Consider the following 56,948-nt stretch of genomic DNA (forward strand, 5'->3'; position numbering starts at 1 on the left):
GGGGAGTTCGCTCGCGACCCCCACGTCGACGACGCACACCTCCGCCCCCACCTGGGTCGCGAACGCGTTGCACACCGCCCCGCCGGCCAGGAAGTTGGCGACCATCTGTCCGGTCACCTCCTGGGGCCACGGGGTCACGCCCTGGGCGTGCACGCCGTGGTCGCCCGCGAAGACCGCTACGGCGGCCGGCTCCGGGATCGGCGGCGGGCACATCCGGGACAGCCCGCTCAGCTGTGCCGAGATGATCTCCAGCATGCCGAGCGCACCGGCCGGCTTGGTCATCCGCTTCTGGCGCTCCCACGCCTCACCGAGCGCCTTGGCGTCCAGCGGGCGGATGCCGGTGATGGTCTCCTGGAGCAGATTGTGCGGGTCCTCGCCCGGCAGGGCCCGGCGGCCGTAGGTCTCCTCGTGCACGACCCAGGACAGCGGTCGCCGCTTGGACCAGCCCGCCTGGAGCAGTTCCGGCTCCTGCGGGAACTCGTCCACGTAGCCGACGCAGAGGTACGCCACGACCTCGAGGTGCTCGGGCAGGCCCAGCGTGCGGACCATCTCCCGCTCGTCGAAGAAGCTGACCCAGCCGACGCCGAGGCCCTCGGCGCGGGCCGCGAGCCAGAGGTTCTCCACGGCGAGCGCGGAGGAGTACGGCGCCATCTGCGGCTGGGTGTGCCGGCCGAGGGTGTGGCGTCCGCCGCGCGTCGGGTCGGCGGTGACGACGATGTTCACCGGGGTGTCGAGGATGGCCTCGATCTTCAGTTCCTTGAACTGCTTGGCCCGGCCCTTGGGCAGCGACTTGGCGTACGCGTCGCGCTGGCGCTGGGCCAGTTCGTGCATCGACCGCCGGGTCTCGGCGGAGCGGATGACGACGAAGTCCCAGGGCTGTGAGTGGCCCACGCTGGGGGCCGTGTGCGCGGCTTCCAGGACGCGGAGCAGCACCTCGTGCGGGATGGGGTCGGGGCGGAAGCCGTTGCGGATGTCACGGCGCTCGCGCATCACGCGGAGCACCGCCTCGCGCTCGGCGTCGTCGTAGCCGGACTCGGCGGGCGTGCCGGGGGTCTCGTCCTGGGTGGCGGGAGCGGTGGCACCGGTCGCCTCCGGTGTCTCGGTCTCCGTCCCGGACTCCGCCTCGGTCCCGGACTCCGCCTCGGTCCCGGACTCCGCCTCCGTCCCGGACTCCGGCCGGATCTCGGTCAGCGCCTCGGCGGCCGGAGCCGGCTGAGGTGCTGAGTCCGGTACGGAGTCCGCTGCCGGCGTCGCCGCCGGCGCGGTCGCGGGGGCCGGTCGAGCGGGCTCGGGCTCGGGCACGGGGTCCTGGGGGGCTTCCTGGGCCTCCTGGGGGGCCTCCTGAGCGGTCTCCCGCTCGGCCCGGTGCTCCCGCGGCTGCTCGGAAGCAGGCGCGGCGGAGGGTTCGGGTGCGGGTTCCGGTACGGACTCGGGAGCGGGCGGGGCGGCGGGCACCTCCGCCTCCTCCGCGGCGGGCGCCCGGCCGGCTTCGGTCCGGTCTTCCGCAACGGGCTCGGCTTCGGCTTCGGCTTCGGGGGACGGCTGGGGAGCGGGCTCCGGGGCCGCTTCCTGGACGACGGGCTGCTCGGTGGCAGGTTCCGTCTCGGGGGCCGGGGCTTCCGCCTGATCAGGCGTCTGGACCTGGGCCTGTGCCTGCGCCGGTTCGGCTGCCCGCACCGGCTCGGCCTGCGCTTCCGGCCGCTCCTCCGGTACGGCCTCGGCGGCCGGTTCGGGTAGCGGCTCCGGCTCCGTCACCTGCTCCGGCTCCTGCTGAACGGCGGGCGCCGGCTCCTGTCCCGCCTCGGCCACCGGAGCGGGGGGCTCGGTCACCGGGGCCGGTTCCGCCGGGGCCTCCGGCACGGGCGCCTCGGCCATGGCGGCGGGCTCCGCGACGGCGGCCTCCGGTACCGGGACGGGCTCGGCGGCCGGCTGCGCGGCGGGTTCCACTGCCGCGGCTTCGGGGGCCTCCTCTCCCTGCGGGACCTGCGGCTCCTGAGGCGCCGGCACCTCCTGGGGCGCCTGTGTCGTCCCGGGGGGCTCCGTCACCTGCTCGGGGACCGGCGTGGGAACCGCCTCGGGGACGACCGTTTCTGCGGGCGCCTCCGCCTCGGCCGTGGCCGGCCCGGGACCGGACTGCTGCCGCGGCTGCGGCTCGGCCGGGGCCTCCGTCGTCCACGGCTCGCCCGCCTGCGGGGGCATCTCGCCCAGCTGCGGCCCCGGCGGCGTCGCGCCCTCGCCCCCCGCGACGGCGGGCTGATCCACCGCGACCGCCGGGGCGGCCTGGGGCGGCGCCTGAACCTGGACCTGGGCCGGGGCCTGGACGGGGACCTGGACCGGCGCGGCCGCCTGGGCCTGCTGGGGCCGCTTCCGCGCCCGCGCGGTGGGCGACGGGGCACCCGCGGGCCCCCGGTCGGCGAGCGAGCGCACCACGCCGCCCGTCGGGTCGGGCACCGGCGGGCCGAGGTGCAGCGGACGGCGCGGCGGCATCGGGGCGGCCGGGGCCGACGCCGGGGCGGGCGTGGGCGGCATCCGTACACCGCTGAGGTCCACCGAACCGGTGTCGCGGCCCCCCGTCTCGTGCGCGTCCGGCTGGTGCGGGGCCCGGGTTCCGGCGGCGGCCTCCGGCGCCTGGCCCGGGTCGGGAACGCCCGTCCCGGCCTCCGGAACCGCCTGCGCCGACGCCGCCGTGTCCGGCCCCGCCGGGGCGAACCCGGGCTGTTCGGGCGTCTCATGGGCGTGCCGCGCCTCCGCGACGGCCTGCTGCCCCGGCATCGCCGGGCCGCCCTGGGCCTGAGCCGGCAGCTGCGTCTGGGCCTGGGCCACCGGCTCCGCCGTCGGCGCCGGCTGTTCTATGGGCGGTACCTGCTGCTGGACCGCGACCTGCTGGACCTGGGCCTGCTCGGGGTTCGCGTACGCCTCGGCGCCCTGGCCGGGGTGACCGGCCGCCCCCGCGCCCGCGTACACCTCGGCGGGGGCGGCGTACCCCTCGGGCACCGCGTACCCCTCGGGCACCGCGTACCCGTCGGGGGCCGGGTAGCCCTCCTGCGTCGCGTACCCCTCGGGGAGCGCGTAGCCGCCGTTGGCCGCATACCCGTCGGGGACGGCGTAGCCCCCGGGCGCGGCGTACGCGGCGTGGGTCTCCGCGGGCACCACCTGCGGATCGCCCCAGCCCCCCTGGGAACTGGGCATCAGCAGGACGTCCTCGTCCTCGGTGGCGGGCGCCGAGGGGTCCAGGTAGGTGTACGTGCCGGGAGCGGGCATGCCCGGTTGATCCACCATGCCTGCGTTCTCCGGCAGTCCCTCGCCCGGGACCTGGCCGGTGTCAGTCATGCGTACCCCTCGCCCATTGGTTGTGCTCCTTCAGCCCTTCGACCGGGCGCCCGCGCCGTGGCGCTCGGGGCGCCCGTCGAGAACAACGAGCGTCGGCGCCACGCGGCACGAATGGCCCGCGGTCGTCCACGAATTCTCGCGGTTTCACGCGGGCTTGCACAGCCGTGGCGGGAGGTCCGTCCCGGCTGTGTGGACTGCGCCACGTCGACGCGTCCCCCGGTCCTCGTCGTACCACAGGGGGTCCAAAACAGTCCCCTTTTCCGGACATTGACGAACGAAACGACGAACGCCCGGCTGCCGTACAACGATCGGCCAGCCTACCTCGCGCCAGGCGGAACGCGGGTCAGGGGGCGCTTTCCCGCCGCCGTCCCGAGACCAGGAAGACGACCGACCGTTCGCGCTCCGACCAGGCGCCGGTGTCGAGTTCGACGGACTGCAGGAGGGTGCACTCCACCACGTACCCGCCGCCCCTCAGCGCCGTGCCGACAGCCTCCGCCTCGTCCCTGGTCGCGGCGTGGGTGACGATCCGTTCGGGCCTGCGGTCGGCGCAGGCGACGACGACGTCGATGCCGCCGCCCCCGATCCGTACGACGTCCGGCTCGGGCAACCGCTCCAGGATCTGCGGCGCGCGGCCCTGGACGACCTGCATCTGGACCCCGGCGCGGCGGGCGGCCGCGGCGGTGCTGGCGCAGGCCCCCGGCTCGTCGTCCACGGCGATGACGGCGGCGCCGAACCTGGCGGCCTCCGCCGCGATCGCCCCGCTGCCCGAGCCGATGTCCCAGACGAGGTCGCCGGTACGCGGGCCGAGCCTGGCCAGTTGGGCGGCGCGCAGCCAGGTCGACTCGCCCTCGTCGAGGGTGACGCCGTACTCCGCGGTGGGCAGTGCCCAGCCGCGGGCGGCGGGCGGGTAGCCGGGGTCCCGGCCCGCGAGCCAGCCCGCGCCCGGGGAGGCCGCCGTGCCGATCCCGCCGATGACGATCACGACATTGGGGTCGCGCCAGACGTGGTCGGCGGCCTTGTCGGAGGTCAGCACGCTGACCTGTTCCCGCTCGGTGCCGAGTTCCTCGCAGATGACGAAGGTGCGGTGGACGCCTTCGAGGAGCAGGGCGAGTTCGGCGGGGCCGGCGCCCGGGGAGGTGAGGACGGCGACCTTGGTGTGCGCCCGGCAGACATTGACGGCACGGCGCAGGGTACGCGGGTGGGCGACCACGATCTGGGCGTCGTCCCAGGCCATCCCGGCGCGGGCGAAGGCGGTGGCCACGGCGGAGACCGCCGGTACGACCTCGACCTCCAGGCCGTGTTCGGGGGCGCGCAGGGTGCGGACGACACCGAAGAAGCCCGGATCGCCGTCGGCGAGGACGACGGCGCTGCCGCGGTGCCCGGCGATCCGGCGGGCGGCCAGGTCGATGCTGCCGAGCCGGATGCGCTCGGCGTTCGGCGGCACCTCGGGGAGCGCGAGGTGGTGGGCGGCACCGGCGACCAGGGTGGCGGCCGAGAGCGCGGACCTGGCCGCGGGGGCGAGGGGCGAGCCGTCCCAGCCGATCACCATGACGCGGTCGGCCATCGTCGTCAGTCTCCCGAGGTTGTCGCGGGCGGGCGCGGGCGGGCGCGAGGGATCGCGCGTGGTGCCGCCGCCCGGCGGTCGGCCGTCGTCGGCACGGACCGCGGCCGTGGCACGGGGACTCGGCCGCGCGGTGGCGGGCGGGTTGGGCACGGTGAGAGTACCTGGCCCGGTCTTCGGGCGGCCGGGCGGCCGGGGGTGGAACGGCCGGGCGGTGTCCGGTGCGATGGCGTGGGTGGTACGGCGGCGTGGGTGTACGGGGACGCGGGTGGTACGGGGACGCGGCCGGCACGGGCCTGTGGTGCGGGCGGCGGTGCGGGACGGCCGGTCGGGGGTGTCGCCGGTTCGCGCGGCGGCGCTCAGCGCCAGTCGGTGTACGACGCGTATCCCGAGGTGTCCGCCAGTTGTTCGGCGACTCCCTCGAGGTCCTCGGGCAGCAGGCCCCACACGATGAGGTCGGTCCTGATGTCGGTCCAGCCGCCGTCCTCGGTGCGGGTCCTGGCTATCCACGCGTTGCGCAGGACACCTTCGCTGATACAGCCGATCTTCTGCGCGACCTGCTGGGAGGCGGTGTTGTCGGCGGCCGTGCGCAGTTCGATGCGCTCGAACTTCTGGTCGCGGAACAGCCACTGGGCGACGGCGAGCACCGATTCGGTGGCGTACCCCTCGCCCCGGGCCCAGGGAGCGGTGACGTACGCGGCCTCGGTGGCGAGGGCGTGCCAGTTGGTGTTGCGCAGCCGTATGACACCGACGAGCCGCTGGGTGAGGAACTCGGTGACGGCGAAGGCGATCCCGCGGCCCTTCTCACGTTCCGCCGGTGCGATCCTGCTGACCCACTCCTCGGCGTCCCTCCTGGTGTACGGGTGCGGTACGGAGGTCCAGGCGGTGACCAACTCGTCGTTCATCATCTCGATGTGCGCCGGAATGTCCGCCCGTTCGAAGGGGCGCAGCACCAACCGCTCCGTGCTGATGGAGACGTCCGGAAAGGTGGTAGTCATGCACAGCTCCATGCCTCAGTCCGTCGTAAATGCACAGCATGCAGCATCGGGCGGGGATGCGCATGGGCGGGGCGGTACGGATACGAGTGCCCCGCGCACAACGGGTGTACGCGGGGCACTCGCCGACGGGCGAAGAACTGCCGCACGGACGTGTACGGTCCGGCGGCCCTGGCGGGCGGTCCTACTTGACCGCGCCGAACGCGGGCACGATCGCGCCGTCGAAGGTGTCCTCGATGTACTTCTTCACCTCGGGCGAGTTGAGCAGCTCGGCCAGCTTCCGCACCCGCGGGTCGTTCTCGTTGCCGCGCTTCACGGCGAGGAAGTTGGCGTAGGGGTTGTTCTCCGCCTTCTCCAGGACCAGCGCGTCCTCGGCGGGCCTGAGCTTGGCCTCGATGGCGTAGTTGCCGTTGATGACGGCCGCGTCGACGTCGTTCAGGGCCCGGGGCAGGGTGGCCGCCTCCAGCTCCTTGAACTTCAGCCCCTTGGCGTCCTTGATGCTGGAGAGGTTGGCGTCGTTGCCCACGCCGTCCTTGAGGGTGATCACACCGTTGTCCGCGAGCAGCTTGAGCGCGCGGCCCTCGTTGGTGGTGTCGTTCGGGAGCGCCACGGTCTGGCCGGACTTGAGGTCCTTGACGTCCTTGACCTTGTTCGAGTACAGGCCCAGGGGCTCCAGCTCGACGTTGACGACAGGCACGATGTCGGTGCCCTTCTTCTTGTTGAAGTCGTCCAGGTACGGCTTGTGCTGGAAGAAGTTGGCGCCGACCTCGCCGCTCTGGGTGGCGGTGTTCGGCAGGACGTAGTCCGTGAACTCCTTGACCTCCAGCGTGAGGCCGGCCTTCGCCGCGAGGTTCTTCTTGACGTAGTTCAGGATGTCCGCGTGCGGGGTCGGGGACGCGGCGACGACCAGCGGCTTGGAGGTGTCGGCCGTGGCGCCGTCGGAGGAGCCGGGGTCGGACGCGGTGCCGCAGGCGGTGAGACCGAGGGCGAGGGCGGCGGTGGCGGCCGCGGCCGCCGTGTACTTGATGCTGGTACGCACGAAAAGTGCCTCTTTCCGAAAGAAACGGGTGTCGTGGTGAGGGCCCGGACAAGGAGTGCGGGCCGGCGGGAGGTCGGGAGAGCCGGCCGGGGATCAGGACGCGGCGCGGCCCCGGCGGGCGAGCAGCCGTACGACTCCGTCCCCGATCAGCTGGATCACGGTGACGATCAGGATGAGGATCACGACCGTGGCGATCATGAAGTTGTTCTCGAAGCGCTGGAACCCGTAGGTGACCGCTTTGGAACCGAGACCTTCGCCGCCGACCGCGCCCGCCATGGCCGAGTAGCCGATGAGGACGATGACGGTGGTGGTCACCGCGGAGACCAGCGAGGGCAGCGCCTGTGGCAGCAGCACCTTGCGGATGATCGTGGGGATCGAGCCGCCCATCGCCTGGACCGCCTCGACCAGTCCGTGGTCGACCTCGCGGACCGCCGTCTCGACCAGCCGCGCGAAGAACGGGATGGCGCCGACGGAGAGCGGCACGATCATCGCGGTCGGGCCGATGAACGTCCCCACCACCAGGGTGGTGAACGGGATCAGCGCGATGAGCAGGATCATGAAGGGCAGCGAGCGGCCGATGTTCACGATCGCACCGAGGACCTTGTTCACCGGGGCGTTCCGGAGCAGTCCGCCCTGGTCCGTGAGGACGAGCAGCAGTCCGAGGGGCAGTCCGCCGCCGATGGTGACGAGCGCGGACCACAGCACCATGTAGAGGGTGTCGATGGTCCCCTGGGACAGCAGGGGCTGCATTTCCGACCAGGTCACTTGGGCGTCTCCTTCGCCGGGGCGGTCTGCTGGGCGGGGACGGTCGGCGCGGCGCCGCGTGCGGCCTCCGCCGTCCCGGCCGCCCCGGGGGCGGCCGCGGCCCCGGCGGTCCGGTGGTTCTTCTCGTCCCCGGCGTCCCCGCCGTCCTCGTCCGCGATCTCGGCCTGGAGCCCCTGTTCCCGGAGGAAGCCGATCGGCACGACGTTGTCCTCGTAGGAGCCGGGCAGTTCGATGCGCATCCGGCCGATCTGGCGTCCGGCGACGGTGTCCATCGCGGCACCCAGGATCGATATGTCGATGTTGTACGTGCGAGCCAGCTCCGAGATCACCGGCCTGCTCGCCGTTTCCCCGTGGAAGGTGATGTCGACGACCGTACGGCCCGGGCCGGAGGCCGCCCCGCCCACCGGGAACAGCTCCCGCGCGAGCCGCGAACCGGGGGTGGCGAGCAGCCCGTCGACCGTGCCGGACTCGATGATCCGGCCGCCGCTCATCAGCGCGGCCGAGTCGCAGATCGTCTTGACGACCTCCATCTCGTGCGTGATGAGCAGCACGGTCAGGCCGAGCTGCTGGTTGAGGTCGCGCAGCAGCTGGAGGATCGAGCGCGTGGTCTCGGGGTCGAGCGCGCTGGTCGCCTCGTCGGAGAGCAGCACCTTGGGGTCACCGGCCAGCGCGCGGGCGATGCCGACGCGCTGCTTCTGCCCGCCGGAGAGCTGGCCGGGGTACGCCTTGGCCTTGTCGGCCAGGCCGACCAGGTCCAGCAGCTCCAGGGCGCGGCGGGAGCGTGCCTGGCCGGAGACCCCCAGGATCTCCAGCGGCAGCTCGACGTTGTCCTTGACCGTCCGCGAGGAGAGCAGGTTGAAGTGCTGGAAGACCATGCCGATGGAGCTGCGGGCCTTGCGCAGTTCCCGCCCCGCCCGCCGGCCGCGGCCTGCGAGTGCGGTGAGGTCCTGGCCGTCCACCGTCACGGTGCCGGAGGTGGGGCGCTCCAGGAGGTTCACGCAGCGGATGAGCGACGACTTCCCGGCGCCGCTCTGTCCGACGACGCCGAAGACCTCGCCCTCGCGGACGTGCAGGTCGACGCCGTCGAGCGCGGTGACGTGCCGGCCGCGCGAGCGCGCGGACCGGTACACCTTCGTCAGGCCCGTAGTAGTGATCACAGGGGGGTATCCGTCACTGTCGAGTGCCCGGCGCAGTGTGAGCCGGACACGGGGCATTCGTCGTTCCGACGCTCCACACCGACGCGGCGGGTGGGCGTGCGGCGGTGTGTGCGGGCGGAGGCGGGGCGGTCCGGCGCACGGTCCCCGGTGTGACGGGGCCCCATGGCGCACGGACGTGGCGCGGGCTGTCGTACGGGCCTCGCTTCGGGGCGCGAGGCGTCGGGCAGGGGCCCTCAGATGGCGCACATTCGACACAGACAACGAGCACCGGGCGTTGTGATCGCCTCGGTCGCGGGGGCGCGGTAGCTCGTCGTGGTCATGCCGTCAGTAAAGCAGACCGGCGCCCGGCCGAAAGAAGACAGTCCGTATACCGGACATTTTTGTCGCGCTATTCGGACGGTTCGGCCGGTCCACGCCGTACGGCGCCCTCGCGTCGAGGGCGTCACCCGGCCGTACGGATCTCCACCCCGTCCGCCGTGACCTGCACCGATACCTGGGAGAGGTCGCTGACCACCGCATCGGCGGTCAGTTCGGACCGGTCGTGTGTTGTGGCCAAGGCCACGGTCCGCATGCCGGCGGCGTGCGCGGACGCGAGTCCCGCCGGGGCGTCCTCGAAGACGACACAGCGCTTCGGCGCCACCCCGAGCCGCCGGGCGGCGAGCAGATACGGCTCCGGGTCGGGCTTGCCCCGCGTGATGTCGTCGGCGGCGATCACCGTCTTGGGCCGGATGCCGGCCCGGGCGAGCCGGGCCTCGGCCAGGCGGCGGGTGGCGGAGGTGACCACGGCCCAGCGCTCGCCCGGCAGGGCGGCGAGCAGGTCGGCGGTGCCCGGCAGCACCGTGACGGAGGCGACGTCGTCCACCTCCAGCTGTTCGATGCGGGCCAGGGCGGCGGGCACGATACCGGCGGGCAGCAGGTCGGCGGCGATTTCGGCCGCGGGACGACCGTGCAGCCCGGCCCGCGCCAGGTCCTCGGCGGTGATGCCGTATTCCTTCGCCCACAGGCCCCAGCAGCGGTCCACCGAGTCCTGGGAGGAGACAAGGGTCCCGTCGTTGTCGAACAGCAGGGCTTCGGCGTGCGTCTTCATGTGGCCCGACCCTACGTGGCCGGGGCGACCGGTCCGCGTCCGGGCGGTGTCCGGACCGTGCACACCCCCACGCCCGGGGTCCGGACCGCCGCCCGAGGGCCCCGGGGAGGTCGGGCACGGGCCGTCCGGGGGCGCGCGACGAGGGCCTTTCACCCCGTAATACGCTCAGGGCCATGCTTGTCGCCCTGACGGTCGCGGTCTCCGTGACCGCGCTCGTCCTCGCCGCCTGGTGCGGTCACGCCGCGTACCGCGACCAGCCCACCAAGGACTGGCACTTCATCGGCATGGCCGTCGTGACCCTGCTGACGCTCGTCCAACTGGCGGTGGCGATCGTGCTGCTGGCCCGGGGTGAACGGCCCGCGCAGGGATCGGTGATCTTCGTCTCGTACCTGCTGGGCGCTCTGCTGGCGGTTCCGGCGGCAGGCTTCCTCTCGCTCGGTGAGCGGACCCGTTGGGGCTCGGTGACCGTGTCGGCGGGCGCGGTCGTCCTCGCGGTGCTGGAAGTACGGCTGCACGACATCTGGGGAGGGTGACGCGGTATGGCGGAGGACGGGCGGGTGGCACCCGCGAAGCTGGTGCGGGGCCCCGGTCTGCTGCTGGTGTGGCTGTACGGCGTGATGTCCGTCGGCGCCGTCTCACGGTCGGTCTACCAGATCGCCACCGACTTCGACAGCGCGCCCCTGGCCCATGTCCTGTCGGCCGTGGCGGGCGTGGTGTACGTGTTCATCACGTACACGTTCGTGCGCGGCGGGGAGACGGCGCGCAAGGCGGCGCTGGTGTGCTGCGGCGCCGAGCTGGCGGGGGTCCTGATCGTCGGGACCTGGACGCTGGCGGATCCGTCGGCCTTCCCGGACGCCACGGTCTGGTCGGACTACGGCATGGGATACGTGTTCATCCCCGTGCTGCTGCCCGTGACCGGCATCCTCTGGCTGCGGAGGTCCCGGGGAGACGGAGCGGCGACCGCTTCGGCGACGGGATGACGGGGACCGGTCGGCACCGGAGGCCGGGTGACGGGGGCCGGCCGGCGGGAGGGGGATGACGGCGGAATCCTCTGCGGCCGAGTCGGTCGGACGCCCGGGACCGGACGGGACCGGCGGGAGCGGCGGGCGGGACCGGAGCGACCCGAAGGATTCCGCCCCGCACGTCAGGCGCTCGCCGCATACGTCCCGGAGGGAGCCGCCTTCTCCAGGGTGACCAGCCGCAGGCGCGGCCCGGCCTGTTCCGTCACCACGGGCGTGTAGCCACGGCTGCGGTACAGCCGCAGATTGCCCTCGCTGCGGTGGCCGGTGGACAACTGCAGGCGCCGGACGGCCGGATCGCTCGTGAAGTGCAGTTCCATGGCGTCGAGCAGCCGTCCCCCGAGACCGTGGTGGCGCAGCCGCGGGTGGACGACGAGCTTGGCGATCCGTGCGGTGCCCTCCGCGTCCGCACAGCCGCGTACCGACGCCACCACTTCGTCACCGAGGCGGGCCACCAGACCGTGCCCACGGGCGAGTTCGGCCGTGAGATCGTCGAGGCTCTGAGTGAGCGGCTCGATGGTGTAGTCGCCGTAGAGCTCGGCCTCTGACTGGTAGCAGAGGTACTGGAGCTTGAGGATCTGCTCCGCGTCCTGCTCTCTCGCCGCTGAGATGGTCACGCTCATGCCCATGTGTGCATGCCTCCCGCTCACTTGCCGACCGGTTGTCTATCGCTCCATTCCCCTTCGGCCCGGAAGCCCAACCTCCGCCACCAGCAATCTGCGAAGGCATCCCAGGCATCTCGACCTCAATGGCCCCAAACTGCCCTGTGACATGCCCAACTCCCCCGCGATCTCACGGTAGGTGGGGTCTTTGGGCGACAGCATCGCGGTGAGCACCTCCGGACAGCGACCGGGGGTGCGCCCGACGGCCGCGCGGAGCGTACGGCGCCGGTCGGTGCGCAGCGCGAGCCGTTCGGGGTCGGTCTCGGGGCCGGCGGCGGGGCCGTCGCGGCGGACGTAACGGCCTTCGTGCGCGGCGATGCGCAGCGCGTGGCGGGCCTCCTCCCGTACGGCGTCCCGTACCCAGTGGGCGAGGCCGTCGCCGGGGCCGGGAGCGTCCTGGGCGGGGGCGTACGGGCCGGGCAGGCCCGGGGCGGCGGGAGCGTGCGGGGCCGGGACGTACGGATCGGAGGCGTCACGGGGACGGCGGCCGCCGGGGGCGTGGCGTTCCGCCGGGGCGTGCGCGAGCCGTTCCAGCAGCCGTACCCAGACGCCCTGTTCGAGGTCACGGGCCTCGGCGCCGGCCGCCGCTGCCTCGGCCTCCGCCTCGGCGCGTACGAGCGGGAGGAGCACGCGGAAGAGGTCGTCGGAGGAGGCCGGTGCGCCCGAGGCGTTGTGCCCTTCCGGCCTCCCCGGGGTGCCGGGGACACCCGGGATGCTCGGGATACGTGGGCCTGTTGGTCCGGCGGGGGCGTGTGTGCCGCCCGTGCCTGTCGGTCCGCCCGTGCTGCCTGCGCCCCCTGAGCCGCCCGTACCGCCCGTACCGCCCGTACCGCGCGGGGTTCGTGCCACCGGCACGGTCCTGGGCCGTTCGGGCAGCGGCGCGCGCGGCGCGCCGGTCCGCGGCGGCCGGGCCGCGCGGCGGGACGGGACGGCCATGTCCGGTTTCCGGGAGAGTGGGCCTGGGGCTGGCATGAAGTCCGGCGTCATGACGGGCGGGACGACACGACGGCGACGGACGGTTGCTCCCGGCCGGGCACGTCACCCGACCGGGGTAACGGGGCGTCAGCGGCTGACGAAATCCGCCCGGGCCAGCAGAGCGGTGTCCGGGTGGTCGGTGAAGACGCCGTCGATGCCCGTCTCGAAGTACGCGGTGAGCGCGCCGAAGGCGTCACCGAAGGCGGCCGGGTCCGTACCGCGCCGGAAGTCGGCGGGCAGGAACGCGTTCTCGTTGCGCAGCGTGTACGGGTGGACGACCAGGCGCGCGGCGTGCGCGTCCCGTACCAGCGGGGTCGGCTCGCCCAGCTTGCCCGTGCCGTCCTTCGGGATGACGAGGTCGAGGGCCGGGCCGATGCCCCGCGCGTAGGAGGCGATCCACTTCAGGCCGGCCGGCGCGACCAGGTCGTCGACCGTACGCGGGTCGCCCGCGACCTTGAAGTCCCAGGGCCGGGTGCCCGCCGCGTCGAGCAGGACGACGCCGGGCGAGTCGACCAGCTTCGCCAGCCGCTGGATGCTGCTGGGCTCGAAGGACTGGAGGAAGATCGCGGAGTCCGCGCGGTCCCGCCCGTGGCGGCGCAGCAGCTTCGCCAGCCGCTCCTCCAGGCCGAGGCCCAGGGAGCGGAAGTAGGTGGGGTGCTTGGTCTCGGTGTAGAGCCAGACCGGGCGGCCCCGGCGGCGGCCCTGCTCGTCCGCCCAGCGCAGCACCTCCTCGAACGTGGGAACCGTCCAGCGGCCGTCGTAGAGGGTGTTGTGCCGGCGGGTGCCGGGAATGCGCTCCTTGGCGCGCAGGGTCTTGAGCTCGGCGAGCGTGAAGTCCTCGGTGAACCAGCCCGTCAGGCTGACGCCGTCGACGCTCTTGGTGGTCCGGCGGCCGGCGAACTCGGGATGGTCGGCGACATCCGTGGTGCCGGTGATGTCGTTCTCGTGACGGCATACGAGATGGCCGTCCTTGGTGGGCACCAGGTCCTGCTCGATCACGTGCGCGCCCATGTCGAGGGCCAGTTGGTACGAGCCCAGGGTGTGCTCGGGGCGGTAGCCGCTGGCGCCGCGGTGGCCGACGATCGTGGGGACCGGGAGGCGGGGGCCCGCGGGGCCGCGGTCCGCCGTACCGCGCTCGGCGGCCTGTGCCGTGGCCTGTGTCGCGACGGGCAGCGCGACGGCGGCCGAGCCGAGCACCGCTGCTCCCAGTACGGTCCGCCGTCCGGGCGTGTGGTGCGCACCCTGAGTCATGAAGGCTCCCTGCTCCTCGATGTGGTGTCCGGTGCGGCGCCGGGTGTGATGTCCCGCACCCGCCGGACGGGGCCCGAGCGTAAGCGGCGCGGCCCTCCGTGGGGGAGACGTGCGGCGAACTCACCGGGAACGCATGTCAACAGCGCGTATCACATCGGTGAACCCGGTGTGCGCGGACGGGCGGCCCGCGAGTATCGTCCTCACCTGCACAGACTTCACCGGCCGACGGCTTCGGCACGACGGACGGGCGGTCGGCGCACGTGACACCGGCAGTACCCGCACGACCCACTGTTCCCAGACCGTCCCACGACACGGGAGGATCCGTTGTCCCGCTTCGCACTCCTCAAGGCAGTGCTCGGACCGATCTTGCGCCTGTTGTTCCGCGCTCGGGTGGAGGGCGCGGAGAAGATCCCGGGGAGCGGGCCGGTGATCCTCGCCGGCAACCATCTCACCTTCATCGACTCGGTGGTCCTGCCGCTGGTCTGCGACCGCCAGGTCTTCTTCATCGGCAAGGACGAGTACGTCACGGGCAAGGGCCTCAAGGGGCGGCTGATGGCCTGGTTCTTCACGGGCGTCGGCATGATCCCGGTGGACCGCGACGGCGGGCGCGGCGGGGTCGCGGCGCTGATGACGGGCCGCCGGGTGCTGGAGGGCGGCAACATCTTCGGCATCTACCCGGAGGGCACGCGCTCGCCGGACGGCCGGCTGTACCGGGGCCGTACGGGCATCGCGCGGCTGACGCTGATGACGGGCGCGCCGGTGGTCCCCTTCGCCATGATCGGCACGGACAAGCTCCAGCCGAACGGTGCGGGAATGCCGCGCCTCGGCAAGGTGACCGTGCGGTTCGGGGACCCGATGGAGTTCTCGCGGTACGAGGGGATGGACCGCGACCGGTACGTGCTGCGGGCGGTGACGGACTCGGTGATGGCCGAGGTGATGCGGCTGTCGGGGCAGGAGTACGTGGACATGTACGCCACGAAGGCGAAGGCGGCGTGACGGGGCGGGGCGCGCCCCGGGGTGATCCCCGCGGTGCGCTCCGCCCGTACCCGGCCGGACACGACGGGCCCGCGTCGATGGCGGGGTGCCGGGCCCGGGAAGGCGCTTGCGACGGGCCTCGGAACGGGCCGGGCCGGTGGTCCCCGGGATGGCCCGGGCCCCGGCCCCGGGTGGGCCGGCCGGCTCAGTGCTCCGTGTCGTGCCCCAGCCTCTGGCCGCGCAGCAGGAACCACGTCGCCGTCGCCGCCGCCAGGAGGACCACCGCCCCGACCGCCGAGGCGGCGTGCAGACCGGCGACGAAGGACTCCTGGGCCGCGGCCATGAGGTCGGCGGAGAGCGGAGACGGAAGGTGGGCGGCCGCCTCCGCCGCACCGCCCAGCGACTCGTGCGCCGCCGACCCGGCGTCCCCCGGGACGCCGGGCGGGGTCGGGAAGCCGCGGTAGACACCCGTGACGATCGAGCCCAGCAGCGCGATACCGAGCGCCGCGCCCAGTTCGTAGGCCGTCTCGGACACCGCCGAGGCGGAACCGGCCTCCTCCTTGGGCACGCTGGAGAGAATCACGTCCGCCGTGACCGTGAACGAGAAGCCGGCGCCGACACCGACGACCAGCAGCACCGTGCCCAGCAGCGGATAGCCCGTGGCCACGCCGAGCCACAGCAGGGCCGCCAGCGCGACTCCGATCGCCGCGAGGCCGCCGCTCACGACGGACCGCACGGAGAAGCGCCGCGCCGCCCGCCCGGCGATCAGGCCCGCCACGATCGCGCCCACGGTGGCCGGCAGTTCGGCCACCCCCGCCTCCAACGGTGAACGCCCCTGGACCAGTTGCAGGTACTGGGACAGGAAGAACACCAGTCCCGACAGGCCGAGAATGGCCAGCAGGTCCGCCAGAACGGCCGCCGAGAAGCCCCGGCGGTGGAAGAGCCGCATGTCCAGCAGGGGCGACGGGAGCGTGAGCTGGCGCCGTACGAACGCGTACAGGGCGCCCGCGCCCAGCGCACCCGCCGCGGCGGCGCTCCAGACCGGCCCGTGCGCCGCCGCCTCCTTGATCGCGTAGACGACGCCCACGATGCCGACCAGCGACAGCAGCACGCTGGGCGCGTCCCACGGACCGGGCGCCGGGTTGCGCGACTCGGGCAGCGTCCTGATGCCGACGACCACCAGCAGCGCCATCACCGGCAGGTTGATCAGGAAGACCGAGCCCCACCAGAAGTGCTCCAGCAGGAAGCCGCCGACGACCGGGCCGACCGCCGCGCCCGCCGAGGCCATCGCGCCCCAGACGCCGATGGCGACGCTGCGCTCCCTCGGATCGTGGAAGAGCGTCCGGATCAGGGCGAGGGTCGACGGCATCAGAGTGGCGCCCGCGACCCCGAGCAGGCCCCTGGCCAGGATCATCATCTCGGGCGTGGCCGCGTAGGCGGTCAGGACGGAGACCCCGCCGAACGCGACCGCCCCGCACAGCAGCAGCTTCTTGCGGCCGACGCGGTCCCCGAGGCTGCCCATGGAGACCAGCAGGCCCGCGATCACGAACGAGTAGATGTCGCCGATCCACAGCAACTGGGTGCCGGACGGCTTGAGGTCCTCGCTGAGGAAGGGCGTGGCGAGACCGAGGACCGTGGCGTCGACCGCCACCAGCAGTACCGCCAGCACCAGCACCACCAGGGCCAGCCACCGCCCGGGGCGCTGGGCGACGGCGCTCTCGGCCTGGGCCGGGTTCTGCACACCGGTCATGACCGCACGCTCCGGCGCGCGCCGCCGAGCAGCAGTTCGACGACCATGTACGAGAAGTCCTTGGCCGCCACCCGCCCGTCCTGGACCGACCAGGCCGCGGCACCGATCAGTCCGTACAGGGCCTCGGTCAGCCAGGCGGGGCTGAGGTCGATCCGGAACTCGCCCTCTTCCTGGCCGCGCCGGAACAGCGCGGCGAAGCGCGCGTCGGTCCGAGTCCAGCCCTCGTGCACGTCGCCTTCGAAGAGCTGGTTCTCGGTGACGAGGAAGGCGATCAGGCCCGCGGCGGGCTCGATCAGCTCGACGAGCCGCCGCAGCGCCTCGTCGGCCGCGCCCTCGTCCAGCCGGGCCCCGTCGAGCGCCGTCTCCAGCTCCTGGATGCCCAGCTCCTCCAGCGCCTCGATCAGCACCTCGCGCCCGGCGAAGTGCCGGTGCAGCGTGGCCCTGCCGATGCCGGCGGCCTTGGCGACCTCGTCCATCGTCGCGGTCGGTTGCCGGGTGAGGAGCGCGGCAGCGGTGCGCAGCACCTGTTCACGATTGACAGCCATGAGCCGAAGATAACCCACATGAGACGCGAACGTCTCATGTGGGGGTTGTTCGACCGTCCCCGGCTGTTCGAGCGTCCCCGGCTGTTCGAGCCGTCAGCCCGCCGCGTCCTCAACTCTTCGCGTCATCGCCCTTCGCGACCTTGTTCTTGGCGTCGGCCCAGGCGTGCTGGATCACCAGGTCCGCCTTGACCTCCGAGAGCTGGACGGCCACCGCCGAAGGCGCCGTACCGCCCCGGCCGCTCCGGGACGCGAGCGACCCCGGCACGTTGAGCACCGACCGCACGTCCGGCGTGAGGTGTTCGGAGATCTTCGCGAACTGCTCGTCGGTCAGCTGGTCCAGCTCGATGCCGTGCGCCTCGCACTCCTTGACGCACTCCCCCGCGACCTCGTGCGCGACCCGGAACGGCACGCCCTGCCGGACCAGCCACTCGGCGATGTCGGTGGCCAGCGAGAACCCTGCCGGGGCCAGCTCCTGCATCCGTTCCCGGTGCACGGTCAGGGTCGCCATCATGCCGGTGAGGGCCGGCAGCAGGACCTCCAGCTGGTCGCAGGAGTCGAAGACCGGCTCCTTGTCCTCCTGGAGGTCACGGTTGTAGGCGAGCGGCAGCGCCTTGAGGGTGGCCAGCAGGCCGGTCAGGTTGCCGATGAGCCGCCCCGACTTGCCGCGCGCCAGCTCCGCGATGTCCGGGTTCTTCTTCTGCGGCATGATCGACGAGCCGGTGGAGAAGGCGTCGTGCAGCGTGACGAAGGAGAACTCCTTCGTGTTCCAGAGGATGACCTCCTCCGCGATCCGCGACAGGTTGACGCCGATCATCGCGGTGATGAAGGCGAACTCGGCGACGAAGTCGCGCGAGGCCGTGCCGTCGATCGAGTTCCCCGCCGAGCCGCGCTCGAAGCCCAGGTCCATGGCGACGCCCTCGGGGTCCAGGCCGAGCGAGGACCCGGCCAGCGCGCCCGAGCCGTACGGGGAGACCGCCGTCCGCTTGTCCCACTGGCGCAGCCGCTCCGCGTCCCGGGACAGCGCCTGGACGTGCGCCAGGACGTGGTGCGCGAAGAGGACGGGCTGCGCGTGCTGGAGGTGCGTACGGCCGGGCATGGCGACGTCCGCGTACTTCTGGGCGAGGCCGACCAGCGCGTCCTGGAGGTCGGCGATCAGCCCTCCGATGATCCGGGCGTGGTCGCGCAGGTACATCCGGAACAGCGTGGCGATCTGGTCGTTGCGGGACCGCCCGGCCCGCAGCTTGCCGCCGAGATCGGCGCCGAGACGCTCCAGCAGGCCGCGCTCCAGGGCCGTGTGGACGTCCTCGTCGGCGACGGTGCCGGTGAAGGAGCCGTCGGCGACGTCCGCCTCCAGCTGGTCGAGACCGGCCAGCATGCGGGTCAGCTCGTCGTCGCCGAGCAGCCCGGCCCGGTGCAGCGCGCGGGCGTGGGCACGGGAGCCGGCGATGTCGTACGGAGCGAGCCGCCAGTCGAAGTGGACGGACGCCGACAGGGCCGCCAGGGCCTCGGACGGCCCGTCGGCGAAACGGCCGCCCCAGAGCCGGACGTCACCGTTGTTGCTGCTCACTTCTGCTCCTTGGGAAGGCTGGGGAGGCGGGGAAGACGGACGCGGTGCCGGGAGGACACGACGCCGGGGAGACCCGGCCGCCCCCGCCGGCTCGAGGACCGGGGAGGCGGCCGTCGTACGCGTGTCGCCGTACGGCAGGGGGCTGGACTCAGAGACGCCTCAGCCCAGGTCGCGCTTGGCCGCGATCTTCGAGGAGAGGCCGAAGATCTCGATGAAGCCCTGCGCCTTGGACTGGTCGAACGTGTCGCCCGTGTCGTACGTGGCGAGGTTGAAGTCGTACAGCGACTGCTCCGACCTGCGGCCGGTGACGACGGCGCGCCCGCCGTGCATCGTCATCCGGATGTCGCCCGTGACGTGCTGGTTCGCCTCGTTGATGAAGCCGTCCAGGGCGCGCTTGAGCGGGGAGAACCACAGGCCGTCGTAGACCAGCTCGCCCCAGCGCTGCTCGACCTGGCGCTTGTAGCGGGCCAGCTCGCGCTCGACCGTGACGCTCTCCAGCTCCTGGTGGGCGGTGATCAGCGCGATCGCGCCGGGGGCCTCGTAGACCTCCCGGGACTTGATGCCCACGAGCCGGTCCTCGACCATGTCGATCCGGCCGATGCCCTGGGCGCCGGCCCGCTCGTTGAGCTGCTGGATCGCCTGGAGGACGGTGACGGGCCTGCCGTCGATGGCGACCGGGACGCCCTCCTTGAAGGAGATGACGACCTCGTCGGCCTCGCGGGCGGTGGCCGGGTTCTGCGTGTACTCGTAGATGTCCTCGATCGGCGCGTTCCAGATGTCCTCCAGGAAGCCCGTCTCCACCGCGCGACCGAAGACGTTCTGGTCGATGGAGTACGGGGACTTCTTGGTGGTGGCGATCGGGAGGTTCTTCTCCTCGCAGAAGGCGATCGCCTTGTCCCGGGTCATCGCGTAGTCACGGACCGGGGCGATGCACTTCAGGTCGGGACCGAGGGCGGCGATACCGGCCTCGAACCGCACCTGGTCGTTGCCCTTGCCGGTGCAGCCGTGCGCGACGGTGCCCGCGCCGTGCTTCTCGGCGGCGGCGACGAGGTGCTTGACGATCGTGGGCCGGGAGAGGGCGGAGACCAGCGGGTACCGGTCCATGTAGAGGGCGTTGGCCTTGATCGCCGGGAGGCAGTACTCGTCGGCGAACTCGTCCTTGGCATCCGCGACCTCGGCCTCGACGGCACCGCAGGCGAGCGCGCGCTTGCGGATGACGTCCAGGTCCTCGCCGCCCTGGCCGACATCGACGGCGACGGCGATGACCTCGGCGCCCGTCTCCTCGGCGATCCAGCCGATGGCGACGGAGGTGTCCAGGCCGCCCGAGTAGGCGAGTACGACGCGCTCGGTCACGGGTTTCTCCTTACGGTGCATTCACTGATGGGTATAACTATGCATTGCTCCGTATGATTCGTCAATCTCGGATTGGTTCGAACAATCCGCACCAGGTTTGAACACCGGGACGCCCGGTCCCGTACACCTCACCGAACGCAGGCGCCGCGTCCAGACCATCAAGGGCAAGCCGTCCGGCCACGCACCGGACGGCGTCCTCCCCACCCTGATCCGAGTGAGGTTTCCGCATGTCCAGGGGTATCGCGAAGTACAACAAGCGCCGTGTTCTCATCGCGGGTGGCGCGGCAGCGGTCGTGCTGTCGGGCGCGGTGATCGTCAGCAGTGCCATGGCGGGGGAGGGCGACAGCGGCCAGGCGGCGGCCGACGGCCGTACGGCGGCGTCGCCCGGCTCGGTGAACTGCCCGGACGTCGCGCCCAGCCTGCCCGCGATCCCGGCCTCCGCCCAGGCCGAGGTGGACCGCAACCTCGCGCTGCTGAACACCCAGATCAACGAGGCCGACCAGCGCCTGGTCAGCACCGTCGGCCAGGGCGGGGCCAACTTCGTCCAGAACGCCATCCTCGGCCCGCTGGAGGACAAGCGCGTCGCCACCATCAACCGCATCGCCACCGCCATCGGCCGCACCGCCGAGAAGCCCGCCGGGCTGGACTCCCTCGCCGCCTGCACGCTGAACGCCGGGGCGGCGGGCGAGGGTGCGGGCGCCGGGGACGCGGGTAACGCGGGCGGCGACGCGGGTGCGGGCGACGCCGGGGCCGGGGAAGCCGGTGCCGGGAACGCGGGCGCGGGCGCCGGAGACGCCGGGGCCGGCGCCGGAGACGCGGGTGCCGGGAACGCCGGGGGTGACGCGGGCAACGCCGGAGGGGACGGGGCCGGCGGTGCCACGGGCGCCTCCACGGTGAACTGCCCGGACGTCGCGCCCAGCCTGCCCGCGATCCCCGCCTCCGCCCAGGCCGAGGTGGACCGCAACCTCGCCCTCCTCGACACCCAGATCAGCGAGGCCAACCAGCGCCTGATCGACACCGTCGGCCAGGGCGGGGCCAACTTCGTCCAGAACGCCATCCTCGGCCCGCTGGAGGACAAGCGCGTCGCCACCATCAACCGCATCGCCACCGCCATCGGCCGCACCGCCGAGAAGCCCGCCGGGCTGGACTCCCTCGCCGCCTGCGCCCTCAACGGCTGAGGCCGGTACGGCGAGCCGGCACCGTGTGACCCCGGCCACGAACAGCACTGCTGACGGGCCACGACGACGTCGGCCGCCGTCCCGGGGATCTTCCGGGACGGCGGCCGACGGCCGATACTCGGCCCCATGGGAAAGCTCTACGAACGGATCGACGGACGCGTCCGCGCCTTCATCGAGGAACAGCCCGTCTTCTTCACCGCGACCGCCCCGCTGACCGGCGACGGCCATGTGAACGTCTCCCCCAAGGGACGGGCCGGGACGCTCGCGGTGCTCGACAGCCTGACCCTCGCCTACCTCGACTTCGGCGGCAGCAGCGCCGAGACGATCGCGCATCTGCGGGAGAACGGCCGGATCACCCTGATGTGGTGCGCGTTCACCGGACCGCCGAAGGTGCTCCGGGTGCACGGCCGGGGCGAGCCCGTCTTCCGGGACGACCCGCGCTGGGCGCTGTACATCCCCTACTTCAAGGACGCCGACGGGCCGGCCGCCCGGGCGATCATCGTGATCCACGCCGAGCGCGTCAGTGACTCCTGCGGATTCGCGGTGCCGTTCATGGACTACCGCGAGGAACGCACGCAGCACGCCGAACACTTCGCCCGGAAGACGGACGAGGAGTTCGCCGCGTACTGCGAGAAGAAGGACCACGTGGGAGTGAGCCTGGACGGGCTGCCGGCCCTGCCGTTGCCGCTGCCGCCGCGCGGCGACTGACGCCGGGCCGGTCGCCTCCGCACGCCGCGGTCCCCGCGACCGGGCCGCGCGGGCCGGCCCGCACCTCGTGCCCCGGATACCGCCGCGGTCCGGCCGTCGGGGTGCGGGCCGTTCGGCGCAGTGAGCAGGCCGCCGCCCGCCCGCCCGGCTACGGTCCGGACCATGCGCCTCTCCCTCGTACTCGCCGCCACGCTGCTCACCACTGCGGCCCTGACCGCCACCGCTGTCACGGCCCCGGACGCCCGCGCCTCCCCCGCGCCGCGGAGGGCACCGTCCCAGCCCTCCCCGCCCTCCCTGCCACCCGCCGACACCCCCCTGCCCGAGCGGATGGCGGACACCGGCGGCGGTGACCAGCTCATCACCGCCGAGGCGCCCGCCACCACATCGACCACGGGCACGGTCACCTGGTGGGACCGGCGCGAGGGTCACTGGGTGGCCGCCGGTTCCGCGAAGGCGCGCTTCGGAGCGGGCGGGCTGGTGGCCGGCCGGAAGCGCGAACAGGGCACCTCCACCACCCCCGCGGGGGTGTACGCCATGCCGTACGCCTTCGGTATCGAGCCCGCTCCGGCGGGGACGCTGTACGGCTACCGGCCGGTGACGGACGACTCGTGGTGGTGCCAGGACAACGACTCGGCCTCCTACAACCGCTGGGTGGAGGGTCTGCCCGACGACTGCCGGGCCTCCCGCGCCGAGCACATGGTCGACTACGGGCAGCAGTACGCGCGCGGCCTGGTGATCGGCTTCAACTACGACCGTCCGGTGCGCGGCCGGGGCGCCGGGATCTTCCTGCACGTCAACGGCAAGGGCGCCACCGCGGGGTGTGTCTCGGTACCGGCCGGCACCATGAGCGCCATCCTGAGCTGGGCCGACCCGGTCCGGGCCCCGCACATCGCGATCGGCACGACCGGCGGGCCGACCGCCATCACGGACATCGTGGGCGACGGACACACCGCGCGGCAGCGAGCCGCCCGGAAAGCCTCGTAAAAGCCTCGTAGCAGAAGCTCCATAAACGGCCAAAGGCCGACTCCGCTCGGTCTCCTCCGGCATCCGTTTGAACTGGCCGCCACTCAAATCCGTATCGGCGGGCACGGAGGAGAGCTGAGGAGCGGTCCCGTGGCGATGTTGCACAACGGCCGGGCGGCCAGACGGCAGACCATGCGTGCCATCCGCCCGCAACGGTCGGGCGCGCTGCCCCTGTTGATCCTGGGCTGGGCGGGCGCGGCCGCCGTCATGGCGCTGTGGTGGCAGAACACCCTGGTCGTGCGCATGGCCCTGGCCGAGTGGCTGACCGGGGCGGGCCGGCTGACCGGCCTGCTCGGCGGCTACATGATCGCGGTCGTGGTGCTGCTGATGGCCCGCGTACCGGCCCTGGAGCGGCGCGTGGGCTCGGACCGCGTGGCCCGCTGGCACGCGATGAGCGGGCGGTACGCCATCTGTCTGGTGATCGCCCATGTACCGCTGACCATCGCCGGGTACGCGGCGCAGGCCCAGGTGGACTTCGTCCGGCAGACCGTCGACATGGTCACCACCTTCCCGCGGATGATCGAGGCGACCGCCGGGACCGTGCTCTTCCTGATCATCGGCTCCGTCTCGGTGGGCATGGTGCGCCGGAGGGTGGCGTACGAGACCTGGTACTACCTCCACCTGCTCACCTATGTCGCGGTCTACCTCACGTTCTGGCACCAGCTCGCCACCGGTGCCGAGTTCGTGGGCGACGCGACGGCCCGGACGGCCTGGTACGTGCTGTACGGCGCCGCCGGCGCGCTGCTGGTCTGGTACCGCGTCCTGACCCCGATCCGGCTCAACCAGCGCCATCGGATGCGGGTCCACTCGACGGTCTACGAGGCGCCGGGCGTGGTGTCCGTCCTGATCAGCGGCAGGCGTCTGCACCGGCTGGGGGCCGAGCCGGGGCAGTTCTTCCGCTGGCGGTTCCGCACCTCCGGGCTGCGCTGGAGCTCCAACCCGTACTCGCTCTCGGCACCGCCCCGGCCCGACCTGCTACGGATCACCGTCCGCGCGAACGGCGAGCACAGCGAGGCGCTGTCGCGGCTGGAGCCGGGCACACGGGTATGGGCCGAGGGCCCGTACGGGGCGATGACGGCGGCGCGGCGCAGCAAGGAGAAGGTGCTGATGATCGCGGGTGGCGCCGGGATCACGCCGATGCGCGCGCTCTTCGAGACGCTGCCCGGCGGGCCCGGCGATCTCACGCTGCTCTACCGGGCCGGCAAGACGGAGGATCTGGCGCTGTGGGCCGAGCTGCGGGAGATCGCGTCGGCGCGCGGTGCCCGGCTGCTGTACGCGGTCAACGGGCCGGACGGGGTACGGCCCGAGATCACCACGGACCGGCTGCGCGAGCTGCTGCCGGACATCGAAGACCACGACGTGTACGTGTGCGGGCCCACGGGACTCGCCCGGCAGACGTACGACGCCTTGCGTGCGGCCGGAGTGCCCACGCGCCGTATCCACCACGAGTCCTTCGAAATGTGAGGCAGCCGGTGAAGAGGAAACATCCGTTCCGGCGGATCATGATCGGTGCCGCCGCGACCGCGTCGGCCGTTGTCGCCCTGCTCGCGCTGAAGCAGCCCGGCGGCTCGTCGGTGGCGGGGTCCGCACAACAGCCGGGGGCCGGGGCGGGGACGTCGGTGGGGGCGGCCGGGGCCGCGGGCGGGCAGACGGTGCTCGGGGAGGCGGTGAACACCCAGTACGGGCCCGTCCAGGTCCGCGTCACCGTGACGGACGGCAAGATCACCCAGGCCGAAGCCGTCCAGGCACCCAACAGCGACGCCCGCAGCCAGTCCATCACCGCCAACGCCGTACCCACACTCAACCAAGCCGCCCTCACCACCCAGAACGCCCAGGTCGACGCCGTCTCCGGAGCCAGCTACACCAGCAAGGGCTACCAGGAATCACTCCAGAGCGCCCTCGACAAGGCCGGCCTCTGATGGCCACCGGGTCCCCGGAGCCGGGACGGCTGCGCCACGTCGAGGAGTCGATGGGCACGGTCTTCTCGTTCGACATCCGTGGTGTGACGGACGAGGCACGGGTACGCGCCGGGCTGCGGGCGGCCGTGGCCTCGCTGCACCGGGTGGACGAGATCTTCTCGACGTTCCGGCCGGACAGCCAGATCATGCGGCTCGGCCGGGGCGAGCTGACGCCGGCGGAGTGTGTGACGGAGGTCCCGGAGGTCCTGGACCTGTGCGCGGCGGCGGAACGGGAGAGCGACGGCTGGTTCAGCACCCGCCACGCGGGCCGGCTCGACCCGGCGGGCCTGGTGAAGGGCTGGGCGGTGGAGCGGGCGGTACGGATGATCGCCTCGTCGGGAGCGGAGTCGGTGTGCCTGAACGGGGGCGGCGACGTCCAGCTCCACGGCGGCCCCTGGCGGGTGGGCATCGCCGACCCGCTGCGCCCGGGCGCGCTGGCGACGGTGGTGGAGGCACCGGAGGGCCAGGAGGGCCTGGCCGTGGCCACTTCGGGCCCGGCGGAGCGCGGCTGCCACGTCCTGGACCCGCACACGGGTGAGCCCCCGGTGCACGGCCTCGCGTCGATCACGGTGGTCTGCCCGACCGGCCTGACGGCGGCGGACGCCCGGGCGACCGCCGCGTACGCCATGGGCGAGGAGGCCCGCGACTGGCTGGAAGCGCTCCCGGACGCGGAGGGCTTCGCCGTCACGGCGACGGGCGGGACCTGGACGACCACGGGGTTCCGCCACTACGCGGCCCAGCTGGTGGTGTAGGGCGCGGGAGCGGGCACCGGCCGGCCGTCGCCCGGCGGGGCCGGCCGGCACGGCCCCCCGGCCCCGCGCCCGCAACCCGCGTCCGGCCCGGTCCGGTCCGGTCCGGTCCGAGAGCAACCGCCGCGCGCCGCCCGCGCTCAGCGGTCGTTCTGGGCCAGTCGCAGCAAGTGGTCCGCCAGTGCCTGGCCGCCCGCCGGGTCACGGCTGATCAGGAGCAGGGTGTCGTCGCCCGCGATCGTGCCCAGGATGGCGTGCAGTTCGGCCTGGTCGATCGCGGACGCCAGGAACTGCGCCGCGCCCGGCGGCGTCCGCAGGACCACCAGGTTGGCCGACGCCTCGGCGGAGATGAGCAGTTCACCGGCGAGCCGGCGCATCCGCTCCTCCTTCGCCGACTCGCCGAGCGGGGCGTGCGGGGTGCGGAAGCCGCCCTCGCTGGGGACGGCGTAGATCAACTCACCGCCGGTGTTGCGGATCTTGACCGCGCCCAGTTCGTCCAGGTCCCGGGAGAGCGTCGCCTGGGTGACGCTGAGCCCGTCGTCCGCGAGCAGCTTCGCCAACTGGCTCTGCGAACGCACCGGCTGCCGGTTGAGGATGTCAACGATCCTGCGGTGACGGGCCGTTCTGGTCTGCGGCACCGAAGGCCCGCCCTGCTCGGTCTCCGGCCCCTGGGCCTCGGTCATCGTCCGTCTCATCTCTCAGGCTCGCCCGTCCCCGTACGCGTTGTCGAGGATGCCGGGGAGAGCCCCCAGCAGCGCGTCCACCTCCTCGTCGCCGATGACCAGCGGCGGCATCAGCCGGACGACGTCGGGGGCGGCCGCGTTCACGAGGAAACCGGCACCCTGAGCCGCCTGTTGCACCTGTGGCGCAAGGGGCTCGGTGAGCACGATACCCAGGAGCAGGCCCGCGCCACGGACATAGGAGACCAACGGGTGGCCGAGCGCCTCCACGCCCGCGCGCAGCTTCTCGCCGAGCCGCTTCACCTGGTCCAGGAGATGGCCGGCGGCCAGGGTGTCGAGGACGGCGAGCCCGGCGGCGCAGGCGACCGGGTTGCCGCCGAACGTCGTGCCGTGCTGTCCCGGCCGCAGCAGCTCCGCGGCCTCGCCGAAGGCGATGACCGCCCCCAGCGGCAGACCACCGCCCAGCCCCTTGGCGAGGGTGACGACATCGGGTTCGACGCCCTGGTGCGCCTGGTGCTCGAACCACTGGCCGGTCCGCCCGATACCCGTCTGCACCTCGTCCAGCACGAGCAGGGTGCCGGTGGCGCGGGTGATCTCGCGGGCCGCCTCCAGATAGCCCTTGGGCGGGACGACCACTCCGTTCTCGCCCTGGATCGGCTCGATGATCACCAGCGCGGTCTCCTCGGTCACCGCGGCGCGCAGCGCCTCGGCGTCCCCGTACGGCACGTGCGTCACCTCGCCCGGCAGGGGCTCGAACGGCTCCCGCTTGCCCGGCTGGCCGGTGAGGGCCAGCGAGCCCATCGTGCGGCCGTGGAAGCCGCCGACGGTGGCGACCATGTGCGTACGGCCGGTCAGCCGGCCGATCTTGAACGCGGCCTCGTTGGCCTCCGCGCCGGAGTTGCAGAAGAACACCCGGCCGGGGCGGCCGGCGAGTCGCACCAGCCGCTCGGCGAGCGCGACCGGGGGCTCCGCGACGAAGAGGTTGGAGACATGGCCGAGCGAGGCGATCTGCCGGGAGACGGCCTCGACGACGGCCGGGTGCCCGTGGCCGAGGGCGTTGACCGCGATGCCACCGACGAAGTCGGCGTACGCGGTGCCGTCCGCGTCCCAGACGCGGGCGCCCTCGCCCCGGACGAGTGCCAGCTTCGGCGTGCCGTAGTTGTCGGTCATGACGCCCTGCCAGCGGGTCACGAGCCCCTGGTTGCCGCCGCCACTGCCGCCGGCGACGGCGCCGCCGACGTCGCCGCTGATGCCGTCGCCGTTGTTGTCGGCGTTGCCGGTACCGGTGCCGGTCACTGTGCCGCCCCTTCGTTCCGTTCGTTCTGTTCGCTCTGCTCGCCCTGGTCGCTCTGGTCGCCCCGGTCGCCTCGCGCCGTGTCGCTCTGACCGTCGGGCACGACCATCGTGCCGATTCCCTCGTCGGTGAAGATCTCCAGCAGGATCGAGTGCGGTACCCGGCCGTCGATCACCCGGGCGGTGACGACCCCGTTCCGTACGGCGAACAGGCACCCCTCCATCTTGGGCACCATGCCGCTGGACAGGTCGGGCAGCAGCTTCTCCAGCTGACTGGCAGTGAGCCTGCTGATGACCTCGTCGCTGTTCGGCCAGTCCTCGTACAGGCCCTCCACGTCGGTGAGGACCATCAGCGTCTCCGCGCCCAGCGCGGCGGCCAGCGCGGCGGCGGCGGTGTCCGCGTTGACGTTGTAGACATGGCCGTCGTCGACGCTGCGCGCGATCGAGGAGATCACCGGGATACGGCCGTCGGCCAGCAGCGCCTCGATCGCGCCCGTGTCGATCTCGGTGATCTCGCCGACCCGGCCGATGTCGACCAGTTCGCCGTCGATCCGCGGGCGGTGCCGGGTCGCGCTTATGGTGTGCGCGTCCTCGCCGGTCAGGCCCACGGCCAGCGGGCCGTGCTGGTTGAGCAGGCCGACCAGCTCGCGCTGGACCTGTCCGGCCAGCACCATCCGTACGACGTCCATCGCCTCGGGCGTGGTGACGCGCAGTCCCGCCTTGAACTCGCTGACCAGCCCGTGCCGGTCGAGCTGGGCGCTGATCTGCGGGCCACCGCCGTGCACGACGACCGGCTTGAGCCCGGCCTGCCGCAGGAAGACGACGTCCTGGGCGAAGGCGGCCTTGAGCTCGTCGTCCACCATGGCGTTGCCGCCGAACTTGATGACGACGGTCTTCCCGTAGTGCCGGGTCAGCCAGGGCAGGGCCTCGACGAGGATCCGGGCCTTGGGGAGCGCGGTGTGCTTGCGGGTGCTCATGAGCTGTACGCGCTGTTCTCGTGGACGTAGTCGGCCGTCAGGTCGTTGGCCCAGATGACCGCGGACTCGGTGCCGGCCGCGAGATCGGCGGTGATCCGCACCTCGCGGTAGCGCATGTCGACCAGGTCGCGGTCCTCGCCGACCGAGCCGTCCCTGCAGACCCACACGTCGTTGATGGCCACGTTGAGGCGGTCGGGTTCGAAGGCGGCGCTCGTCGTGCCGATGGCGGAGAGCACCCGGCCCCAGTTGGGGTCCTCACCGTGGATGGCGCACTTGAGGAGGTTGTTGCGGGCGATGGAACGGCCCACCTCGACGGCGTCGTCCTCGCTCGCGGCGTTGACCACCTCGATGCGGATGTCCTTGGAGGCGCCCTCGGCGTCCCCGATGAGCTGACGCGCGAGGTCGGCGCAGACCGTGCGGACGGCCTCGGCGAAGGCGTCGTACTCCGGCACCACGCCGGAGGCCCCGGACGCGAGCAGCAGCACGGTGTCGTTGGTCGACATGCAGCCGTCGGAGTCGACCCGGTCGAAGGTGGTACGGGTGGCGGCGCGCAGCGCGGAGTCGAGCGCGGGCGTCTCTACGTCGGCGTCGGTGGTGAGGACGACGAGCATGGTGGCGAGGCCGGGCGCGAGCATGCCGGCGCCCTTGGCCATACCGCCGACGGTCCAGCCGGCGTCCCCGCTGCCGCCGCTCACGACGGCCGTCTTGTGGACGGTGTCCGTGGTCTTGATGGCGATGGCGGCCTTCTCACCGCCGTGCGCGGAGAGTTCGGCGGCGGCCTTGTCCAGCCCGGGCAGCAGCTTGTCCATGGGCAGCTCGACCCCGATCAGCCCGGTCGAGGCGACGGCGATCTCGCCCGCGCTGTGGCCGTCGAGGACCTCGGCGGCCTTCTCGGCGGTGGCGTGTGTGTCCTGGAAGCCCTTCGGGCCCGTACAGGCGTTGGCGCCACCGGAGTTCAGGACGACGGCGGTGACCTCGCCGCCCTTGAGGACCTGCTCGGACCACAGGACGGGAGCGGCCTTGACCCGGTTGGAGGTGAAGACGCCGGCGGCGGCGCGGCGCGGCCCGGCGTTGACCACGAGGGCCAGGTCGAGCCCGCCGTTCTCCTTGATCCCGGCGGCCACTCCGGCCGCCGTGAATCCCTTCGCTGCCGTGACGCTCACTGCATCTCCTTGTTCGCCCCGCCGCGGTAGCGGCTGATGTCACTGACGCCCGCGCGGCGCAGCGGCGCGGCTTTCGTCTCCGTCTGCGGCCCGGCGGCCGCGCGCGCGACGCTCACGGTGCCACTCCGATCGTCGAGAGTCCCGTGTCCTCGGGGAGCCCGAGGGCGATGTTCATGCTCTGCAGCGCGCCGCCCGCCGTGCCCTTGGTGAGGTTGTCGACGGCGCTGATGGCGATGACGCGTCCGGCGGCCTCGTCGAGGGCGACCTGGACCTGTACCGCGTTGGATCCGTAGACCGAGGCGGTGGCCGGCCACCGCCCCTCGGGAAGGAGGTGCACGAAGGGCTCGTCTGCGAACGCCTTCTCGTACGCCTCCCGCACGTCCTGGGCCGTCGTGCCCTGCTTCGCCTTGGCGGAGCAGGTGGCCAGGATGCCGCGGGGCATCGGGGCGAGGGTCGGGGTGAAGGAGACGGTGACGGGCTCGCCCGCCGCCTCACTGAGATTCTGGATCATCTCGGGCGTGTGCCGGTGACCGCCGCCGACCCCGTACGGGCTCATGGAGCCCATCACCTCGGAGCCGAGCAGGTGCGGCTTGGCCGCCTTGCCGGCGCCGGAGGTGCCCGACGCGGCGGTGATCACGGCCTCGGGCTCGACGAGGCCCGCCGCGTACGCGGGGAAGAGCGCCAGCGAGACGGCGGTGGGGTAGCAGCCGGGCACGGCGATGCGCTTGGTCCCCGCCAGCGCGGCGCGCGCGCCCGGCAGCTCGGGCAGCCCGTAGGGCCAGGTCCCGGCGTGGGGGGATCCGTAGAACCGCTCCCAGTCCCCCGCGTCCCGCAGCCGGAAGTCGGCCCCCATGTCGACCACCAGCACCTCGTCCCCGAGCTGCTCGGCGACGGCCGCGGACTGCCCGTGCGGCAGCGCGAGGAAGACCACCTCGTGCCCGGCGAGCACCTCCGGCGCGGTCGGTTCCAGCACCCGGTCGGCCAGCGGCAGCAGGTGCGGCTGGAGCCCGCCGAGGCGCTGCCCCGCGTTGGAGTTGCCGGTGAGGGCGCCTATCTCGACCCCTGGGTGTGTGAGCAGCAGACGGAGCAGCTCGCCGCCCGCGTACCCGCTCGCTCCTGCCACTGCCGCACGTACAGCCATGGAAAATCCTCCTCGGTAACAGCATGACTATACGATCGCTTGCAGCTTTATGCAATGGATGGATCAATGAAACGCGAGACCCGTCGCGCCCGCCGCCAAGCACGACCGAGGCCACGCCCGCGGCGATCGCCGCGGAACGGCCGGTGGCCGGCCGGCCTACGGGCGCCCGACGGTCCGAATAGCCCCATCGAACGTACGGGCTAATACTGGAACGAGGAGGTGCGTCATGCGCAAGATTGCCGACTGCCGGGATTTCCCCAGCGAGACCAAGTGCACCCTCGCCATCTCCGGTGAGGAGGAGGAAGTCGTGCGCGCCGCCGGCGAGCACGCCGAATCCGTGCACGGACACACGAACGGCCCGGAGCTGCGGGAGCAGATCCGCTCCATGCTGAAGGACGACGTCCCGCAGCACGCCTGAGCCGCACGGCTGATGCCGGAGGCCGTGACGCGGACCTCGCGTCGCGGACCTGGATCGCGGCACCGGCCAGGGCCCGCCACCGGTTCCCTCCCGGCGGCGGGCCCGCTTCCGCCCGGGCCCGGCCCGCAGGCCTCCCGTGGATCTCCGGCGGTCCCACCGGCGCCGCCGCTCCCCCCGTGTCCGGCTCGTAGAATCGCCGGATGAGCGCTCCCGACTCCGGTCCCGTGATCACCTCCGAGCCAGGCACCGCGGCGAACTCCCCGGCGGCCGGCGCGGCCACCGAGGAGAGCGAAGCGCTGCGAACGCTGCGCCGCGTCTTCGGGTACGACTCCTTCCGGGGCGGCCAACGGGAGATCATCGATCACGTGGTGGCCGGCGGCGACGCGCTCGTCCTCATGCCGACCGGTGGCGGCAAGTCGCTCTGCTACCAGATCCCGGCACTCGTGCGGAAGGGCGTCGGCGTCGTCGTCTCCCCGCTGATCGCCCTCATGCAGGACCAGGTCGACGCCCTGCGTGCGCTCGGCGTCCGCGCCGGGTTCCTGAACTCCACGCAGGACCTGGACGAACGGCGGCTGGTGGAGGCCGAGTTCCTCTCCGGCGAGCTGGACCTGCTCTACCTGGCGCCCGAGCGGCTGCGCGTCGAGTCGACCGCACGCCTGCTGGAGCGCGGCACGATCTCACTGTTCGCCATCGACGAGGCGCACTGCGTGGCGCAGTGGGGGCACGACTTCCGGCCCGACTACCTCGCCCTGTCGTCGCTGCACGAACGCTGGCCGGACGTCCCGCGCATCGCGCTGACCGCGACCGCCACCCAGGCCACGCACACGGAGATCGCCACGCGGCTCAGCCTCCAGAACGCCCGGCACTTCGTCGCGAGCTTCGACCGGCCCAACATCCAGTACCGGATCGCGCCCAAGAACGACCCCAAGAAACAGCTGCTCCAGCTGCTGCGCACCGAGCACGCCGGGGACGCGGGGATCGTCTACTGCCTGTCCCGGGCCTCGGTGGAGAAGACCGCCGAGTTCCTGGTGCGGAACGGGGTCGCCGCACTCCCGTACCACGCGGGTCTCGACGCCGCGACGCGCGCCGAGCACCAGGCGCGCTTCCTGCGGGAGGAGGGGCTGGTCATGGTGGCGACGATCGCGTTCGGCATGGGCATCGACAAGCCGGACGTGCGCTTCGTGGCCCATCTCGACCTGCCGAAGTCGGTCGAGGGCTACTACCAGGAGACCGGCCGGGCCGGGCGGGACGGGCTGCCGTCCACGGCCTGGCTGGCGTACGGACTCCAGGACGTCGTCCAGCAGCGGAAGATGATCGACACCTCCGAGGGCGATGAGGCGCACCGGCGCCGACTGGGCGCGCACGTCGACGCGATGCTGGCGCTGTGCGAGACGGTGGAGTGCCGCCGGGTCCAACTGCTGGCGTACTTCGGCGAGAAGAGCGGGCCGTGCGGGAACTGTGACACCTGCCTGACGCCCGCGGAGTCCTGGGACGGGACGGTTCCGGCGCAGAAACTGCTGTCGACGGTGGTACGGCTGAAGCGCGAGCGGAACCAGAAGTTCGGCGCCGGCCAGATCACCGACATCCTGCTGGGCCGGAAGACGGCGAAGGTCATCCAGTTCGACCACGACGCGCTCAGCGTGTTCGGCATCGGCACGGACCTGCGCGAGGCGGAATGGCGCTCGGTGGCACGGCAGTTGCTCGCCCAGGGCCTGATCGCGGTCGAGGGCGACTACGGCACGCTCGTGCTGACGGAGGACAGCGGCGAGGTGCTGGGCGGCCGGCGCCAGGTGATGCTGCGCCGCGAGCCGGAGAAGCCTGCCCGCGCACCCCGCACGGAGAAGGCGGCCAAGGGCCGCTCGGCCGCCCCCGTCGACCTGCCGGCCGAGGCGGTCCCGGTGTTCGAGTCGCTACGGGCCTGGCGCGCGGCGACGGCGAAGGAGCAGGGCGTACCCGCGTACGTCATCTTCCACGACGCGACGCTGCGCGAGATCGCGACGACGGCCCCGACGACGTTGGCGGAGCTGGGCACGGTGACCGGGGTCGGGGAGAACAAGCTGGCGAAGTACGGGGAGCAGATCCTTCAGACGCTGGGCACGCTCTGAGGCGGCCGTGAGCCCAAGGACCCCTTACCGCGCACGGGCCGGGCGCCGGTCTACTTCCCCGGCGCCAGGTCCCGCGTCCCCGCGCGCTTGCCGTAGTGGTCCTTGACCACCCTGGTCATCGCCCCGGCCGGGTCCCCGCCCACCTCCTTGGCGGCGAAGAAGACGTGCCCGCGCACGCCCGCGTGCTTCTTGGCCAGCGTGAGGTGCCGGGACAGCTCCGCCGGGTCGCGCCAGGGGGCGGGCTGGGCCGGGTCGCCGGCCTTGTAGAGGGCCTCGCCCACGTAGAGGTCCACTCCGGTGGACCGGACCACCCCGTTCCACCAGCGCAGCAGCGTGCCGTAGTCGCACGCGGCATGGCCGATCTCCCAGTACAACTGCGGGACGACGTAGTCGATCCAGCCCTTCCTGACCCATGTGCGGGTGTCGGCGTACAGGTCGTCGTACGTCTGGACGCCGCCCCGCGTGTCGGACCCCGCCGGATCGGTGGTGGCGTTCCGCCAGACGCCGAACGGGCTGATCCCGAACCGCACGTCCTTCCTCGTCCTCGCGATCCGCTCCGACGTCTCCCGCACCAGCCGGTCGATGTTGTCCCGACGCCAGGCCGCCCGACTGGAGAAACCCGTGCCGTAGCGCTTGTAGGCCGCGTCGTCCTGGAACGTCTGGCCGGCGACCGGGTACGGATAGAAGTAGTCGTCCCAGTGGACCGCGTCGATCGCGTACCGCCGGACCGCGTCCAGCATCGCGTCCTGGACGAACTTCCTGACCTCGGGCAGCCCGGGGTTGTAGTAGAGCTTCCCGCCGTACGGCACGACCCAGCCGGGGTGCAGCCGCGCGGGGTGCTTCGCGGTCAGCCGCGACGGGTCGGTGTGGTTCGCCACTCGGTACGGGTTGAACCAGGCGTGCAGTTCCAGGCCGCGCGCGTGCGCCTCGCGCACCGCCGTGCCCAGCGGGTCCCACCCCGGGTCCTTGCCCTGGGTGCCGGTGAGGCACTGGGCCCACGGCTCGTACGGCGAGGGCCACAGGGCGTCCGCCGTGGGCCGGACCTGGAGCATGACGGCGTTCAGCCTGCGCTTCACCGCCGTGTCCAGGTGCCGGATCAGCTCGGCGCGCTGCTGAGCGGCGGTCAGTCCGGGCTTCGACGGCCAGTCCCGGTTGGTCACGGTGGCGATCCACATGCCGCGCAGGTCCGTGCCCCGGGCGTTCGTCTCCCGCGGGTACGTGTCGGCCGGCATGTCCCCCGCCGTCAGCAGCGCGGCCGCCAGCCCCGCCGCGCCCGCCACGAGCCCGCGCCGGCCGATCACGTCGGACACCGATCGCCCTCCCGTGCCGGTCCCCGTCCTCCGGGCCGTCCCTCCGGCCGCCCCCGCCCCGTAAGCCGCCGCGTGACCCGCCCCGCGGCCGGCTCTGTGACCGGCCCCGTGTCCGGTCCCGCCGTCGGGCCCCGTCCGCTTCCGCTCCGCCGCCATACGTCTCGCCACCGTCCTTCCGTACCGGAACCGACCCCACGGGGACCGGACCGCACCGCACCTCACCGCGCCACAGCGCGTCCTGACACCATCGCATCCCGTCACACCCGTCCCTACGGCCGCTCCGGGCACAGCAGCCTTCCCGCCCCGGCCCACCGCCCACACACCTCGGCGGAGTAACGTCCTGTCCCGAGGCGGGCGCCGGACAGCAGCCGGCGACCATGGGGACCTGCCGCGACACGGACCAGCGAAAGGCACGATGTGACCGAGACCCTGACCGATATCGCCCGCGTCGGAGTGGTGGGCTGCGGCCAGATGGGCGCAGGCATCGCCGAGGTCGCCGCCCGCAGCGGCCTGGAGGTCATGGTCGCGGAGACCACCGGGGAGGCGCTGGAGATCGGCCGTACCCGCCTGCTGAACTCGCTCGCGAAGGCCGCCGAGCGCGGCAAGATCACCGAGCCGGAGCGGGACGCCGCCATCGACCGGCTCAGTTTCACCACGGACCTCGGGGAGTTCGCCGACCGTGACCTCGTCATCGAGGCGGTCGTGGAGAACGAGCAGGTCAAAACCGAGATCTTCCAGGTGCTCGACCAGGTGGTGACCCGCTCCGACGCGATCCTCGCCTCCAACACCTCCTCCATCCCGCTGGTCAAGCTAGCCGTCGCGACCTCCCGCCCCCACCAGGTGATCGGGATCCACTTCTTCAACCCCGCGCCCGTGCAGAGGCTGGTCGAGCTGATCCCGGCGCTGACGACCTCCGAGGAGACGGTCCTGCGGGCCGAGGCGGTGGTCACGGGGCTGCTGGGCAAGCATGCCATCCGGGCCCAGGACCGCTCGGGCTTTGTGGTGAACGCGCTGCTCATCCCGTATCTGCTCGCCGCGGTCCGGATGTTCGAGTCGGGCGCCGCGAGCCGCGAGGACATCGACAACGGCATGGAGATGGGGTGCGCCCACCCGATGGGGCCGCTCAAGCTCGCGGATCTGATCGGTCTCGACACCGTCGCGTCGGTCGCCGACTCGATGTACGCGGAGTTCAAGGAGCCCCTGTACGCCGCTCCCCCGCTGCTCCAGCGCATGGTGGACGCGGGCCGGCTCGGCCGGAAGACGGGCGCGGGCTTCTACCCGTACGCCTGACCACCGGGCCCCGGTCGCCGCCCCGGGCCGGACCACGGCACCGGGCAGGCCCGGGCATCGGGTCGTCACCGAGCGTGTGATACCCCGCGCTTTTCCGGCCGCGCCCGCACGCCCCCGCGCACACCCGCACACCCCGTTCACACGGCGTGTGCGCAGGGCGCCCGCATATGCATGCCACACACCTTCCGGCCTGCTCCTCAAGAGAGTTGACTCGGTTCTGCGCACATGAGAACCGAAGAACGACTTTCCCGAACAGGAGCGAACTCTTGACCCCCGATACCGATCAGCCCGTGGCCGCCGACACCTACGCGGAGTTACGTCGCGGCCTCGACGTCGGTCTCGCCAAGGCGGACGGAAGGATGGCGCTACTGGCCCAGCGCAACGACCAGACCGAGAGAGACGTGGACGATCTGGCCGCGCGCGTCGCGGCGCTGGAACACTCCAGGTGGCCGCTGCCCACTCTGGGGACGCTCTGCTCACTCGGAGCGCTTGTCGTGACGGTCTGGCAGGTGCTCAGCCGCTGACCTCATCGGCCGACGGCCCCTGACGAAACCCCCCGCGTCCCCCGACGAGCCCTACGGCCCGATGAACCCGACAGCTCCGAACGGTCCCGACGGCCTTCAGCCGAGCCGCAAGTGATGGAGCATCAGGAGACCGGCCGTCATATTGGCGGCCGGGATCTCCCCCCGGGCGATCATGCCCGGCACGCGTTCGAGCGGGACCCACTCCCGGCGTGAGGACTCGAAGTCGTCCTCGGGATGGCCGATGTACGTCGCGCTGTCCCCCCAGTAGAGGTGGTGCCGGGCGTCGGTCAGGCCGTTGGAGGGCTCGACCGTGAGCAGGTGCCGCAGCGGTCCCGGCCGCCAGCCGGTCTCCTCCTCCATCTCCCGGGCCGCCGCGGCGGCGATGTCCTCGCCGTCCTCGACCACACCGGCGGCCAGTTCCCAGCCCCAGCTGTCGGTGATGAAGCGGTGCCGCCAGAGCATGAGCACCTCGTTGGCGTCGTTGACCACGGTCGCCACGGCGACCGGGCGGAGCCGGATGAGGAAGTGGTCCAGGTGCCGGCCGTCGGGGAGCTTGACGTCCGCGAGGTTGACCCGGAACCAACGGTTCTCATACACGGTCTGTTCGCTCAAGTTTGTCCACTGCACGTTTCTGCCACCTTCCGTCGAGTTGGTGGCAATATGGCAGCAGCCGTACAACCGCGCGGGAACGCGCGGGGCGATCACCGACGGCCTTGCCCCAGGCCCCGCACGGGCCCCGACAGGCCCCGGAGCCTTCCCTTCCGGCTTGGCCGAGGACCCTGGGCCCGGGCCGGACCTCGGACCGGGCCTCGGTCCGGACCTCCGTCCGGACCTCCGTCCGGATCCTGGAGCGGATCCGCCGAGGGCGTCCTCTACAGCGGAACCCGCAGGGCCCCGTCGATCAGTTCGGCCGTCTCGCCCGCGTCCGCGGAACCACTGGCGACCAACTGCTCGCGAACCTCCCGCAGCCGGTCCCGCAGCCGCTGGGACTCCATGCCCCGGGCCCGTTCCGCCATCTCCGCCGCCGTCCGCGCGGCCCGGTCCGCCTCGCCCAGCCGCAGTTCGATATGGCTGAGCATGGCGAGCCGGTGCACCCGGCCCCGGTCGTGCGCCGGGGTCTCGACGGCCGCCGAGGCATGCTCCCGGGCGGCCGTCAGTTCGCCGAGGCTGAGCAGCGCCTCCGCCACCTGTACGTTCACCAGTCCGGGCTGGACGTAGCCCGTCTCGTCCGGCTCGTACCCCGGTCTGATGCGCTCAGCCTCCGTCTCCGCCCGCCGGATACAGCCGAGCGCCCCGGCGGCGTCGCCGAGGTGCGCATACGACTTCGCCTGCATCGCGTACAGATCCGCGGCCAGCGCGGGGGTGATCTGGCGGCCCGCCGTACGCAGCGCCGCCTCGGCGAAGGCGACGGCCTGGCGGTACTCCCCCAGGTAGACGGACTGGTTGACCAGGAGCGCGATCACATAGGCGCCGAGCCCGCGGTCGCCGCTCGCCTTGGCCAGCCGCAGTGCCTGGTGGAAGTAGCGCTGGGCCAGCCCGTGGGAGTCGGAGTCGTAGGCGCAGATCCCGGCCACCGCGACCAGCCCGCCGGTCGCCCGGTGCAACTGCCGCCCCAGGGAGTCGGTGTAACCGCCGCGCAGCAGCGGCGCCGTCTCGGCGTTGAGGAAGCCGACCACGCGGGCGCGGGTCGCGACCCCGCCCGTCCGCCGGTACATCAGTTCGTAGTGCGCCCGTGCCGCCCGCAGCAGGTGGACGTCGGACGGCGAGACCTTCGTCCGGCCCGGGCGGGAGACGTCGGAGTCCTCCGGAGGGTTCTCCCACTCCCACACGGGCATCACGGCGGGGGTGCCGGTGACGGCGGGAGCGCTCACGATGTGCGGCCGCTGCTGCTCGTCGCTGCGCCACAGCGCCGTGGCCCGCTCCACGAACCCGGCGAGCGGCGTGGCGCCCGGCATCAGCGGTTCGCCCGGTACGCCGAGACCGATGTCGTCCAGCGACAACGGCCGTCGCAGCCGGTCGCCGAGCACCACACAGATCAGGTCGGGTACTTGGCCGCGCGGCCGCTGGCCTTTCAACCAGCGTGAGACGGCGGTGTGTTCGTAGCGCAGCGCGAGGCCCCTGGCCCGGCCCGCGTGGTTGATCCGTGCGGCGAGGCCCGCATGGGAAATGCCCGCTTCGTCAAGTAAGGAATCGAGCAGGGTGTTGGGCTGCATCTGGCCCCTCCGGTGACTCGGTACACCCAGAGTAGCGAAGCCCACCCAGAGTAGCGAAGCCCGCGGAACACACGGGGTGTGAACGGAATGCGCCGGGCCGTGCCACACGCACTCTGCCGCCGCGGCCACGGCGGCGGTCGACTGTTCCTCGCCTCCCGACGGAGCCCTCGCCGGCCGGACGGGGCCGGGGAGGGGCCGGGCCGCCGGCCTCCCGCCTATACGGGTACGGCGGCCCGCTCCCGCGCCGTCCGTCCCGGTGTCCTGCCCGACTCCCGCGGCGGGGCGGACGGCGCCGGCCCGGTTCGCCACCGGGCCGGACAAACGGACAAGGGGCGTACCCGGAAAGGAGATCCGAGTACACCCCTCGACACGCGCCGCCCGCGGACACATACGGACGGCGCTACCTCTCCCACACGGCCTACGCGCCGCGCAGCACCGCGCCCGTGCGCTCGGCCGCGAGGGCGACCGCCGCGTCCCGGGCCGCCGTGGCCTCCTCGACCGTCAGCGTCCGGTCCGCAGCGCGGAAGCGCAGGGCGTACGCCAGCGACTTGTGGCCCGCGCCGATCTGCTCGCCCGTGAAGACGTCGAACAGCCGCAGGGACTCCAGGAGTTCGCCCGCGCCCTCGCGCAGCGCCCGCTCCACCTCGACGGCCGGCACCTCGGCGGGGACGACCAGCGCCACGTCCTGGGTGGCGACCGGGTAGGCGGAGATGCGGGGCGCCCGGAGCGGGCCCGTGCCCGCGCGCTCCAGCAGGTCGAGGTCGAGTTCCATGGCACAGGTCCTGGCGGGCAGCCCGAGCGCCTTCACGGTCCGCGGGTGCAGCTCGCCCGCGTGGCCGACGGGCGTCTCGACGCCGTCCACGGTGACGAAGAGCGCGGCGCACCGGCCCGGGTGCCACGGCTCGTACTGGCCGGCCCGGACGAGCAGTTCGGCCCCCGCCTCGCGGGCGACGCCGCGGGCCGCCTCGACGGCGTCCGCCCAGTCGGCCGGGCGGCCCCGGCCCCACCAGCCGGCCTGTTCGCGGGCCCCGGCCAGGACGACGGCGGCGTGCCGCGGCTGGCGCGGCAGCGCCGCGTCGAGCGTGGCCAGCTGCTCGTCGGCCGGGCGCCGGTCCACGGGCAGCCGGGCCGGTACGGTCTCCTCGCCGGTGGCCCGGAAGACCAGCCCGGTCTCGAACAGCGCCAGGTCGTGCGAGCCCCGGCCGTCGTTGCGGCGGAGCGCGGCGAGCAGGCCCGGCAGCAGCGTGGTGCGCAGCGCGGGCTCCTCGTCGGAGAGCGGGTTGGCCAGCGTGACCGTACGGCGCCGGTCGTCTTCGGCGGGCAGGCCCAGGGCGTCGAGCGCCGCGTCCCCGAGGAACGGGTAGTTCAGCGCCTCGACGTAACCGGCGCCCGCCAGCGCCCGGCCCACCCGGCGGTGCAGCCGCTGCCGCTCGGTCAGCCCGCGCCCCGCGGGCGGGGTGGGCAGCGTCGAGGGGAGGTTCTCGTACCCCTCCAGGCGGATGACCTCCTCGGCGAGGTCGTTGGGCTCGCGCAGGTCGGGCCGCCAGGACGGGACGGTGACGACCAGTTCGTCCTGCCCGTAGACGTCGCAGCCGATCTGCTGGAGCCGCCGTACGACGGTCTCCCGGCCGTAGTCGACTCCCGCGACCCGGTCGGGGTGGTCGGCCGGCATGGCGACGGTGTGCGGCGCGGAGGGCGCGATGACCTCCGTGACGCCGGCCTCGGCCGAACCGCCGGCGAGCAGCACCAGCAGGTCGGCGGTCCGCTGCGCGGCGGGTGCCGTGGCCTCGGGGTCGACGCCCCGCTCGAAGCGCTTGGACGCCTCGGAGGGGAGCTTGTGGCGGCGCGCGGCGCGGGCGATCGTGATCGGGTCGAAGTGCGCGGCCTCGATGACCACCTCGGTGGTGCCGGTCACCTCGCCGGTCCCGGGGTCGGTCACCGGGTCGGCGATCTCGGTGTCGGCACCGCCCATCACGCCGGCCAGCCCGATGGGGCCCCGGTTGTCGGTGATGACGAGGTCCTCGGGGTCGAGGACCCGCTTGGCACCGTCGAGGGTGGTGATCTTCTCCCCGGACCGGGCGCGCCGGACACCGATCGGCCCGTCCAGCCGGGACCGGTCGTAGGCGTGCAGCGGCTGGCCCAGCTCCAGCATCACGTAGTTGGTGATGTCGACGGCGAGCGAGACCGGCCGCATGCCCGCCTTCTGGAGGCGGCGCGTGAGCCAGATCGGGCTGCGGGCCTCGGGGTCGATGCCGGTGACCGTACGGGCGGTGAAGCGGGAGCAGCCCACCGGGTCGGCGACCTTGACCGGGTGGCCGTGGGCGTTCGGGGCCGGGGTGTCGATCAGCGCCGGGTCGCGCAGCGGCAGGCCGTAGGCGATGGCGGTCTCCCGGGCGACCCCGCGCATCGAGAGGCAGTAGCCGCGGTCGGGGGTGACGGCGATGTCGAGGACCTCGTCCACCAGCTCCAGCAGGGCGATGGCGTCGGTGCCGGCCTCGTGCTCGGGCGACAGCACGATGATGCCGCCCGAGCCGTCGTCGCCCATGCCCAGCTCGTCGCCGGAGCAGATCATGCCGTGCGAGACCTTGCCGTACGTCTTGCGCGCGGAGATCGCGAAGCCACCGGGGAGGACGGCGCCGGGCAGCACCACGACGACCTTGTCCCCGACGGCGAAGTTGCGTGCGCCGCAGACGATCTCCTGCGGCTCGCCGGTGCCGTTGGCGGTGCCGACGTCGACCGTGCAGAAGCGGATCGGCTTCTTGAAGCCCTCCAGCTCCTCGATGGTGAGCACCTTGCCGACGACCAGGGGACCCTTGAGGTCGGCGCCGAGCCGCTCGACGGTCTCGACCTCCAGACCGGCGGAGACGAGCCTCGCCTGGACGTCACGGCCGGTCTCCGTCGCCGGCAGGTCGACGTACTCCCGCAGCCAGGAAAGCGGGACGCGCATCAGATCTCCATCCCGAAGGGCCGGGTGAACCGGACATCACCTTCGACCATGTCTCGCATGTCTTCGACGTTGTGGCGGAACATCAGCATCCGTTCGATGCCGAACCCGAAGGCGAATCCGCTGTACTTCCGGGGATCGACGCCACAGGCCGTGAGCACCTTGGGGTTGACCATGCCGCAGCCGCCCAGCTCGATCCAGCCCTCGCTGCCGCAGGTGCGGCAGGGCCGGTCGGGGTTGCCGACGGACTCGCCGCGGCAGACGTAGCAGACCATGTCCATCTCGGCGGACGGCTCGGTGAAGGGGAAGAAGTTCGGGCGGAGCCGGGTCTTCATGCCGGGCCCGAAGAGCGCCCGGACCATGTGGTCGAGGGTGCCCTTGAGGTCGGCCATGGTCAGGCCCTCGTCGACGGCGAGCAGCTCGATCTGGTGGAAGACCGGGGTGTGCGTGGCGTCCAGCTCGTCGGTGCGGTAGACCCGCCCCGGACAGACGACGTAGACGGGCGGCTCGCGGTCGATCAGCGTGCGGGCCTGGACCGGCGAGGTGTGCGTACGGAGCACCACTCCGGACTCGTCGGCCGCCGTTCCCTCCGGGCCCCGCACGAAGAACGTGTCCTGCATCTGGCGCGCGGGGTGATCGGGGACAAAGTTGAGCGCGTCGAAGTTGAACCACTCCGCCTCGGCCTCGGGCCCCTCCGCGATCTCGTAGCCCATGGCGACGAAGACATCGGCGACCCGTTCCATGAACGTGGTCAGCGGGTGGCGGGCGCCGGCGGGGACGCGGTCGTAGGGCAGGGTGACGTCCACCGCCTCCTCGACCAGCACCCGGGCGTCCCGCTCGGCCTCCAGCTCCGCCTGACGGGCGGCGAGCGCCTTGGACACGGCGCCGCGCGCCTGCCCCACCCGCTTGCCCGCCTCGGCCTTGGCCTGCGGCGGCAGCGCGCCGATCTCGCGGTTGGCCAGGGCCAGCGGCGAGGTGCCCGAGGTGTGGGCCGTCTTGGCGTGGGCGAGCGCGTCGAGGTCACCGGCGGCGGCGAAGGCGGCGAGCGCCTCGTCCCGCATGCGCTCGATCTCTTCCGGTTTCAGTGCTTCGACCTCGACTGGGTCGTACGACTTGTTGGGTGCCGACATCTCTTCCCGTACTTCCGATTGGCTGGCGAAACGGCCCCCGTCGGGTCCCTGGAACCGGCTCGGACTCCGGGGCGCGATCACGGGGCGCGAAGGTGCCGAAAGTCGAGTCTACGGGCCGTACGGGGGTGAGGCGGTCGCAAGGTCCGCCGCGCGGTGCGTGCGGTACGCGCGGCGCGGAGGCCGGCGGTCGGCCGTGCGCGGGCCGGGCGGGCCGGAGCGAGTGACCCGGGTGAGCCCGTGGGCGGCTCAGGACAGATAGGCCGGAGCGCCGACGGGCAGGGTAAATCGGAACTCCGCGCCGCCGCAGGGCCCCCGGCCGACCGTGATCGTGCCGCCGTGGGCCTCGACGATGCCCTTGACGATGTAGAGGCCGAGACCGGTCCCGCCGCGCTTGCTGCCCCGCCAGAAGCGGGTGAAGACACGGCTCATCGACTCCTCGGGAATGCCGGGGCCCTCGTCGCACACGGTGACGGCCGTTCCCTTCTCCTCGCTGTCCGCGCGCACGAGTCGCGCGGCCGCCACCTCGATGGTGACGGTTCCCTCGCCGTGGCGCACCGCGTTTTCCAGCAGGTTGGCGAGGATCTGGTCGATCTTGTCGGGGTCGGCCCACAGATCGGGCAGCGGCTGCTGGATCCGCACCAGGAACCGGTCGGGCGACTGCCCGGAGGCGGTGTGGGCCTGGACGTGGCGGCCGACGGCCGCGCCGATGTCGACCGGCTGGCGGCGTACCTCCAGCCGGCCCGAATCGATGCGGGAGATGTCGAGCAGTTCCGCGATCAGCCGGGTGACCCGGTTGGCGTCGGCGTCGACGGTCTCCAGCATCAGCCGCTTCTGGTCGTCGGTGAACCGCTCCCACTTGGCCAGCAGCGTCGCCGTGAACCCCTTCACGGACGTCAGCGGCGAGCGCAGTTCGTGGGCGACGGTGGCGATCAGCTCCGCGTGGCTGCGCTCCGTACGGCGCCGGGCCTCGGTGCCGCGGATGGAGACGACCAGCCGGTGGACGGGCCCGGTGGGCCGGGTACGCACGTAGCGCGCCGAGACCAGGACCTCGCGGCCGCCCGGCAGCAGCAGGTTCCGCTCGGGCTGGCCGACCCGCGTGGCCAGCCCCCCGTACGGGTCGGTCAGGGCCCACCAGCGGCGGCCCTTGAGGTCCTCCAGCGGCAGGGCGCGCTCCAGCGGTTCGCCGAGCGCCTCGGAGAGCGGTACGGCGGTGATACGGACGGCGGCGGCGTTGAAGCCGATGACGCGGCCGGTCTCGTCGGCGACGACCAGGCCGTCGGGGAGGTCGTCGGGGCCGATCCCCAGATCGCCGATCCCCAGATCGCCGATTCCCAGGTCACCGCCCCGAGGCTCGCCGATCCCCAGGCCGCCGGCCACGGGCTCACCGGTTCCCTGGTCACCGGCCAGGTTCTCGTCGGGACCGGTCCCGGTCCCGTGCTCGGCACCGGGAGCGCGTCCGGTCCCGTCGCGGGGTCCGTTCCCGGGGAGCGACGCCGTCCCGGCTTCGACACGGCCGACGGCGGCACCGGCCACCCCGTCGTCCGACGCCGGCCCGGCGGCAGGATCCGGCGCGGAACCGGTGGTGCCTGTTCCGCACCGGTCGGAGGCACGTGGTGAAGGTAAGGGTCCCTGGACCCGGGCGGGGCCGCTCGCGTCGACAACCATCCCGCATCCCACCTTCTTCCGCGTCGCTCAGTGCTCAGTGGGGCTCCGAAACCGCCACACTACTAGCTGAACGTGACGGAGCGGACCCCCTCAGCGTTCACCGCGGCTTCGCTGGGCGCGCGCTGAGGCATAGAGACATACGGCCGCGGCCGTCGCGAGGTTCAGGCTCTCCGCCTTTCCGTGGATCGGCACCCGCACGACGGCGTCCGCGAGGGCCCTGGTCTCCGCCGGCAGCCCCCATGCCTCGTTGCCGAAGATCCAGGCCGTGGGCCCGCCCATGGTGCCCGCGTCCAGTTCGTCGTCCAGGTCGTCCGCGCCCGCCCCGTCGGCCGCCAGAATCCGGACGCCCGCTTCCTTGAGCCCGTGGACGGCCTGCTCGACGGGGACGCCGACGGCCACCGGCAGATGGAAGAGCGAGCCCACGGAGGCCCGTACTGACTTGGGGTTGTACAGGTCGACGGAGGCGTCGGTGAGCACGACGGCGTCGGCGCCCGCGGCGTCCGCGCAGCGCAGCACCGTACCGGCGTTCCCCGGGTCGCGGACGTGCGCCAGGACGGCGACCAGCCGGGGCCGGGAGCGAAGGATGTCCTCGAACGGCGAGTCGAGGAAGCGGCAGACGCCGAGCAGCCCCTGGGGGGTGACGGTCTGGGACACCTCGGCGATCACCGCGTCGGCGGCGAAGTGCACGCGGGCGCCGGCCGCGCGGGCCGCGGCGACGATGTCCGCGTACCGTTCGGCGGCCTCGACGGTGGCGAACAGTTCCAGGAGCGTCGGTTCACCGCCCGCACCGCGGTGCGCCACCGCCTCCCGTACGGCCTGCGGCCCCTCGGCGATGAACCGCCGCTCCTTGCCCCGGAAGGCGCGCTTGGCGAGCCGCCGCGCGGCCGTGACACGCGGGGAACGCGGGGAGATCAGCTCGGGGGTGCCCATGGGCGGCGGCTCTCACTTCTCGTACGGGTCGGAACGGGGGCGGACAGGGCCGGAACGCACCGGACCCGCAGGCGCTGTGCCTGCGGGTCCGGCGGGAAGAACGGCGTCCTGACGACGGTCGGTCGACGGTCAGGCGGCGGCCTTCGGGGCGTTGACGTCGCTCGGAAGCGCCTTCTGGGCGACCTCAACCAGCGCCGCGAACGCGTTCGCGTCGTTGACCGCGAGCTCGGCCAGGATCTTGCGGTCCACCTCGACGTTGGCGGCCTTCAGCCCCTGGATGAAGCGGTTGTAGGTGATGCCGTTGGCGCGGGCAGCGGCGTTGATGCGCTGGATCCACAGCTGACGGAAGTCGCCCTTGCGCTTCTTGCGGTCGTTGTAGTTGTAGACGAGGGAGTGGGTGACCTGCTCCTTCGCCTTGCGGTACAGGCGCGAGCGCTGGCCGCGGTAGCCGCTGGCCTGCTCGAGGATTGCCCGGCGCTTCTTGTGGGCGTTGACTGCCCGCTTGACGCGTGCCACGTGTTAACTCCTTGTAGCGGGGCCGTGGTAGTGCTCACACGGCCCGGAAACGAATGATCCCGGTCCTGTGGTCGCGGCCCCCGTCACCGGGGGACGCGGCCTCACTTGCCGAGAAGCTTCTTGATCTTCTTGGCGTCGCCCGGGGCCATCTCGGCGTTGCCGGTGAGGCGACGCGTCAGCTTGGACGACTTGTGCTCGAGCAGGTGGCGCTTGCCGGCCCGCTCGCGCAGCACCTTGCCGGAGCCGGTGATCTTGAAGCGCTTGCTGGCACCGCTGTGCGACTTGTTCTTCGGCATGGCGCCGTTTCTCTCCTCGTCAGTGGCGCTCCCAGCCGGTCGCGGGCGACCGGCGAGCGGGAGCGTCAGATCTCTGGTATGGGGTTCCGGGCCGGAACCGGGGGCCGCGCGAGCGGTCCGCCCCGGCTCACGCCTCGGAAGACGCCTCGGCCGGGGTCTCGGCCGCCTCGCTCTGGCGTCCCGCCTTGCGGGCGTCCTGAGCCGCGCGCGCCTCGGCCATGGCCTCGGTCTTCTTCTTGTGCGGGCCAAGAACCATGATCATGTTCCGGCCGTCCTGCTTCGGGTTCGACTCGATGAACCCGAGGTCCTCGACATCCGAAGCGAGCCGCTGGAGCAGCCGGAAGCCCAGCTCGGGCCGGGACTGCTCACGACCGCGGAACATGATCGTGATCTTTACCTTGTCGCCCTGCTTGAGGAACCGGACGACATGACCCTTCTTGGTGTCGTAGTCGTGCGGGTCGATCTTCGGCCGGAGCTTCATCTCCTTGATGACCGTGTGCGCCTGGTTCTTGCGCGCCTCACGGGCCTTCATGGCCGACTCGTACTTGAACTTCCCGTAGTCCATGAGCTTGCACACGGGCGGACGGGCGTTCGCCGCGACCTCGACCAGGTCCAGGTCGTACTCCTGCGCAAGCTCCAGTGCCTTGGCCAGCGGGACGATGCCCACCTGCTCACCACTGGGACCGACAAGTCGCACCTCGGGAACGCGAATCCGGTCGTTGATGCGGGGCTCGGCGCTGATGGATCCTCCTCGGTAGCACCACACGACTGTCTGGCAGACAGCCGCGCAACGTCTGTTCTTCTCTTCGGACCAACCGCGGCGGCACATCAAAAATGCCCCGGAACGGCACACAGGCAGGAGCTCCTCGAAACCGGAGCACCGCCGCGTACTGCCACGGGGCGCATCGGGCGACCTCCATCGTCCGTACGGAACGATGGCCGCCGCCTGACCGGTGACCCGCTGCCCGACAGGGGCAGCCAGGTGGGAGATCGGAGCCTCCACTTGCGGGCCGGGCACTCGGGTGTCCGGCCGGTCGTCACTCCAGGTTAGCAGCCGCCGCGCGGGTGCGCTAACCAGGCGTCCGCCGGAATCCCGGGGACGGGATCGCGGCGGCGGGGGCCTATCGTGTGGAGCATGAGCGACGCGATCCCCTCCTCCCCCGACGCCGGAGCCGACGCCGGAGCCGATGCCGCCGCCGCGTCGGCCGGCTTCGACGCCATGACCCGCGACATCGCGGAGGTGCCCGCCGTCGAGGTGATCGTCACGGTCGCCGTCAACCTGATGAGCGCGGCCGCCGTCAAGCTCGGCCTGACCGAGGACGGAGCGGAGCACAAGGATCTCGACGAGGCGCGGAAGCTGGTCCACGCGCTGGCCGGGCTGCTGGACGCGAGCACGACGGAGATCAGCTCGTTCCACGCGGCACCGCTGCGGGACGGGCTGAAGTCGCTCCAGCTCGCGTTCCGGGAGGCGTCACTCGTGCCGGACGAGCCGGGACAGGGCCCCGGCGAGAAGTACACGGGTCCGGTCTACGGCTGAGCCGCCGGGGCCGCGCATTCCACGTCGCGTGCGCCTTCCGCCGTCCGTGCGGCGCGGGTGCCCGCGCCGTTACGGGGCGCCCATCCCCCTCACCATCGCGCCCCACCACTCATCCGCGCACGAACAAGGGCTCGCCCGGTGGCGTGGCCTCGGCCGGCAGCAGCGCCAGGTCGAGCCCGCGCACCAGGCGGGCCCTCAGCACGTCGTCGGCCGCCAGCGCCCGGGCGACCCGACGGGCGGCCTCGGCGGGCGGCGCCGCCGGCCCCAGGACGAGCGCGAGCGTGCCGTCCGCGCTGCCCGGACCGAGATAGGCGCGCAGCACGGCGGGTTCCGCGGCGACCGCGGAACGCACCGCCGCGGTGACGGCCGGGTCGTCGAGCGGATCGGCGCTGACGCGCCCCTCGGCGAGGGCGAGCAGGGCGGAACCCGCCAGCTGGTAGGGGACGGGACCCGCCAGGTCGAGCACCAGCGTGTCGGCCTTCTCGTGCGCGGCGGCCCGGAGCGCCTGGTGCAGGGGTACGGCGACGGGCCGGGCCGCCGGGTCCCAGCGGGCCAGCGTCTCGGTGGAGGTGAAGGCGGGCAGCGCGCGCCGGTCGCCGGCGGTGAGCGTGGGCACGGCCATGTCACTGGTCTTCTCGCGCCGCAGCCCGCCCGCCCGTCGCCCACCACCGCCCTCACCGGACGCTGCGCGGCCCCCCTCGTCCTCCTCCTCCACCTCGCCGAGGACCGCGACCACGGGCACGAGCAGCCGGGCCCCCTTCAACGCGGCCAGGACCTCCGGCTCGGCGGAGGGATCCGCCGCCCAGGCGGCGAGGGCCGCCGCGAGAGCGGGGTCGGCGCCGCCGTCGTCGTCCGAGAAACCGGGGTCCGGAATGTTCTTCAGCTCCACAAGTCGAGACTAGATGAGCGGCTCCGCCGTAGAGTCGTCGGGTGAATCTCTCGGTCGCGGTGTACGACATGGCGGACGGGCGGGGAACGGCGTACGGCGCGGACCGCGTGTACGTCACCGCCAGTGTGGTGAAGACGGCGATCCTGGCCGCGTTGTTGCTCAGGGTCCAGGACGCGGGCCGGTGGCTGACGGCCGAACAGGAGCGCCTGGCCGAGGAGATGATGCGGCGCAGCGACAACGACGCGGCGACGGCCCTGCGGGAGGCGGTCGGCGGTATCGAGGGGCTGCGCGCCGCCCACGCGCGGCTGGGGATGGACAGGACCGAGGCGGAGCGGGCGTGGGGACTGACCCGCACCACCGCGAGCGACCAACTGACCCTGCTGAGAGCGGTGTTCGCACCCGAGGCCGGCGCCTCGGCGCTCGACGGCGATTCCCGAGCGTATCTGGCGGGACTGATGGGGCGTGTGGTGCCGGGCCAGGACTGGGGCGTCTCGGCGGCCGGCGGTGACTGGGCCCTGAAGAACGGCTGGCTGCCGAGGAGCGACAGCGGCCTGTGGGTGATCCACTCGGTGGGCCGGGTGGATCACCGTCTGATGGCGGTGTTGTCGGACGGTCACGCCTCGATGGAGGAGGGGATAGCCCGGGTGGAGGAAGCGGCGAAGGGGGCGATGCGGCGCCCGGTGTGACACGGGTCGGCTCGCCGGGTCACCGTGTCACGACGCCCCGGCTCCCGGCATCCGGGCTCCCGGCGTCCGAATCCCACGGTCGGCGGCCGACTCCCGCGGTCGGCTTCCGGCGTCACCGGTACGACGCGCCGTCGGCGTACCGGGACGCCGCGCCGCCGGTACGGCGGAGGCCCGCTCCCCCGCGCCACAGGACCACCGCGCAGGCCAGCAGGAGCGCCCCGGCGCCACCGGCCACGGGAGCGATCCATCCGGAGGGCTCAGGCGCCGCCTCGGCCCGCTCCGGACCGCTGCCGAAGTACCGCTTGCCGTAGTCGGCGGCCTCGTCCCGCGGATCGGTACGGGGCAGCTTGCCGCCCTCCTCGATCGCCGCGGCCGGGTCCACGAACCCGTACCCCCGCAGGTCGTCCCGGCCGCCCGCGGGGGCGTCCCGGGCGGTGTCCATGAGGAGCTTCTTAATCTGCGCGGGGGTCAGGTCGGGGTGCGCGGACCGTACGAGGGCGACGGCCCCGGAGACGAACGCGGCGGCGGCGCTGGTCCCCCAGCCCTCGTAGTAGCGGCGGTCGGGGTCCGCTATGACGACGTCGACGCCCGGGGCGCTGACGGTGGCGTACCAGCGGCGGGTGGAGAAGGGGGCGTGCGAGCCGAAGCGGTCGACGGCGGCCACGGCGATCACGCCGGGGTAGGCGGCGGGGTACGAGACGCGGTCGCCCTTCTCGCCGCCGTTGCCGGCCGAGGCGACGACGACCGCGCCCTTGTCGAGGGCGTAGCGGACCGCGGCGTCCTCGGCCGGCTCGGGGTGGGCGGACTCGCTGTCGTCGCCGAGGGAGAGGTTGATGACGTCGGCGCCCTGGTCGGCGGCCCAGCGTATGCCTTCGGCGAGCGCGCCGCCCTTGGAGGCCCGGGCCTTGTCGCGGGCGGGGTCGGTGCCTTCGAGGATCACCCGGATGGGGAGGATCTTGGCCTGGGGCGCGATGCCGAGAACGCCGTCGGCGCCGCCGGTGCCATGCCCGTGCCCGGCGATGATCCCGGCCATGGCGGTGCCGTGCCGGGCCCAGGAGCGGTCGCCGGAGGTGGCGCCGAAACCGATCAGGTCCCTGCCGGGCAGGACCTGTCCGGTGAGGTCGGGGTGGGAGTCGTCGACGCCGGTGTCGAGGACGGCGACCGTGATGCCGGCACCCTGGCTGGTGCGCCACGCCTGTTCGGTGCGCAGCGCGTCGAGGGCCCACTGCTGGGCCCGGATCGTGTCGGCGTGCACGGGTGCGGCGGGGACGAGCAGGAAGGCCGCGGCGGCGAGTACGGCGGCGGCCCGGTGCCGGGCCCGGCGGCCGGGGCGGCGGGAGCCGGCGCCCGGGGCCGTCCGCGAGGCGGTGGCCGGGGCGGTCCGTGGGCCGGTGTGCGAAGCGGGCATGGCGGTCCTCGGGCTCGTACGGATACGTGCTGTGCCCGCCGCCCCGGCGGCGGGGCTCACGGCGTCCCCGGCCGGGCTCACCGCGTCCCCGGCCGGGCTCACGGCTTCTCCGCCGTACCGTCGACGACGGCCTTGCGCAGTCCGCGCTCGACCCGGTCCGCGATGCCCTTCGCCTCGTGCCCGAGGCCGGCCTGCGCGGGCGCCGTCGTGGCGCCCTTGGCCATCGCGGCGGCCGCGGGCTGCGGGGTGCTGACGACGCGTCCGTCCGCGAAGCCGGAGACGGCGAAGACGACGACGGGCGCGTCGGTGAGGACGTTCACGGTCCAGCTCGCGCGCTGGGCGTCCCCGAAACCGGCGGCGGGGGTCCCCCTGACGGGGAAGCCGCGGGGCATCAGATCGGCGCGCTCGTCGAGGCCGTCGGTCCTGAAGCGGGTGCGCAGGGCGGTCATGGCGGCGGCGTCGGCCTCCGTGAAGACGAGGCCGACGGTGGTGACGGTGCTGGAGGTGGTGTCGGCGTAGGTGGCGCGCAGCACGCGCGCGCAGCCGACCGGGCGCAGGGCGGTCAGGAGCCGGGTGTCGACCGTACCGGCGCAGCCGCTGTCGGGCGCCACGCCGACGCGTACCCAGTCCCGGTCGGCACCGCCGGGACCCGCGCCGTTCCCCTTGAGGGCGCGGGGGAAGAAGGTGTCGACGGGGATGCTGTGCCAGAGACCCCGGGCGGTGGTGAACGTGTCCTGGGCGGGGGGCTCGGCCGCGGAGTCGCCGGTGAGCCAACTGCCCGTGGCGGCACCGCCGATCAGCCCGAGTCCGAGGACGACACAGACGACGGCGGCCACGGCCCTGCCGCGCCGCCGTGCGGGCCTGGCCTGTTCGCCTTCCCACGGAATCGGCTGATCCGGTGGGTACGCGACGCCGGGGGCGGCCCCGCCGAAGGGACGGGTGCGCGGCATGGGCGGCACGGGAACGGAGGCGGGGACGGGCCGCAGCCGGGTCGTCGTCTCGCTGGGTGTGTGCCCGGTGGGCGGCGTGTGCCCCGAGGACGGCGCGGGATGTGGCGCCGGCGCGGGTACGGGTGCGGGACGCGCGTCGGGAGAGGGACGCGGCGCGGGGCCCGGCCGCGCGGCGGGCGGGACCGCCGGCGGTACGGGACGGTCGCCGTCGGGCGGACCGCTCACAGGCGCCGAACCCCCGGCGGAGGGTGTCCGCGGCGTACGCGGACCGGCGGCGGGGCGTTGCTCGGCGCCACCCGGCGGCGGGACGGCCGGGCCCGGTCGCTCACCGGGGCGGGAGCCGCCGGCCGACGGTGCCCGCGCGGGGCGTGGAACGGTGGTGCCGGCGGGGGCGCCCGCCGCGCGCGGGCGGACCAGACCGGTGCGCGGATCGGCCGCCGGTACCGGTCGCGCACCGGCCTCCGGGGCGCCAGCCCGCGGCGCCTGCGGCCGCCCGGCCGAGGAGCCGGGCGCCGGGACCGGGGCCGGACGGGTCGGCGCCCCGGTCGTGCCGTGCGCGCGGGCCGCGGGCGGCCGCGGACGGTCGGGGCCCTGGGCCTTGACCGGCGGCGCGGCCGACGGGGGCGGCGCGGTCGACGAACGCGGCGCTGCGGCCGGGGGCGAGAGGGGCGGCGCGGTCGACGAGAGGGAGGGAGACGGCGGGGGCACCGTAGGAGCCGGTATCCGGGACGGCGGCTCCGACGGCGGAAGGAGCGCTTCCGTGATCCGTGAGACCGGTGTGTCTTCCGCCTCCGGTTCTCCGTCGGGCTTCGCGGGCGCCACGGGCCCGGACGGTACCGGGCGAGGTACGGGGGCACGTCCCGCTCCGGTGGTCATCCGCCCCCCTGTGCCACTGTGCCGCCCCTGCCGACCGGGTCCCCCGACCCGCCGGCGCCGCCGGGCCGGGGCCCGGATCGTCCTGGCGGATCAGGCACGTTCGCGATCCTGTGTACGTCACTCTACGGGCTGGAGAGGCCCCCGCGGGTACGCGCGCGAAAGCCCCGGGCGATCTGCCCAGATCATCCCCTGCCGCGCGTTGATCCGGTCTGGCAAGCTCGGCCCATGACTCCACGCGCCACTGACCGGGCCCGCTACGACCGGGCGACCGCGCATCTCGACGCTCCCCTCGCCCTCGTCGACGTGGCGGCGCTGGACGCCAACGCCGACGATCTCGTCCGGCGCGCGGCGGGCAAACCCGTCCGGGTGGCGAGCAAGTCCGTCCGCAGCCGGGCGCTCCTGGAACGCGTCCTGGCGCGGGACGGTTTCGCCGGGATCATGTCCTTCACCCTGGCCGAGTCGCTGTGGCTGGCCGGAGCGGGGTTCGACGACGTGCTCCTCGCCTATCCCTCCGCCGACCGCGTCGGCTACGCGCGGCTCGCGGCGGATCCGAAACTGGCCGCCGCCGTCACCGTGATGGTCGACGACCCCGCACAGCTGAACCTGATCGACGCGGCCCGTGACGGTGGCCGGGAAGAGATCAGGGTCTGTCTGGAACTGGACACGTCCTTACGCCTGTTCGGTGGCCGGTTCCGGGTCGGCGCACGCCGTTCACCGCTGCGCGAGCCCGCCCAGCTGGCCGAGCTGGCCCGCTCCGTCGCGCGCCGGCCCGGTTTCCGCCTGGTCGGGCTGATGGCGTACGAGGGCCATGTGGCCGGTGTCGGGGACGCGTTGGCGGGACGGCCGCTGCGCTCGCGCGCGATCCGTGTGATGCAGTCCGTGGCCCGTCGCGAACTGGCGGAGCGGCGCGCGGCCGTGGTGCGCGCGGTCCGGGCCGTCGCCCCGGACCTGGAGTTCGTCAACGGCGGCGGCACGGGCAGTGTCCAGCACACCGCCGCCGAGCACGCGGTGACGGAGATCGCCGCGGGCTCCGGCCTCTACGTGCCACGGCTGTTCGACAACTACACGTCGTTCACCGGCCGCCCCGCCGCCCTGTTCGCCCTGCCCGTGGTCCGTCGGCCCGGCGTGGGCGTCGTCACGGTCCTCGGCGGCGGCTATCCCGCGTCCGGGGCGGCGGGCCGGGACCGGCTGCCCGAGCCGTACCTCCCCGAGGGGCTGCGCTACGACGCGCAGGAGGGCGCGGGCGAGGTGCAGACCCCGCTGCTCGGTCCGGCCGCCGACGACCTGCTGGTCGGTGACAAGGTGTGGTTCCGGCACGCCAAGGCCGGGGAGCTGTGCGAGCGGTTCGCCACCCTGCACCTGGTCGAGGGCGACCGGGTGGTCGAGTCCGTCCCCACCTACCGCGGCGAGGGCCACACGTTCCTGTGAACCGCCCGCGGGCGGGCGCCGACGCGTCTGCCGGACCGGCCGCCCGGGCCCACCGCCCGGCACCGCGCGGCCCGTCCGGGCGCCCGCGCCTCACGGACCGATCGAACTGCCCACCCCGCCCGAGACATCGCCGATCGGACGGATCCCCTCGGTGATCGTGTCCATCATGCTCGGCGGAACCGCTCTCGACTCCGGCCCCTTGTCGAAGGCGAAGCGCACGACGACCGGTGACTCACTGCCGCGCGCCGAGGGGAAGACCAGCGACTGCACATAGCCGCCCGGCCCGTGCTTGGTCCTCACCTGCCACCGCACCAGGTACCCGGAGCGGTTCGCGACCACGGCCGGCCCGGACGTGACCACCGTGTGGGACACGATGCGCCCGTAGAGGCGGTCACCGACGACGTTCTCCTCGTACATCGTGTCGGCGGCCCGGGAGATGTCCTGCTCGGCCAGCGCCCGCGGAGAGGTCTCGTCGGTGTCCGTGACCGTGCGGGTGGTGACCCTGCCCCAGGGGCAGAACCGCCCCGAGTCGCCCGGGCACTCGTAGGTGTCCGTCGTGGACATCGTGACGTTCCCGTCGGTCGTGCTCTGCGGTATCTCCCAGCCGTCGGGAATCGGCAGCGTGATGCCGTTGAGCTGGTCGACCAGGACCGTCGCGTCCTGGCCGGGGGTGCCGCTGGGCGTCGCGCCGGTGCCGCCCTCCGCCGCGGCGGGCGTGGAGGGCGGGGGCGCGTCGCCGCCCGTGGCGCTCGGCCGGGTCCCGGACTCGTCGTCGCCGAGCAGTGTCACTCCGGCGGCGACCGCCACGACGAGAGCCACACCGACGGCGAACACCGCCAACAGGCCGCCGTTCCGGCCGTCCTTGCCTCCGCCTCCCCCTGCCGTGCCTCCACCGTCTCCGTGACGCGCCCCGCCTGCGCCCTGCTCCTCGCCGCCGCCCGGCATGCGGGTGTGGGCGGTCCAGGCGGTCCCGTCCCACCAGCGTTCGAGCGAGGGGACGCCGGGATCGGGGTACCAGCCCGGTGGAGTCGGCATACTCATCCGCCCACCATATGGTCTGACCCCCGGCCCCCACACGGGGGCGGTGGACGCCTATACGGGAGTGACGTACGCCCCCGAGATGCCTCCGTCGACCAGGAAGTCCGTCGCGTTCACGAACGACGAGTCGTCGCTGGCGAGGAAGGCGACCGCCGCCGCGATCTCGTCCGCCTCCGCGAACCGCCCGAGCGGGATGTGCACCAGCCGCCGCGCCGCACGCTCCGGGTCCTTGGCGAACAGCTCGCGCAACAGCGGGGTGTTGACGGGTCCCGGGCACAGCGCGTTGACGCGGATCCCCTCGCGCGCGAACTGCACACCCAGTTCGCGCGACATCGCGAGCACTCCGCCCTTGGACGCGGTGTACGAGATCTGTGAGGTCGCCGCTCCCATCCGGGCCACGAAGGAGGCGGTGTTGATGACGGAGCCCTTGCCCTGGCGCCGCATGTAGGGGATCGCGGCCTTGCAGCACAGGTAGACGGAGGTGAGGTTGACCTCCTGGACGCGCGCCCACGCCTCGATCCCGGTGGTGAGGATCGAGTCGTCCTCGGGCGGGGAGATGCCCGCGTTGTTGAACGCGACGTCGACGCTGCCGTAGGTCTCGTACGCCGTCCGGAACAGCGCCTCGACCTCGTCGGCGTCGGTCACGTCGACGCGGACGAAGATGCCGCCCACCTGTTCGGCCGCCGCCTTGCCCGCGCTCTCGTCGATGTCCCCGCAGACGACACGCGCGCCCTCGGAGGCGAGCCGGCGGGCGGCGGCCAGTCCGATGCCGCTGCCCGCGCCGGTGACGACGGCGGTACGGCCGACCAGCCGGCGGCAGACCGCGACCTCGGGCCCGGGCCCGGGCCCGGGACAGGTGTCGGGCGTGGCGTCCGACGTGGCGTCGGGCAGGGGCCGGTTCGTGCGGTCGCTCATGCTGCTCATGCCTCCGTGCTGATGAAGACGTTCTTGGTTTCGGTGAAGGCGGCGAGGGCGTCGGGCCCCAGTTCGCGGCCGAGTCCGGACTGCTTGAACCCGCCGAACGGCGTCCCGTAGCGGACGCTGCTGTGCGAGTTGACGGACAGGTTTCCGGCGGCGACGGCGCGCGAGACCCGCAGCGCCCGCCCGACGTCCCGGGTCCAGATCGAGCCGGACAGCCCGTAGTCGGTGGCGTTGGCCAGCCGTACCGCCTCGTCCTCGTCCTCGAAGGGCAGCACGACGGCCACCGGTCCGAAGACCTCGTCGGTGGCCACCGGGGAGTCGGCGGCCGCGTCGGTGAGGACCGTCGGCGGGAACCAGAAGCCGGGGCCCGAGGGCGCGCTGCCCCGGATGCCCTTGGCCCCGTCGGGGACGTAGGACCGTACGCGTTCCAGCTGGGCCGCCGAGATCAGCGGCCCCATCTGGGTCCTCTCGTCCGACGGGTCGCCTACGACGACCGACTCGACGGCCGGGGCGAGCAGTTCCAGGAACCGGTCGTGGACCTCACGCTGTACGAGGACGCGGGTGCGGGCACAGCAGTCCTGGCCTGCGTTGTCGAGGAAGGCCATGGGGGCGGTGGCCGCGGCCCGCTCGAGGTCGGCGTCGGCGAAGACGATGTTCGGGCTCTTGCCGCCGAGTTCGAGGGTGACCCGCTTCACCCGCGCGGCGCTCTTCGCCATGATCCGCTTGCCGACACGGGTGGAGCCGGTGAATACGATCTTGGCCACGCCCGGGTGTTCCACCAGCGCGTCGCCCGCCTCGTCGCCCGCGCCGGGGAGCACCTGGAACAGATGCTCGGGCAGTCCCGCCGCCAGGGCGAGTTCGGCCAGGCGCAGCGCGGTGAGCGGGGTCGTCTCGGCGGGTTTGAGCAGGACCGCGTTGCCCGCCGCGAGGGCGGGCGCGGTGCCCCAGGCGGCGATGGGCATGGGGAAGTTCC

At 73.1% G+C, this 56,948-nt stretch carries 51 protein-coding genes (2 of these 51 cut by a window edge); 16 read left to right on the forward strand and 35 right to left on the reverse strand.

Going from position 1 to position 56,948, the window contains the following annotated elements:
• The 7 genes from cobT to ACU6P3_RS05220 form a co-directional block, all read right to left on the reverse strand.
• Positions 1–3,330 carry the 5' portion of a nicotinate-nucleotide--dimethylbenzimidazole phosphoribosyltransferase gene (cobT, locus tag ACU6P3_RS05190; protein WP_447196111.1) on the reverse strand. Its footprint begins 690 nt before the window's first position, so the window shows 3,330 of its 4,020 coding nt (coding positions 1–3,330); its start codon is at positions 3,328–3,330; the stop codon falls past the left edge of the window.
• Between the two features lie 343 nt (positions 3,331–3,673).
• On the reverse strand, positions 3,674–4,894 hold the full coding sequence (gene cbiE / locus ACU6P3_RS05195) for a precorrin-6y C5,15-methyltransferase (decarboxylating) subunit CbiE (protein ID WP_447197768.1): 1,221 nt from the start codon (positions 4,892–4,894) through the stop codon (positions 3,674–3,676).
• A 356-nt stretch (positions 4,895–5,250) separates the two neighbouring features.
• Positions 5,251–5,889 carry a GNAT family N-acetyltransferase gene (locus ACU6P3_RS05200; RefSeq protein WP_051765856.1) on the reverse strand — a complete coding sequence of 213 codons (639 nt, stop codon included), beginning with the start codon at positions 5,887–5,889 and terminating at the stop codon, positions 5,251–5,253.
• Positions 5,890–6,070: 181 nt separating this feature from the next.
• A complete protein-coding gene (locus tag ACU6P3_RS05205) occupies positions 6,071–6,925 on the reverse strand; it encodes a MetQ/NlpA family ABC transporter substrate-binding protein (RefSeq protein ID WP_447196112.1) in 855 nt (284 codons plus the stop codon).
• A 93-nt stretch (positions 6,926–7,018) separates the two neighbouring features.
• On the reverse strand, positions 7,019–7,690 hold the full coding sequence (locus ACU6P3_RS05210; RefSeq protein WP_030754351.1) for a methionine ABC transporter permease: 672 nt from the start codon (positions 7,688–7,690) through the stop codon (positions 7,019–7,021).
• The gene (locus tag ACU6P3_RS05215) at positions 7,687–8,847 is read right to left on the reverse strand and encodes a methionine ABC transporter ATP-binding protein (protein WP_447196113.1); all 1,161 of its coding nucleotides are present in this window, start codon (positions 8,845–8,847) and stop codon (positions 7,687–7,689) included. The genes ACU6P3_RS05210 and ACU6P3_RS05215 overlap by 4 nt, the downstream gene beginning before the upstream one ends.
• A 442-nt stretch (positions 8,848–9,289) precedes the next feature.
• Positions 9,290–9,934, reverse strand: a complete 645-nt coding sequence (locus tag ACU6P3_RS05220) for an HAD family hydrolase (protein ID WP_447196114.1) — start codon at positions 9,932–9,934, stop codon at positions 9,290–9,292.
• Positions 9,935–10,107: 173 nt separating this feature from the next.
• On the opposite strand from ACU6P3_RS05220, the gene ACU6P3_RS05225 reads away from it, so the two are divergent.
• A complete protein-coding gene (locus tag ACU6P3_RS05225; RefSeq protein ID WP_447196115.1) occupies positions 10,108–10,467 on the forward strand; it encodes a hypothetical protein in 360 nt (119 codons plus the stop codon).
• Between the two features lie 6 nt (positions 10,468–10,473).
• Positions 10,474–10,914, forward strand: coding sequence for a hypothetical protein (locus ACU6P3_RS05230; RefSeq protein WP_447196116.1), 441 nt, complete (start codon positions 10,474–10,476; stop codon positions 10,912–10,914).
• Between the two features lie 164 nt (positions 10,915–11,078).
• Here ACU6P3_RS05230 and ACU6P3_RS05235 read toward each other — a convergent pair whose 3' ends face one another.
• The 3 genes from ACU6P3_RS05235 to ACU6P3_RS05245 all read right to left on the reverse strand — a co-directional run bounded on the left by ACU6P3_RS05235 (position 11,079) and on the right by ACU6P3_RS05245 (position 13,841).
• A complete protein-coding gene (locus tag ACU6P3_RS05235; RefSeq protein ID WP_447196117.1) occupies positions 11,079–11,582 on the reverse strand; it encodes a GNAT family N-acetyltransferase in 504 nt (167 codons plus the stop codon).
• A gap of 36 nt (positions 11,583–11,618) precedes the next feature.
• A complete protein-coding gene (locus ACU6P3_RS05240; RefSeq protein ID WP_447196118.1) occupies positions 11,619–12,245 on the reverse strand; it encodes a sigma-70 RNA polymerase sigma factor region 4 domain-containing protein in 627 nt (208 codons plus the stop codon).
• A gap of 432 nt (positions 12,246–12,677) precedes the next feature.
• A complete protein-coding gene (locus ACU6P3_RS05245) occupies positions 12,678–13,841 on the reverse strand; it encodes a glycerophosphodiester phosphodiesterase (RefSeq protein WP_447196119.1) in 1,164 nt (387 codons plus the stop codon).
• 288 nt (positions 13,842–14,129) lie between these two features.
• Between ACU6P3_RS05245 and ACU6P3_RS05250 the strand changes: the two genes are divergently transcribed.
• Positions 14,130–14,837, forward strand: coding sequence for a lysophospholipid acyltransferase family protein (locus ACU6P3_RS05250; RefSeq protein ID WP_447197769.1), 708 nt, complete (start codon positions 14,130–14,132; stop codon positions 14,835–14,837).
• Positions 14,838–15,021: 184 nt separating this feature from the next.
• Here the strand turns inward: ACU6P3_RS05250 and ACU6P3_RS05255 are convergent, their stop codons facing one another.
• From ACU6P3_RS05255 to ACU6P3_RS05270, 4 genes are all read right to left on the reverse strand, one after another.
• Positions 15,022–16,566, reverse strand: a complete 1,545-nt coding sequence (locus ACU6P3_RS05255; RefSeq protein ID WP_447196120.1) for an MFS transporter — start codon at positions 16,564–16,566, stop codon at positions 15,022–15,024.
• Positions 16,563–17,111, reverse strand: coding sequence for a TetR/AcrR family transcriptional regulator (locus ACU6P3_RS05260; RefSeq protein WP_447196121.1), 549 nt, complete (start codon positions 17,109–17,111; stop codon positions 16,563–16,565). Before ACU6P3_RS05260 ends, ACU6P3_RS05255 begins: the two co-directional genes overlap by 4 nt.
• A gap of 109 nt (positions 17,112–17,220) precedes the next feature.
• Entirely contained in the window at positions 17,221–18,678 is a 1,458-nt protein-coding gene (argH, locus tag ACU6P3_RS05265; protein WP_447196122.1) for an argininosuccinate lyase, read from the reverse strand.
• A 159-nt stretch (positions 18,679–18,837) separates the two neighbouring features.
• On the reverse strand, positions 18,838–20,031 hold the full coding sequence (locus ACU6P3_RS05270) for an argininosuccinate synthase (RefSeq protein ID WP_030754378.1): 1,194 nt from the start codon (positions 20,029–20,031) through the stop codon (positions 18,838–18,840).
• A 227-nt stretch (positions 20,032–20,258) separates the two neighbouring features.
• Between ACU6P3_RS05270 and ACU6P3_RS05275 the strand changes: the two genes are divergently transcribed.
• The 6 genes from ACU6P3_RS05275 to ACU6P3_RS05300 all read left to right on the forward strand — a co-directional run bounded on the left by ACU6P3_RS05275 (position 20,259) and on the right by ACU6P3_RS05300 (position 25,650).
• Complete coding sequence (locus tag ACU6P3_RS05275) at positions 20,259–21,209, forward strand: hypothetical protein (protein WP_447196123.1); 951 nt, start codon at positions 20,259–20,261, stop codon at positions 21,207–21,209.
• A 126-nt stretch (positions 21,210–21,335) separates the two neighbouring features.
• On the forward strand, positions 21,336–21,917 hold the full coding sequence (locus tag ACU6P3_RS05280) for a pyridoxamine 5'-phosphate oxidase family protein (protein ID WP_447196124.1): 582 nt from the start codon (positions 21,336–21,338) through the stop codon (positions 21,915–21,917).
• A gap of 162 nt (positions 21,918–22,079) precedes the next feature.
• On the forward strand, positions 22,080–22,901 hold the full coding sequence (locus ACU6P3_RS05285) for a hypothetical protein (RefSeq protein WP_447196125.1): 822 nt from the start codon (positions 22,080–22,082) through the stop codon (positions 22,899–22,901).
• A gap of 135 nt (positions 22,902–23,036) precedes the next feature.
• Positions 23,037–24,404 carry a ferredoxin reductase family protein gene (locus ACU6P3_RS05290; RefSeq protein WP_447197770.1) on the forward strand — a complete coding sequence of 456 codons (1,368 nt, stop codon included), beginning with the start codon at positions 23,037–23,039 and terminating at the stop codon, positions 24,402–24,404.
• A gap of 8 nt (positions 24,405–24,412) precedes the next feature.
• Entirely contained in the window at positions 24,413–24,859 is a 447-nt protein-coding gene (locus tag ACU6P3_RS05295) for an FMN-binding protein (RefSeq protein WP_447196126.1), read from the forward strand.
• Complete coding sequence (locus ACU6P3_RS05300) at positions 24,859–25,650, forward strand: FAD:protein FMN transferase (RefSeq protein ID WP_447196127.1); 792 nt, start codon at positions 24,859–24,861, stop codon at positions 25,648–25,650. The genes ACU6P3_RS05295 and ACU6P3_RS05300 overlap by 1 nt, the downstream gene beginning before the upstream one ends.
• Before the next feature lie 137 nt (positions 25,651–25,787).
• Here ACU6P3_RS05300 and ACU6P3_RS05305 read toward each other — a convergent pair whose 3' ends face one another.
• The 5 genes from ACU6P3_RS05305 to argC form a co-directional block, all read right to left on the reverse strand.
• On the reverse strand, positions 25,788–26,330 hold the full coding sequence (locus ACU6P3_RS05305) for an arginine repressor (protein ID WP_344277034.1): 543 nt from the start codon (positions 26,328–26,330) through the stop codon (positions 25,788–25,790).
• Positions 26,331–26,345: 15 nt separating this feature from the next.
• Entirely contained in the window at positions 26,346–27,497 is a 1,152-nt protein-coding gene (locus ACU6P3_RS05310) for an acetylornithine transaminase (protein ID WP_447197771.1), read from the reverse strand.
• A 122-nt stretch (positions 27,498–27,619) separates the two neighbouring features.
• Complete coding sequence (gene argB / locus ACU6P3_RS05315) at positions 27,620–28,597, reverse strand: acetylglutamate kinase (RefSeq protein ID WP_447196128.1); 978 nt, start codon at positions 28,595–28,597, stop codon at positions 27,620–27,622.
• Entirely contained in the window at positions 28,594–29,760 is a 1,167-nt protein-coding gene (argJ, locus tag ACU6P3_RS05320; RefSeq protein ID WP_344277028.1) for a bifunctional glutamate N-acetyltransferase/amino-acid acetyltransferase ArgJ, read from the reverse strand. Before argJ ends, argB begins: the two co-directional genes overlap by 4 nt.
• Positions 29,761–29,872: 112 nt before the next feature.
• Complete coding sequence (gene argC / locus ACU6P3_RS05325; RefSeq protein ID WP_447196129.1) at positions 29,873–30,901, reverse strand: N-acetyl-gamma-glutamyl-phosphate reductase; 1,029 nt, start codon at positions 30,899–30,901, stop codon at positions 29,873–29,875.
• Positions 30,902–31,127: 226 nt separating this feature from the next.
• Here argC and ACU6P3_RS05330 point away from each other — a divergent pair, with 226 nt between their 5' ends.
• The gene (locus tag ACU6P3_RS05330) at positions 31,128–31,319 is read left to right on the forward strand and encodes a DUF1059 domain-containing protein (RefSeq protein ID WP_344277022.1); all 192 of its coding nucleotides are present in this window, start codon (positions 31,128–31,130) and stop codon (positions 31,317–31,319) included.
• 200 nt (positions 31,320–31,519) lie between these two features.
• The gene (recQ, locus tag ACU6P3_RS05335; protein ID WP_447196130.1) at positions 31,520–33,424 is read left to right on the forward strand and encodes a DNA helicase RecQ; all 1,905 of its coding nucleotides are present in this window, start codon (positions 31,520–31,522) and stop codon (positions 33,422–33,424) included.
• A gap of 50 nt (positions 33,425–33,474) precedes the next feature.
• Here recQ and ACU6P3_RS05340 read toward each other — a convergent pair whose 3' ends face one another.
• Positions 33,475–34,656: a glycoside hydrolase family 10-like protein gene (locus tag ACU6P3_RS05340; RefSeq protein ID WP_447197772.1), complete on the reverse strand. Its 1,182-nt coding sequence runs from the start codon at positions 34,654–34,656 to the stop codon at positions 33,475–33,477.
• A 507-nt stretch (positions 34,657–35,163) separates the two neighbouring features.
• Here ACU6P3_RS05340 and ACU6P3_RS05345 point away from each other — a divergent pair.
• Positions 35,164–36,024: a 3-hydroxybutyryl-CoA dehydrogenase gene (locus ACU6P3_RS05345; RefSeq protein ID WP_447197773.1), complete on the forward strand. Its 861-nt coding sequence runs from the start codon at positions 35,164–35,166 to the stop codon at positions 36,022–36,024.
• Between the two features lie 266 nt (positions 36,025–36,290).
• On the forward strand, positions 36,291–36,548 hold the full coding sequence (locus ACU6P3_RS05350; protein ID WP_447196131.1) for a hypothetical protein: 258 nt from the start codon (positions 36,291–36,293) through the stop codon (positions 36,546–36,548).
• 96 nt (positions 36,549–36,644) lie between these two features.
• Here ACU6P3_RS05350 and ACU6P3_RS05355 read toward each other — a convergent pair whose 3' ends face one another.
• From ACU6P3_RS05355 to infC, 9 genes are all read right to left on the reverse strand, one after another.
• On the reverse strand, positions 36,645–37,175 hold the full coding sequence (locus ACU6P3_RS05355) for an NUDIX hydrolase (protein ID WP_030754415.1): 531 nt from the start codon (positions 37,173–37,175) through the stop codon (positions 36,645–36,647).
• A gap of 245 nt (positions 37,176–37,420) precedes the next feature.
• The gene (locus ACU6P3_RS05360; RefSeq protein ID WP_447196132.1) at positions 37,421–38,761 is read right to left on the reverse strand and encodes an NsdA family TPR-like regulatory protein; all 1,341 of its coding nucleotides are present in this window, start codon (positions 38,759–38,761) and stop codon (positions 37,421–37,423) included.
• Positions 38,762–39,179: 418 nt separating this feature from the next.
• Positions 39,180–41,708 carry a phenylalanine--tRNA ligase subunit beta gene (pheT, locus tag ACU6P3_RS05365; RefSeq protein ID WP_447196133.1) on the reverse strand — a complete coding sequence of 843 codons (2,529 nt, stop codon included), beginning with the start codon at positions 41,706–41,708 and terminating at the stop codon, positions 39,180–39,182.
• On the reverse strand, positions 41,708–42,835 hold the full coding sequence (gene pheS / locus ACU6P3_RS05370; protein WP_447196134.1) for a phenylalanine--tRNA ligase subunit alpha: 1,128 nt from the start codon (positions 42,833–42,835) through the stop codon (positions 41,708–41,710). Before pheS ends, pheT begins: the two co-directional genes overlap by 1 nt.
• A gap of 246 nt (positions 42,836–43,081) precedes the next feature.
• Positions 43,082–44,194, reverse strand: a complete 1,113-nt coding sequence (locus ACU6P3_RS05375; protein ID WP_344277190.1) for a sensor histidine kinase — start codon at positions 44,192–44,194, stop codon at positions 43,082–43,084.
• 396 nt (positions 44,195–44,590) lie between these two features.
• On the reverse strand, positions 44,591–45,430 hold the full coding sequence (locus ACU6P3_RS05380; RefSeq protein WP_447196135.1) for a TrmH family RNA methyltransferase: 840 nt from the start codon (positions 45,428–45,430) through the stop codon (positions 44,591–44,593).
• A 129-nt stretch (positions 45,431–45,559) separates the two neighbouring features.
• The gene (gene rplT / locus ACU6P3_RS05385; RefSeq protein ID WP_017945472.1) at positions 45,560–45,946 is read right to left on the reverse strand and encodes a 50S ribosomal protein L20; all 387 of its coding nucleotides are present in this window, start codon (positions 45,944–45,946) and stop codon (positions 45,560–45,562) included.
• A gap of 101 nt (positions 45,947–46,047) precedes the next feature.
• Positions 46,048–46,242, reverse strand: a complete 195-nt coding sequence (gene rpmI / locus ACU6P3_RS05390; protein ID WP_030754426.1) for a 50S ribosomal protein L35 — start codon at positions 46,240–46,242, stop codon at positions 46,048–46,050.
• 127 nt (positions 46,243–46,369) lie between these two features.
• Complete coding sequence (infC, locus tag ACU6P3_RS05395; protein ID WP_037804583.1) at positions 46,370–47,008, reverse strand: translation initiation factor IF-3; 639 nt, start codon at positions 47,006–47,008, stop codon at positions 46,370–46,372.
• A gap of 369 nt (positions 47,009–47,377) precedes the next feature.
• Between infC and ACU6P3_RS05400 the strand changes: the two genes are divergently transcribed.
• Positions 47,378–47,779, forward strand: coding sequence for a DUF1844 domain-containing protein (locus ACU6P3_RS05400; protein ID WP_447196136.1), 402 nt, complete (start codon positions 47,378–47,380; stop codon positions 47,777–47,779).
• A gap of 109 nt (positions 47,780–47,888) precedes the next feature.
• Here ACU6P3_RS05400 and ACU6P3_RS05405 read toward each other — a convergent pair whose 3' ends face one another.
• A complete protein-coding gene (locus ACU6P3_RS05405; protein ID WP_447196137.1) occupies positions 47,889–48,668 on the reverse strand; it encodes an SseB family protein in 780 nt (259 codons plus the stop codon).
• 41 nt (positions 48,669–48,709) lie between these two features.
• Here ACU6P3_RS05405 and ACU6P3_RS05410 point away from each other — a divergent pair, with 41 nt between their 5' ends.
• The gene (locus tag ACU6P3_RS05410) at positions 48,710–49,354 is read left to right on the forward strand and encodes a serine hydrolase (RefSeq protein WP_447196138.1); all 645 of its coding nucleotides are present in this window, start codon (positions 48,710–48,712) and stop codon (positions 49,352–49,354) included.
• A 112-nt stretch (positions 49,355–49,466) separates the two neighbouring features.
• Here ACU6P3_RS05410 and mycP read toward each other — a convergent pair whose 3' ends face one another.
• Positions 49,467–50,762 carry a type VII secretion-associated serine protease mycosin gene (gene mycP / locus ACU6P3_RS05415; RefSeq protein WP_447196139.1) on the reverse strand — a complete coding sequence of 432 codons (1,296 nt, stop codon included), beginning with the start codon at positions 50,760–50,762 and terminating at the stop codon, positions 49,467–49,469.
• Between the two features lie 98 nt (positions 50,763–50,860).
• Positions 50,861–51,937, reverse strand: coding sequence for a hypothetical protein (locus ACU6P3_RS05420; protein WP_447196140.1), 1,077 nt, complete (start codon positions 51,935–51,937; stop codon positions 50,861–50,863).
• 876 nt (positions 51,938–52,813) lie between these two features.
• Between ACU6P3_RS05420 and ACU6P3_RS05425 the strand changes: the two genes are divergently transcribed.
• A complete protein-coding gene (locus ACU6P3_RS05425) occupies positions 52,814–54,016 on the forward strand; it encodes an amino acid deaminase/aldolase (RefSeq protein WP_447196141.1) in 1,203 nt (400 codons plus the stop codon).
• 90 nt (positions 54,017–54,106) lie between these two features.
• Here the strand turns inward: ACU6P3_RS05425 and ACU6P3_RS05430 are convergent, their stop codons facing one another.
• The 3 genes in view from ACU6P3_RS05430 to ACU6P3_RS05440 are tightly spaced (at most 51 nt apart) and all read right to left on the reverse strand, a layout consistent with a single transcriptional unit that may run on beyond the window.
• On the reverse strand, positions 54,107–55,057 hold the full coding sequence (locus tag ACU6P3_RS05430) for a DUF2510 domain-containing protein (RefSeq protein ID WP_447196142.1): 951 nt from the start codon (positions 55,055–55,057) through the stop codon (positions 54,107–54,109).
• Between the two features lie 51 nt (positions 55,058–55,108).
• Positions 55,109–55,969, reverse strand: a complete 861-nt coding sequence (locus ACU6P3_RS05435; protein WP_447196143.1) for a 3-oxoacyl-ACP reductase — start codon at positions 55,967–55,969, stop codon at positions 55,109–55,111.
• Between the two features lie 5 nt (positions 55,970–55,974).
• A protein-coding gene (locus ACU6P3_RS05440; protein ID WP_447196144.1) for an aldehyde dehydrogenase family protein crosses the window boundary here: on the reverse strand, positions 55,975–56,948 show its 3' portion. It continues 388 nt past the right edge of the window; 974 of the gene's 1,362 nt are visible here — the last part of the coding sequence; its start codon lies off the right edge, out of view; its stop codon occupies positions 55,975–55,977.

The organism is Streptomyces hebeiensis, from assembly GCF_052983195.1.

Bases quoted from the DNA above. Each gene is read 5' to 3' on its own strand.
- ACU6P3_RS05285 (WP_447196125.1), top strand. From the start codon at position 22,080: ATGCGCCTCTCCCTCGTACTCGCCGCCACGCTGCTCACCACTGCGGCC.
- ACU6P3_RS05300 (WP_447196127.1), top strand. From the start codon at position 24,859: ATGGCCACCGGGTCCCCGGAGCCGGGACGGCTGCGCCACGTCGAGGAG.
- ACU6P3_RS05360 (WP_447196132.1), bottom strand. From the start codon at position 38,761: ATGCAGCCCAACACCCTGCTCGATTCCTTACTTGACGAAGCGGGCATT.
- ACU6P3_RS05425 (WP_447196141.1), top strand. From the start codon at position 52,814: ATGACTCCACGCGCCACTGACCGGGCCCGCTACGACCGGGCGACCGCG.
- ACU6P3_RS05230 (WP_447196116.1), top strand. From the start codon at position 10,474: ATGGCGGAGGACGGGCGGGTGGCACCCGCGAAGCTGGTGCGGGGCCCC.
- ACU6P3_RS05380 (WP_447196135.1), bottom strand. From the start codon at position 45,430: ATGGGCACCCCCGAGCTGATCTCCCCGCGTTCCCCGCGTGTCACGGCC.
- ACU6P3_RS05290 (WP_447197770.1), top strand. From the start codon at position 23,037: ATGTTGCACAACGGCCGGGCGGCCAGACGGCAGACCATGCGTGCCATC.
- ACU6P3_RS05275 (WP_447196123.1), top strand. From the start codon at position 20,259: ATGTCCAGGGGTATCGCGAAGTACAACAAGCGCCGTGTTCTCATCGCG.
- ACU6P3_RS05330 (WP_344277022.1), top strand. From the start codon at position 31,128: ATGCGCAAGATTGCCGACTGCCGGGATTTCCCCAGCGAGACCAAGTGC.
- pheT (WP_447196133.1), bottom strand. From the start codon at position 41,708: ATGCGCGTCCCGCTTTCCTGGCTGCGGGAGTACGTCGACCTGCCGGCG.
- pheS (WP_447196134.1), bottom strand. From the start codon at position 42,835: ATGTCGGCACCCAACAAGTCGTACGACCCAGTCGAGGTCGAAGCACTG.
- argC (WP_447196129.1), bottom strand. From the start codon at position 30,901: ATGGCTGTACGTGCGGCAGTGGCAGGAGCGAGCGGGTACGCGGGCGGC.
- cbiE (WP_447197768.1), bottom strand. From the start codon at position 4,894: ATGGCCGACCGCGTCATGGTGATCGGCTGGGACGGCTCGCCCCTCGCC.
- ACU6P3_RS05435 (WP_447196143.1), bottom strand. From the start codon at position 55,969: ATGAGCGACCGCACGAACCGGCCCCTGCCCGACGCCACGTCGGACGCC.
- ACU6P3_RS05340 (WP_447197772.1), bottom strand. From the start codon at position 34,656: ATGCCGGCCGACACGTACCCGCGGGAGACGAACGCCCGGGGCACGGAC.
- recQ (WP_447196130.1), top strand. From the start codon at position 31,520: ATGAGCGCTCCCGACTCCGGTCCCGTGATCACCTCCGAGCCAGGCACC.
- ACU6P3_RS05280 (WP_447196124.1), top strand. From the start codon at position 21,336: ATGGGAAAGCTCTACGAACGGATCGACGGACGCGTCCGCGCCTTCATC.
- ACU6P3_RS05255 (WP_447196120.1), bottom strand. From the start codon at position 16,566: ATGACCGGTGTGCAGAACCCGGCCCAGGCCGAGAGCGCCGTCGCCCAG.
- ACU6P3_RS05235 (WP_447196117.1), bottom strand. From the start codon at position 11,582: ATGGGCATGAGCGTGACCATCTCAGCGGCGAGAGAGCAGGACGCGGAG.
- ACU6P3_RS05305 (WP_344277034.1), bottom strand. From the start codon at position 26,330: ATGACCGAGGCCCAGGGGCCGGAGACCGAGCAGGGCGGGCCTTCGGTG.
- ACU6P3_RS05400 (WP_447196136.1), top strand. From the start codon at position 47,378: ATGAGCGACGCGATCCCCTCCTCCCCCGACGCCGGAGCCGACGCCGGA.
- rpmI (WP_030754426.1), bottom strand. From the start codon at position 46,242: ATGCCGAAGAACAAGTCGCACAGCGGTGCCAGCAAGCGCTTCAAGATC.
- ACU6P3_RS05245 (WP_447196119.1), bottom strand. From the start codon at position 13,841: ATGACTCAGGGTGCGCACCACACGCCCGGACGGCGGACCGTACTGGGA.
- mycP (WP_447196139.1), bottom strand. From the start codon at position 50,762: ATGCCCGCTTCGCACACCGGCCCACGGACCGCCCCGGCCACCGCCTCG.
- ACU6P3_RS05220 (WP_447196114.1), bottom strand. From the start codon at position 9,934: ATGAAGACGCACGCCGAAGCCCTGCTGTTCGACAACGACGGGACCCTT.
- ACU6P3_RS05310 (WP_447197771.1), bottom strand. From the start codon at position 27,497: ATGACCGACAACTACGGCACGCCGAAGCTGGCACTCGTCCGGGGCGAG.
- argB (WP_447196128.1), bottom strand. From the start codon at position 28,597: ATGAGCACCCGCAAGCACACCGCGCTCCCCAAGGCCCGGATCCTCGTC.
- ACU6P3_RS05260 (WP_447196121.1), bottom strand. From the start codon at position 17,111: ATGGCTGTCAATCGTGAACAGGTGCTGCGCACCGCTGCCGCGCTCCTC.
- ACU6P3_RS05200 (WP_051765856.1), bottom strand. From the start codon at position 5,889: ATGACTACCACCTTTCCGGACGTCTCCATCAGCACGGAGCGGTTGGTG.
- ACU6P3_RS05430 (WP_447196142.1), bottom strand. From the start codon at position 55,057: ATGAGTATGCCGACTCCACCGGGCTGGTACCCCGATCCCGGCGTCCCC.
- ACU6P3_RS05225 (WP_447196115.1), top strand. From the start codon at position 10,108: ATGCTTGTCGCCCTGACGGTCGCGGTCTCCGTGACCGCGCTCGTCCTC.